The organism is Amycolatopsis sp. NPDC005961 (genome assembly GCF_040629235.1).
Classification (GTDB): domain Bacteria; phylum Actinomycetota; class Actinomycetes; order Mycobacteriales; family Pseudonocardiaceae; genus Amycolatopsis; species Amycolatopsis camponoti.
Window position 1 is genome coordinate 1 of sequence record NZ_JBEXVF010000076.1, and the last position, 42291, is coordinate 42291.

Here is a 42291-nt window from a genome sequence, read left to right on the forward strand (position 1 = left end):
CCACCGTCCGTTGCGGTCGGACCGGAGGACCGACCAGATGCCGATCCACACCTGTGCACAGAGTTGTCCACAGGCAGTGGACAACTCGGGTGGTATTAGAATCACGCCCATGGTGCGCGTACCGCTGACGGACGAAGAGCGCGAACGGGGCGAACGCCTCGGCCAGGCGCTGCGGACGGCGCGGGCCGGCCGTAGCATGGTCGACGTCGCGGGCGAGGCCGGGATCTCGGTCGAGACGCTCCGGAAGATCGAGACCGGGCGGATCCCCACGCCGGCTTTCTTCACGGTCGCCGCCATCGCGGACGCCGTCGGGCTGCCGCTGGAAGAGCTGCGGGCGGCGGTCACGCCGGCGGGGTCGCCACCGCTGTCCCAGGCGAGCTAGCTTCCCGGGCATGCACTGGCACCTCACCGAGGACGTCGACGGCTTCCTCACCCGGACCGGGGACTTCCTGCGCTCGCGTCCCGCCCTGCACACCTCCCAGCTGACCCGGCTCGAGAAGCTGCGGACGGACGAGGAGAAGGGCACCCTCTTCGGCCACCTGGAGCAGGAGGGCGAGGTCACGGCGATCTTCTACCGCCGTCCGTCGCAACGCCTGATCGTCACCGCGATCTCGGCCGAGCAGGCCGACGCCCTCGCCGAGCAGCTGAGCGAGCTCGACCACCCGTTGTGCGGCGTGACCGCGGAAGACGACACCGCCGCCGCTTTCGCCGAGGCGTGGCACCGGCGCACCGGCGCGGCGGCGGTGCCCGGCGTGCGGGTCCGGCTCCACCGGCTCGGCACGCTCATCCCGCCGGACCCGATGCCCGAAGGGCACGCCGTGGACGGGCGGGACCACGCGGAGGTCGTCCGCTGGTGCGACGAGTTCGCCGCCGCGGTCGGGCAGGCACCCGTCGCGGACGAGCGCGCCTGGGCCGCCTCGAACTTCGCCGGCAAGGACTTCACCTTCTGGGCGACCGAGACCCCCGTCGCGATGGCGGGCTCGACGCCGATGCTGGCGGGGATGGTCCGGGTCGACCCCGTCTACACCCCCGACCGGTTCCGCGGACGCGGGTACGCGGGCGCCGTGACGGTCGCGGTGAGCCGGGCCGCGCTGGCCGCGGGCGCGACGGACGTGATGCTCTACACCGACCCCGCCAACGTCACCAGCAACGCCCTGTACCGGCGCATCGGCTACATCCCGATCGCCGGCTTCAGCGGGTACGACTTCGCCTAGACCGGGCGCAGCCGGTTCAGGATGTGCTCGCGGTCGTTGAGGAACGCGCACCCCGCGACCGGGAGGTCGTAGCTGTTGAGCAGCTTTTCGAAGTCGGAGAACTCGTCCGCCGAAAACCCGAACCCGACCTTGACCGCGTGGGCCGCCAGTACGTCGGCCAGCTCCTCCCACTCGCCGGACCACAGCAGCGTCCGGTAGTGCGTGTACTGCTCCGGGGACAGGCGATCCGCGACGCTGGTCAGCACGCTGTCGGCGAAGAAGCTGATCCGGTTTTCCGCCAGGTCCGCCACGGTCGGGTTCGCCGGGTCGCGGGCCGCGTCGGGGTTGCGGATCACTCCCGGGCCCGCCACCGGGTACGCCGTGTGGACGTGGCCGTTCTCCTCGACCAGCACGATCACGTGGACGTTGAACCGCTCTCCCGCGCAGCGCCAGCGGCCGTTCAGCTGCTGCCACCGGGCTTCGCTCGGGTCGTTCGCGACGTCCTTGACCACCGAGATGATGTGCTCGTTGCTCCAGCCGGGCGGGAACTCGCTGGTCGCCCTCCGCCCGACGCCCGGTGCGTGTCCGCCACCCACGGGTGCTCCCTTCGTCGCAACGAGCGTAGGTCAAATGGCGGCCGACAGCACCACGATCCCGATGACGAGCAGGTCGGGACCCCGGAAGAGCTGCCGGGTCAGGTTGGCGGGCATCGGCCCCATCGGGGTGTCGACGAAGCCCGGGTTGGCGTAGTCGACGGCCGTCCGCGTGACCGTGCGCAGGATCGACAGCACCGCCAGCGGCACGGCCAGCCACGCCGGCAACGCGAACGACGTCCCGGCCGCGAACGACACGACGGCCAGCACACCCGCCCAGACCAGGCCGGGGCCGGCGAGCACCAGGCCGTGCGCGAGCACCAGCTCGCGGTTCGACGACCCCAGCCAGCGGCGACGGCCCGGGTTGCGCCACAGCTCGCCGAGCCCGGCGCCGAACGGCGTCAGCGCCACGTACGCGCCGAGGCCGGCCAGGACCGCGCCCGGCATCGTCGGCAGCGCGATGTGCGCGACGACCACCGCGAAACCGACCAGCACCGCCGCGCCGGCGTAGCGCGACCGGCCGAGCGTGCCCGCCCAGGCCAGCCGCAGCGGCGTCGGCCGGCGCACGGAGATCCGCCCGATCGGCGCGGACGGCGGGAGCAGCATCATCGGGTCGAGGAAGGTGACGGCGACCGAGCGCAGCACCCGGCCGTCCCACCCGGCGAGCAGCGCGGACCGGCCCGCGCGCGGCACCGGCTCGCCGCCGAACGCCAGCGGCAGCGCCGCGACCAGCACGCCGGCCGCGACGAACTGGACGGTCACCGGGCCGAGGCCGAGCGCGGCGATCGCCAGCCCGAGCACCGCGAGCGCCAGCGGGCCGAACGCGTCGAACCGCAACGCCGTCCGCCGCGCCGAGGCGAACGCGACCACCGCGGTCGCGGCGACGACGGCGATACCCGCGCGCCACTGGTCGAGCCCGGCCCCGCCGACGGCGAGCATCAGCGCGGCCAGGTAGCCGGTCACCGCCACCGCGCCGGTCCAGGCGCCGAGCAGCCGCAGCGTGACGACGCGGCCGCGGTCCACCGGCGCGAAGTCGAGCCACGTCAGCTCGGCCGGCTCGACCCACACGAACCCGCGGCGCAGCAGGCCGCGCCAGCCGACCGCGCAGCAGAGCGTGAGGAGGCCGAGCACGGCGGGGAAGTCCACGTGGGACGAGCCGTAGACGGCCTGGCGCCAGGCGTCGACGTGGAAGAACGCGGTGAAGAGGAACCCGAAGCCGAACAGGAAGACGAACGACGCGGTGTCGCCGCTGAAGATCCCGCCGAACCGCTTGCGACCCGGGATCCGCATCCGTCGGGGAGCGAGTGTCACCACAGTTCGAGCACGCTGTCCGCGGCTTCGAGCAGCGGCGGGTGGTGGGTGGCCACCACGACCGCCGCGCCGGCCGCCGTCGACCGGGCGATCACCTCGACCAGCCACTCCTTGCCCGCGGTGTCGAGCGCGCGCTCCGGCTCGTCGAGCAGCAGCACCCGGTGCGGGCGCGCGGTGACGCCGAGGAGCAGCAGCCGGCGCCGCTGGCCCGCGGAAAAGTGCCCGGACGTCACGCGCATGCGCTCGCCCAGGCCCGCGTCGCGCAGCAGCTCCTCGTGGTCGCCGAGGTCCGCCCCGAAGGAGCCGGACAGGAGTTCCAGGTGCTGCAAGGGCGTCAGCTCGGCGAAGAAGTCGGAGTCGTCGAACAGCACGGACACCTTGCGGCGGAACTCGACGTCCCGCTCGTCCGGCACCTTGCCCGCCACGAGCACGCGGCCCCGCTGCGGCTTCTGCATGCCGTAGAAGCAGCGCATCAGGGTCGACTTGCCGACGCCGTTGGGCCCGACGATCGCGGCGCACTCGCCGGGGTCGACGGAGAAGTCGAGGTCGTCGAACAGCCACAGGTCGCCGGCCCGGACCCCGATGCCCTTCGCGTCGATCATCGGAGTGCTTCGAGCACCGGGGCGAACTGCTCCATGTTCGGCTCCAGGACGGTGTAGTAGGTCAGCCCGAACCGCTCGCGGTGCGCGTGGAGCTGCTCGGCGACCTCGGCGGGCGAGCCGATCAGCGCGGTCGGCAGCTCGGCGAGCTGCTCGACGCTCAGCACGCCCTGCGTCAGCTTCGCCAGCTCTTCGAGCGCCCCCGCGCGATCGTCGGTGATGTTCACGAAGTGGCAGAGCAGGTTGAACTCGACCCCGTTGCGGCCACCGAGCTTCGACCGGACGAATTCGACGCGCTCCTCGATGTCTTCGGCGCTCGCCGGGATCGGGGCACCGCCGTCCGGGAACTTCGCGGTGCCGGTGAACCCGATGATGTCGGCGTGCTCGGCCGCGAGGGTCAGGATCCGGTCACCGCGGCCGGCGAGCAGCAACGGCGGTCCTTCCGGGCGCACCGGCGCCGGCTTGTGCTCCGGGTCAGCGTACAGCCGCTTGAGTTCGAGAATCGTCCGCTCGAGGTGGTCGACGCGCTCGCGCGCGGACGGGAACGGCATCCCGGCCGCCTCGAACTCCTCCTTGACGTACCCGGCGCCCAGCCCCAGCTCCAGCCGGCCTTCGGTGAACTGGTCGGTGCCGGTGACGTCGCGCGCGAGCAGCACCGGGTTGTAGAAGGGCGCGTTGAGCACGAAGGTGTTCAGCTTGACGCGCGACGTGACCTCGCCGGCGAGCACGAGCGCCGGGAACGGCGGCGCCATCCCGAGGTGGTCGGCCGCGGACAGCACGTCGTAGCCGAGATCCTCGACCTTGCGGCACTTCTCGACCCACGCGGCACGGCTGTCCGGCACGACCATGTTGACGCCGAAGCGGAATTCCCCAGTCATACCGACAACGTACTCACCGGAGCTTTTCGATCACCGGGGCGAGCCTGGTCAGGTCGTCTTCGAGCACCGTGAAGTAGCTGACGCCCAGGGTCTCGCGGGTGCGCAGCACCTGCTCGGCCACGGCTTCCGCCGAGCCGGCGAGGACCGTGGCCAGCGCGCCGAGCTCGTCGACGCCGAGGTGCGGCACGAGCCGGTGTGCCGTCTCCAGGGCCGCCCGCCGGTCGTCGGTGATGCGGACGAAGTGGACCATCAGGTTCAGCTCGGCGTCCCGGCCGCCGAGTACCTGCTTGACGAAGCCGGCGCGCTCGGCCAGCGCGGTGGCATCAGCGAGGGCGAGCCGCCCCTCGGACGCGCCGGGCGCCGTGCCGGTGAGGGCGATGGTGTCGGCGTGCGCGGCGGCGAAGGTCAGCATCCGGTCGCCCCGGCCGCCGAGCAGCAGCGGCGGCCGGGGGCGGCCGGTGAACGCGCGATCGATTTCGGTGACCACGTCGACAACCCGCGTGAACCGGCGGCCGGGCGTGCCCCAGTCGATCCCGGCGGCTTCGAACTCCGCGCGGACGTACCCGGCGCCGATCCCGATCTCGAGGCGACCGCCGGTGAAGTCGTCGAGCCCGGCGAGGTCGCGGGCCAGCAGCACCGGGTTGTGGAAGCTCGCGTTGAGGACGTAGGTGTTCAGCCGGATCCGCTCGGTCGCCTCGGCGGCGAGGAGCAGGGCGGGCACCGGCGCGACCCGCCCGAGGTGGTCGACCACGCCGACGACGTCGTAGCCGAGTTCCTCGGCTTTGCGGCACTTCTCCACCCATTCGGCTCGCGAGCCGGGCACGTACAACGCCACCCCGAAGCGGAACGGTCTCATGGACCCGAAAGTACAGAAGGGGACGTCCCGACGGACGTCCCCTTCTCGGTCACGAAGCTCAGCTCAGGCGCTGGGCCAGCGCGTCGAGCTCGTCACGCAGCGAGGTCGGGACCTCGCCGATCTTCTGGAACCACTCCTCGATGAGCGGCAGCTCCTCGCGCCACTCTTCGGGCTTGACGTCCAGGGCGGCCTGGATGTCCTCGATCGGCTCGGTCAGGCCCTCGGTGTCGAGGTCCTCGGCCCGCGGCACGAAGCCGACCGGCGTCTCGACGGCGTTGCCCTTGCCCTCGACGCGCTCGACGACCCACTTGAGGATCCGCGAGTTCTCGCCGAAGCCCGGCCACAGGAAGCGGCCGTCGTCGCCACGGCGGAACCAGTTGACGTAGAAGATCTTCGGCAGCTTGTTCGCGTCGGCGTTCTTGCCCAGGTTCAGCCAGTGCTTGAAGTAGTCACCGGCGTGGTAGCCGAGGAACGGCAGCATCGCCATCGGGTCGCGGCGCACGTTGCCGACCGCGCCGGCCGCGGCCGCCGTGGTCTCCGACGACATGGTGGCGCCCATGAACACGCCGTGCTGCCAGTCGCGGGCCTCGTTCACCAGCGGCACCGTCGTCTTGCGGCGGCCACCGAACAGGATCGCCGAGATCGGCACGCCCTTCGGGTCGTCCCACTCGTCGGCGAGGATCGGGCACTGCGACATCGGCGTGCAGTAGCGCGAGTTCGGGTGGGCGGCCTTCTCGTCGGAGTCCGGCGTCCAGTCCTGCCCCTTCCACGACGTCGCGTGGGCGGGCTTGTTCTCCATGCCCTCCCACCAGATGTCGCCGTCGTCGGTCAGGGCGACGTTCGTGAAGACCGTGTTGCCCTTCTCGATCGTGCGCATCGCGTTCGGGTTGGTGTGCCAGTCGGTGCCCGGCGCGACGCCGAAGAAGCCGAACTCGGGGTTGACCGCGTACAGGCGACCGTCCTCGCCGAAGCGCATCCAGGCGATGTCGTCACCGAGGGTCTCGGCGCGCCAGCCCGGGATGGTCGGCTGCAGCATCGCGAGGTTCGTCTTGCCGCAGGCGCTCGGGAACGCGGCCGCGACGTAGTGGACCTTGTCCTCGGGCGAGATCAGCTTGAGGATCAGCATGTGCTCGGCGAGCCAGCCCTCGTCGCGGGCCATCACCGAAGCGATGCGCAGCGAGTAGCACTTCTTGCCCAGCAGGGAGTTGCCGCCGTAACCCGAGCCGTAGCTCCAGATCGCGCGCTCCTCCGGGAAGTGCGAAATGTACTTCGTCGTGTTGCAGGGCCAGGAAACGTCCTTCTCGCCCGGCTCGAGCGGCGCACCCACGGAGTGGAGGGCGGGCACGAATTCACGCTCGCTGCCATCCGGCGCGACGAACTTGTCGAGGGCCGCCTTGCCCGCGCGGGTCATCACGCGCATCGAGGCGACAACGTAGGCGAAATCGGTGATTTCGATACCCAGCTTGGGATTCTCGTCGGCGAGGGGACCCATGCAGAAGGGGATGACGTACATCGTGCGGCCGCGCATCGAGCCCCGGAAGAGCTCGGTCATGGTGGCCTTCATCTCGGCCGGGTCCATCCAGTTGTTGGTGGGACCGGCGTCCTCGGGACGCTCCGAGCAGATGAAGGTGCGGTCTTCGACGCGGGCGACGTCGTTGGGGTCGGAAGTGGCCCAGAAGGAGTTGGGCTTCGACTTGAGCTGCACGAACGTGCCGGCCTCGACCAGCTCCTGGTTGATCCGGGCGGCTTCTTCGTCAGACCCGTCGACCCACACCACGCGGTCCGGGGTGGTCAGTTCGGCGACCTCCCGGACGAAGGACAGCACGCCAGTGTGCGTCGTCGGCGCGGTGTCCAGTCCGGGGATGGCGACTGCGGTCATCTCTACTCCTGACTTCCGACGACAAATGAGCCCGCTCGGAACGTCGGTGTTCCGATGCGGGCTTCGTTGCCGGCGACCGAATGGCTTCGCACACCGGCTGGCGAACCGGTGTGCGGTGATTTGGGATTCTTCGAGAGTAGCCGCATGACCGGCAGGTAACCGATAGCTGACGTGTACGTTCTCTCACAAGAACGATAAGGGAATCGATTCAGACGTCACCGGATCGGTGCATTCGCAGTAAATCTTGCGGTGGGCGCGATCACACCCGTGACCTGCTCGTTTTCATTTGCGACATGAAGAAAGCCCGACGCCGGAGCCTCGGGCTTTCAAACTGTGACCTGGGTTACTTTTCAGTTGGGCGAGATCCACTGCCCGGTGCCGGAGTCGATGCGCGCGACGCCTTCCAGGGTCTGCGTGCCGGCCGCGCCCCACGCCGCGTCGTCGGCCGGGTCGCCGAGCTGCTCGCCGCTGCCCGAGTCCATCAGTCCACTGTTGACCTCGGTCCACTGGCCGGGTCCGCTGTGCTCGAACGTCGTGGTCGTGCCGTCCGCGTCGGTCTGCACCGCGATGTCGGCTTCGCCGTCGCCGTCCTTGTCGGTGAAGGCGATCGTGCCGCCGCTCTTCGTCTCGACGATGGCGGTGTCGTTGTGTCCGTCGTGGTCGGTGTCGATCGTCGCGGCGCCCGCGTCGACCTCTCCGTCCGGCATGTCCGCGTGGATGTGGCCGCCGGAGCTGTCGTCGTGGCCGCTCGTGCCGGAGTCGTCGTGGCCGCCCCCGGAGGCCTCGACCCATTCGCCGCTGGCCTCGTCGTAGACGGCCTGCTCGACGACCTTCCCGTTCTCGTCCAGCACGGCGTACTGGTCGGCTTCACCATCGTGGTTCGTGTCGATGAAGGCCTGGGCGGTGCCGTCGTCGTGCTCGACGATCGCGGTGTCGTTGACGCCGTCGTCGTTCACGTCGTAGTTGACCTCGGCCTGGTACTCCTGGCCGTCGACGTGGACGGTCATCGCCTCGCTGCCGCTGGCACCGGTGTCGCTGCCGCCGCTCTCGTCGACCCACATGGGAACTGCCCCCTTTGAACCGGGTAACGCCGTCTCTGACCTGCTGTCGGAGGGTATGACTCACCGTAGGCCCGTTCGGTTCCGCTCCACAACCGGACGGGTGGTCAGGCCGTCTTGTCCCGCAGTGCCCGGATCCGCGTCAGGAAGGCTTCGGCCCGCTCACGGCCGTCGCTGACCTCTTTGAGCCGCTTCGAGACGATCGCGATCTTCTTGGCGCGTTCCTGGGCGCCCATCTTGATCGTCTTGTCGACTTCCTTCAGCTCGGCCTCGATCGCGTCGATGCGCCGGCCCAAGGCTTCGTCCAGGGCCATCGACAGCTGCTGCTCGGCCTCGATGAGCTGCTCGGCGACGAGCTGGTCGAGCGTCGAGCGGGCGTCCGCGATGGCCTCGACCAGCCACTGCTTCATGTGCTGCTTGTCGGCGGCGTGCTTGCGCGTGCGGGCCATCCACCAGCCGGCACCGAGGCCGATGATGATCGTCGCGGGCAGCACGACGGGGTTGAGGATCGCGACGCCGGCGAGCGGCAGCGCGGCCACCTTGCCGGCGCCGACGCCGCCGGAGATGCCCATGAACACGAGCAGCTTGTCCTCGGCCGTCGGCGGCTTCTTGTCCGGCGGCCGCAGCACCACCGGCGGGCCGCCAGCCCTGGCGAACTGCGCGCGGATGACGTCGAGCTCCTCGGCGGAGAACAGCTCCGACAGCGAGACGTTCGTGACCTGGTTCAGGCGCTGGGAGAGCAGCATCGAGATCCGCTGCGACGTCGTCTGGAGCGCGATGTCGACCTGCTGCGGCAACGCGGCCAGCTCGTCGCGCTTCGCCGCGTCGATCAGCTGGCGGAAGTGGGTCTGCGCGTCCCGCATCTGCCTGCTGCTTTCGTGCAGGACCTCGACGCGCGTGCGCTGAACCTCGCCGCGCAGCTTCAGCTGCCAGCCGCGGGTCGATGTCCGGCGTTCGGCCTGCAGCTGGTCACGGCGTTCACGGAGGACTTCGGCCTCGGCCTCGCCCGCGGACAGCGCCCGGCTCTCGGCCTGCAGCTTCGCCTTCAGCTCGCCGAGTGCGCTGGAGAGGGCACGCAGCGTGTTCGCTTCGCCGAGCATCGCCGAGCGGCCGACGAGCAGCTCCTGCAGCGCCGTCTGCACCGCGGCGACGCCGGACTTCTCCCGCAGCATCGCGGCCATCTGCTCGTTGGGCGCCTTCGACGCGGTCTCGAACATCCGCGCCGACACCGGGTGGAACACCGAGTCGGCGAAGCGCGGGGCGTGCTCGCGCAGCAGCTGCCGGTCGGCCTCCATGACCTCGCGCCAGCCGCGGAACATGTCCACCTTGGTCAGTGCGAACAGCACGGTCTCGACGCGCTCGCCGACGTCGCGCAGGAACTGCAGCTCGGTGGAGGTGAACGGCGCCGACGCGTCGACGACGAACAGCAGCGCGGTCGCGCCCGCGGCGGCTTCCTTGGCCAGCTCGCCGTGCATCGAGTCGAGGCCGCCGACCCCCGGGGTGTCGACCAGCGAAAGCCGCTCGAGCAGCGGCACGGGACCGGTGACCTCGACGTACCGCGGCGGGATCTGGCCGGGCGGCAGCTCGTGCGCGGCGGAGACCCAGTTGATCAGCTGGCCGAGGTCGATCGGGACGGACGCGAGCTGGCCGGGGTAGCAGGCCTGGGCGCCCCACACGTCGGCGTGGTCGAACACGAGGTAGGTCGCGGTGGCGACGTCGGCGTCCACAGGGGACAGTCCCGGCATCGCGAGCAGCGCGTTGACCAGGGAGCTCTTCCCGCGGTTCGTCTCGCCGACGACCACGACGGCCGGCTTCTTCGGCCGCGCCCGCCGGACGGCGTCGACCCACTTGGCGGCGGCCGGGTCGGCGTCACGCACGACGGTCAGCAGCTGGTCTCGCGCCGCCGCGACCTGCGCGGGCAGGCTCGGCGCGGTGGGTGCGCTCATACGCCGACCTCGCTGACGCTCAGTTCGGCCTGAGCGGCGAGCGCTGTGTTGAATGATTCACTCGCAAGCTCGCTCATGGGGTCTTCTTCGCGTAGACGGTGACGATCGGGGCGCGCAGCAGGCGATCGTGGTCGGCGAACCCGGTGACCTCGGTTTCGGCGACGACGCCGTCGAGCGCCGGGTCTTCGGTGGGGATCGCGCCGCCGGCTTCGTGCCGGGCCGGGTCGAACCGCTCGCCGTCGGGCCGCAGGGCCTGGACGCCGATGGCGGCGAGGCCTTCTTCGAGGCGTTCGACGACGCCGCCGCTGCGCGCGCGATCCAGCGCGTACAGGCACATCTGGATCAGTGCTTGGCGATCTGCGAGGGCGCGCTCCAGATCCGCCGTCGTTGCGGGGGTTCCGGGTGGCGGAGCCCCCGGCTCGGGGCGAAGCCCCGAGGACGACACGGTCACCTGCTGCAAGGGGTGCACATCGGTGTCCGACGCACCTTCGGCGGCGCCGGTTCCCTTTTCGGCGTCGGCCTGCTTGACGATCTCGGCGATGCTGACCGCCGCGATCTGGCCGGTGGGGGTGTCGTCGGGATCGACGGATCCGTCCTTGCGAAACCACGCCATGAGCACCACCCCGTCCCGGTTGCGCCAGATTCCACCAGTTTGGCCGACTCAGGCGCCATCCGGGGCCGAAACGGGACGAAGGAACCGGACCAGGATCGTCCGGAGGATCGCTTGCTCCGCCGGGAGATCGAGGTCCGGGTCGAGGGCGGCCCGCGAAATCATCGCGTCGATCAGCCCGGCGACCCAGCCGGCGGCCGCGCGCGGGGCGACGCCGGGGTCGATCAGTCCGGCCTCGGCGGCCCGCCCGACCAGCACGGCCAAGCCGTCGCGGAGGGCGCCGTCGTTGCGCCGGACCAGTTCGGCGAACTCGTCGTCGCGGGCGGCCTGCGCCGCGGCTTCCAGGACCAGCCGGACGACGGCGGGGTGCGCGACCTGGCCGGCCAGGTCGGTGACGACGTCGAGCAGCGCTTTCCACGGGTCTTCGGCCTTCGCCGCGGCTTCGAGGCGTGCGGCCGTCGCGGCGGCGTCGTCGGTGAAGATCGCCGTGAAGATCGCGCGCTTGGTGGGGAAGTAGTGGAAGAGGCTGCCGGAGCTGATGCCCGCGGCCCGGCAGATGTCCGCCGTCGTCGTCCGCTCGAAGCCCTTCTCGGCGAAGCAGCCGACGGCGGCGTCGACGATCGACGCGCGCTTGGCCGCGTGCTTGGCCGGGTCGACCGTCCTCATCGCTCAACCGGCGGCTCGTCGCGCCAGGGGTAGCCGTGCTCGGCGAAGGCGGGCGCCAGCTCGTGGTTGCGCAGGTCGGTCTTCTCGCGGACGATCTCCCGGCCGTCGGTCGTGCGCAGGACGAGCTCCTTGCCGTCGAGGTAGACGGCTTCGAGGTCGGCCTCGATGCGTCGCGTCTTGTCGCCGCGCACCAGCGTGACGCGGGTCGGCGAGACGGTGACGACCAGGCGCTCGACCGCCCAGACCACGGCGAAGACCAGGCCGAGCACCAGCCCGCCGGCGACCGCGGCGAGCGTCGCCCACGGCTGCGGCAGCTTCGTGAGCACCTTGAACACGCCCTGGAACGGGAAGGCGTCGAGGCCGCTGACCCACGCGGCGATGGCCCACACGCCTACGCCGAGGGCGCCGCCGGCCAGCGGGCAGCCGACCCAGGACGCGGTGCGCAGCCACGACGGCTCGTCGACGGTCGTCTCCATGCCGCCTATTATTAGACCGCGTACTCGGTTTATGAAAGCCGGGGGCTCAGACCAGCTCGTCGATCACCCCGCGGAGCACGGCCTCGAGACCCGGGCCGTCCTCGGCGAGCCGGGACGAAACGAGCAGCTGGTCGTCGGCCGTGCGCAGCCAGATCGATCCGGCGACGGAGATCTCGATGACGTTCAGCCGGAACGGGTACGCGCGGCGCCCCAGCCGCACCTCGGCCTCGCGCACCAGCTGGCCGAGCCGCTCGCCGGCCACGATCTGGCGCCGGTAGAAGCCGGGCGCCCACGGCGTGCCGCCCGACGGCTCGCCCGCGCCGCGCAGGGCGGGCCCGCGCGCGTTGGCGAAGTGGCGGGCCGCGGCCGGGCCGAAGATGTCAAGCGCCTGCCGCATCGCCGAACCCTGCGCGAGCGCGGGCCTGCCGTAGCGGGAACGCGGGCTGCGCGGGTCGGGGTCTTCGCGGTTGCGGAGGAAGGCGAGGAGGTCGACCCACCAGTCGGCCCACTGCGCCTGGACGGCCGCGCGGTCGATTCCGGCCGGGACGTGCACCGGGACCTGCGGCTCCACGGGCGGCAGCACCTGTCCTTCGGAAACGGACAGGGCCAGGGCGTCACGGATGTACAGCGCGACGTCGATCTCGTTCTCGCTGCTCCAGCCGGCTCGCCAGGATGTCGTGTTTTCTAGGCGCACGGTTCAACAGTACGCGGAAAACCGCGCCTACCTGCGGAAGTCGGCAAGCAGAAACAAGCCTCAGGCTTCGCGGACCTGCTGCCACATCAAGAAGTACGCGCGGTGCACGACGTGCGCGACGCGGCTCTGCGCGGGCGTCGCGCCGAAGGACGCGAAGGACCGCCACCAGCCCGCGCGTTCGAGGGCGTGCGCGGCCAGCTCCGGACGTGGCGCCCCCGGCTTGCCCAGCTGGGCCCCGATGTCGGCGTTGCTGCCCACCCGCAGCACCTCCTCGGACAGGTCCTCCGGCATGTCGACCGCGCCGGACGCGACCAGCGTCAGCGCTTCGAGCAGCCGCAGCTGGTGGGCCTCGGGCTTGGCGAGCAGCACCTCGATGGCGTCGTGGACGCGCTGGCGTTCGCCCGGGTCGCCGGAAGCGTGCGCGAGCGCGGTGACCGACGCCAGGGCGGCGGCCGCCTTGATGCCGTCGGCGCGGGCGGCGAACACGATCGACAGCCGCTGCCGCACCGCTTCCAGGCCGGACGCGTCGAGCAGCGAGCGCCGCAGCGCGCCCGCCGTGACCTCCGGTTCCTTGCGGATGGCCTCGACGGCGTGCGAGACGCCGAACAGGTCGAGCTTCTCCAGCAGCCGCAGCCGGGTCCCGGACGGGACGTCGCACTCCCAGCTGGTGAAGATGTCGGCCGAGATCAGCATGGTCTGCAGGACGTCGTCGTCGAGGTCGGCGAGTTGCCGCAGCGCCTCGGCGTCGGCGGAGGTGAACCCACCCGACTCCGCGGACTCGGCGATCAGCCCGATCACCGGCAGCACGTCGGCGACGCGCGGCTTCAACGTCGACGCCTGCTTCTCCGAGAGGATCGTCGCGGCCTTCCAGATGTCGCCGTCGGCGCCTTCGACGGACTCCGGCGCGATGGTGTCGGCCTTGTTCAGCACGGCGATGGCGTTGACCGGCCCGGCCTCGCGGCTCGCGGTGGCCGCGGTGAAGGCGGCGAGGGCCTGCTGGTCGTCGGCGCGGACGCCCTGGGTGACGACGTAGAGCACGGCTTCGGCGCCGGCGACGGCGTTGCGCGAGGTGTCGTCCAGCTCGTCCGAGCCTTCGTCGTCCTTGGCGTGCTTCGCGGCGCCCAGCAGCTGCTCGGTGCGCGACACCGAAGCGGCGTCGAGCGAACCGAGGCCGGGGGTGTCGATCACCGTCATGCCCTGGAGGACGGCGTTGGTCAGGTACGCCTCGATGTGCGACACCTGCTCGATGTCGACGCCCAGCTCGGCCGGGATCATCCCGTCGGCGGCGAAGGGGAGCACCTGCTTGCGGCCGTCGGTGAAGACGATCTCGACGCGGTCGACCGTGCCGTACTGGAACCGGGTCACCAGCCGCGTGCACTCACCGATGTCGGTGGGCGCGACCCGACGCCCGATCAGCGCGTTGACCAGCGTCGACTTGCCCGACTTGATCCGCCCGGCCACGGCCACCTGCAGCGGCGCGCCGAGCCGGCGCAGCACCTCCGCGAACCCGGCCGCGGTGCGCGCGGAGACCTGCGACTGCAGGCGGTGACACAGGTTGGCCACCGACATCGACAGCGGGCCGGCGAGCCGGCCCTGCTCCGGTGACGTCACGGCCCCCAGCCCTCCCGTCGTACGGACAACCTCTGAATCGTGCCATGTCCTCATCCGCAGGTCGCACCGAAGGTGGTACCGGCGACCGACGCGCGTTCTCCGCCCCGCGACCTAGGGTTGCCTGGTGCGACGGCTGAGCCTCTGGATGCGTGCCCACCCCATGGCGGGCGACACGGTGCTGGCCGTCCTGCTCGGCCTGGTCGACATGCTGCTGTTCGTCGCCGACCAGTTCGCCGAGCTGCCGGAGCTGCCGCCCTGGTTCGTGGCGGTGCCGATCAACATCGCGATGGTCGCGCCGCTGGTGTTCCGGCGGCGGTCGCCGCTGTGGTCGGCCTACGTCGTGCTGGTCATCAGCATCGTGCACGCGACGCTGATGCTCGGCATCGGCAGCGCCGCCGGGCTGGCGATGAGCATCTACTCGGTCGTCGTCTACGCCGGGCGCCGGCAGGGCTTGATCTTCGTCGGGGCGGTGATCGTCTCGTCGGCCGTGCAGCTGGCACTGGAGCCGCTCGACGACGAGCTCGTCATCGCGATCCTGTTCCTCGCGTTCGGCATCGCCCTGTGCTGGACGCTCGGCGAGTTCGTCGGCGCCCGGCGCGCCTACGACGTGGAAGTGGAGGCCCGGTTGCACCTGCTCGAAACCGAACGGGACCAGGCCACCCGGATCGCGGTGGCCGAGGAGCGCGGGCGGATCGCGCGCGAGCTGCACGACGTCGTCGCGCACGCGGTCAGCGTCATGGTGGTGCAGGCCGACGGCGCGTCGTACGCGATCGAGAGCAACCCCGAGCTCGCGCGACGGGCCCTGCAAACGATTTCCGAGACCGGCCGCGGCGCGCTCGGCGAGCTGCGGCGCCTGCTCGACGTCCTCCGCAGCGACGACGCCGACGGCGAGCCCCGCGTCCCGCAGCCGGACGCGCACGCCCTCGCCGAGCTGGCCGACCGGATGCGCACCGCCGGGGTGCCGGTGGAGCTGGAGACGAACGAGCTCGGCGACCTGCCCGCCGGCGTCTCGCTGGGGATCTACCGGATCGTCCAGGAGTCGCTGACCAACACGCTCAAGCACGCCGGCCGCGGCGCGACCGCGTCGGTGCGGGTGCACCGCACCGGCGACCTGGTGGAGGTCCAGGTCTCCGACGACGGCGCGGGCCGCATCCCGCAGCTGACGCCGGCCGGCTCTTCGCAACGGCTGCCGGGCGGCAACGGCTTGATCGGCATGCGCGAACGCGCGCACGTGTACGGCGGGACATTGGACGTGGGCCCGGCTCCGGGCGGTGGGTGGCAGGTCCGTGCGGCCCTGCCGGTTAGGTTGGACAAGTGATCCGTGTCGTGGTCGTCGACGACCAGGAACTGATGCGCGTCGGGTTCCGGATGGTGCTGGGCGCGCAGGCCGACATCGACGTGGTCGGCGAGGCCGGCGACGGCGCGCAGGCCATCCGGATGGCCGAGGAGCTGCGCCCCGACGTCGTGCTGATGGACGTCCGGATGCCGGTGCTCGACGGCGTCGAGGCGACCAAGCGCATCGTCGCCGCCGGCACCGCGCGCGTGCTGGTGATGACGACGTTCGACCTCGACGAGTACGTCTATTCGGCGCTGCAGGGCGGGGCGAGCGGGTTCCTGCTCAAGGACACCCAGCCCGGTCACCTGGTGTCGGCCCTGCGAGCGGTCGCTTCGGGCGACGCGGTGGTGTCGCCCTCGGTCACCCGCCGTCTCCTCGACCGCTTCGTCGGCACCGGCGGCGCGCCGATGCGGGACACCGCCGAGCTGGACGTGCTCACCGACCGCGAGCGCGAGGTGCTCGTGCTGATCGCCAAGGGCATGTCGAACCTGGAGATCGCCGAGACGCTGTTCCTGTCGGAGGCGACGGTGAAGACGCACGTCGGGCGGATCCTGGCGAAGCTGGATCTGCGGGACCGGGTGCAGGCCGTGGTGCTGGCCTACGAAACCGGTCTCGCGCGCCCCGGCTTGGCTTAACGGTAACCGTCCGGCGGAGTGGTCACCGGGTCCTTGCCCGCGTTGCGGACTTCGGTGAGCCAGCGGCCGAAGTCCGGGCGGTCGCCGTCGACGTCGGTGTAGCCGTACTCCTTCATCAGCGTCCACGACGCCAGCGTCTGACCGGCGAAGCGGGAGACCTGCGGGTCCTGCGCCAGCGCCGCGACACCGCGCGCGAGCAGGTACGGCGTCTCGGAAATCTTGAAGTCGACCGGCGCGAGCTTGCCGACGGCGTCGCGCCAGTTGTCCTCGGTCACCTCGAAGTGGTCGAGCATCGACTCCGAACGCAGGAAGCCCGGCGTCACCGCGAGCCCGACGCAGTCGTTCTTCTTCAGCTCCACGCCCAGCGCCCGGCCGAGCGCGCGGATGCCGCACTTGGCCAGGTAGTAGGGGAGACCCGCGCCGACGTAGTCGTCGTTGTCGCCGTCGGTCACCTCGAGCACCAGGCCGCGCCGCGCGACCACCAGCGGCAGCAGCTTGTGCAACGCGATCAGGTGCGTGTCGAGCGCGTTGTGCGTCAGGTTCAGCGCGTCTTCGAGCGGCGTCTCCCAGAACGGCGCGTCGAAGTGGAAGTACATGTCGCCGCCCCAGACGTCGTCGACCAGGATGTCGATTCCGTCCACTTCGGACTCGATGCGTGCCTTCAGTGCGTCCACATCGGACACTGACGTGAAGTCGCAGCGGACGACCACGGCCTTGCCACCCGCTGCCTCGACGAGTTCGCCCGTCTCCTCGATCGTCTCCGGGCGCTTCAGCGGTGACGCCGTTTCGCGCGTCGTGCGGCCGGTGACGTACACCGTCGCGCCCGCGCGGCCCAGCTCCACAGCGATCGCGCGTCCGCAGCCCCGGGTCGCCCCCGTGACCACGGCTACCTTGCCCTGCAAGCTCATGTGTTCTCCCGTCCCCGCCACGCGGACAGCACCGCGTCGACGTCCTCCGCCAGCCGGTCGGCCAGCCGCCCGTGCGGCCGGATCGACCAGTCGATCGACACCCCGTTGATCACGTCCAGCACGACCCGTGCCGCGCGCGGCACGCTCGGCGCGTGCGGCAACGACGAGGCCGCCGCCCGCACGAGCCGTCGCAGTTCTTCTTCGACCGCCGTGAAGTGCTCGCCCAGCAGCGACCGCAGCACCGGGTCGCCGATGTCCACGCCGAGCTGGCCCAGGTGGTTCGCCGCTTCTTCGGCGTCACCCAGCACCTCGTAGACCGACACCGCGGCGGCGCGCAGGCCGTCGACCGGGTCGTCCGCCCGCTCGGCGCGCTCGCGCATCAGCTCGACCGCCCGCTGGGTGTTGCGCCGGCTGACCGCCTGCAGCAGACCGCTCTTCGAGCCGAACCGCTGCGCGACCGTGCCGACCGAAACCCCGGCCTCCGAAGCGACCTGCGCGAGCGTGAAACCGGGGCCGCAGCGGCCGATCACTGTCTCCGCCGCACCCAGCAAACGCTCGTCGGTGATGCTCCTCGGCCGGGCCACCCAGTTATTGAACCACAGTTCATTAATGTCGTCGAATCAGGGTCGTCTCAGGGTCATCACGGATCGCGCATCGGCCGAAGAGCCAGCAAGGTACTACTCAGGTAGGGGGCCCGGTTCGGTCTCCAGGGTGACGCGCGAACCGGCTCCGACCCGCGACGATGAACGCGTCGTAAGCGAGGGGCGGAAGAGGAGCAGTCATGATCGAGGCAACCGGCCTCACCAAGCGGTACGGAAAGACACTGGCGGTGAACAACCTGTCGTTCTCCGTGGCCGCGGGTCAGGTCACCGGCTTCCTCGGCCCGAACGGGGCGGGCAAGTCCACCACCATGCGCATGATCCTGGGCCTGGACAACCCCACGGGCGGCCAGGTCACCATCGGGGGCAAGAAGTACCACCAGCTCAAGGAACCGCTGCGCACGGTCGGCGCGCTGCTCGACGCGAAGTGGGTGCACCCCAACCGCTCGGCGCGCGCCCACCTGCAGTGGATGGCGAAGTCCAACCGCATCCCGAACAGCCGCGTCGACGAGGTGCTCGACACCGTCGGCCTGACGAGCGTCGCCGGCAAGCGTGCCGGCGGGTTCTCACTCGGCATGTCGCAGCGGCTCGGCATCGCGGCCGCCCTGCTGGGCGATCCCGAGGTGCTGCTGTTCGACGAGCCGGTGAACGGCCTCGACCCGGAGGGCATCCTCTGGATCCGGAAGTTCATGCACCGGCTGGCCGAGGAAGGCCGCACGGTCTTCGTGTCGAGCCACCTGCTTTCGGAGATGGCGCTGACCGCGAGCAACCTCGTGGTGATCGGCCGCGGGCAGCTGATCTCGCAGTCCACCACCGAGGAATTCGTCTCCCGCGCCGCGGAGAACACCGTCAAGGTGCGCTCGCCGCAGCTGGCCGAGCTGCGCGAGGTCCTGCAGCGCGCCAGCGCCGGGATCGCCGAGGAAGCGAACGCGCTCGTGGTCTCCGGGATGGACAGCGACAAGATCGGGGAGATCGCCGCTGCCAACCGGATCGTGCTGCACGAGCTGAGCCCGCAGACCGGCTCGCTCGAACAGGCCTTCATGCAGATCACCGGCGACTCCGTCGAGTACCACACCGGTCTCGACGCCGAGGCGCACCACGTGCTCGAGTCCGCCAAGTAAACGGGGAAACCAAGATCATGAACCTGCTCGCGGTAGAACGCATCAAGCTGTTCTCCACCCGCTCGCCGTGGTGGTGCGCCCTCATCACGCTCGTGCTGGCCATCGGCTTCGCCGCCATCATCGCCGGCGCGACGTCGGCCGACTCCCAGCTCACGACGTCCGCCACGCTGTTCGGCGGCACCCAGTTCGGCATCGCCGTCGTCATGGTGCTCGCCGCGCTCGCGGTGACCACCGAATACCGCTTCAACACCATCCGCACGACGTTCCAGGCCGTGCCGCACCGCTCGCCGGCGCTGGTCGCCAAGGCGGTCGTCGTGGCGCTGGTCGCGCTGGTCATCGGCGAGCTCGCCGCGTTCGGCGCGCTGGGCCTCGGCATCCTGATGCGGCCGAACGACAACCTCGGCCTGCACACGTCGCAGGACTGGATGAACGTCGCGGGCCTCGGCCCGGTGTTCGCCATCAGCGCCGTGCTCGCCGTGGCGCTCGGGATCCTCATCCGGCACAGCGCCGGGGCCATCGCACTGCTGCTCATCTACTACTTGGCCGTGGAAGAGCTGGTGCAGCTGATCCCGAAGATCGGGCACACCATCCACGAGTGGCTGCCGTTCAACGTGGCGAACAAGTTCCTGCGCGGCTCGGCGGTCGTCGACGGCCCGCCGCCGTCGGACTCGCCGCTGAGCCCGGGCTGGGCGCTGGCGTACTTCGCCGGCATCGCGATCGTGTTCCTGCTCGTCGCACTCGGGGTTGCGAAGAAGCGGGACGCCTAGGGGGATAAAGGGGAAAACGGGAATCCGGGTCGCACTGTCGGGGGGCGACCCGGATTCCCGTTTGCCGATAGGCTCCCCGGGTGATCGAAGCGAACGCCCTGACCAAGCGGTACGGCGCCACCACCGCGGTCAACGAGCTGACGTTCACCGCGCGGTCGGGGCGCGTCACCGGCTTCCTCGGCCCGAACGGCGCCGGCAAGTCCACCACCATGCGGCTGATCCTCGGCCTCGACTCGCCCGACGTGGGCACGGCGCTCATCGACGGCGTCCCGTACCGCCAGCTGGAAGATCCACTCAGGACGGTCGGCGCGATGCTGGACGCCACCTGGCGCCACCCCGGCCGCAGCGGGCGTGACCACCTCCGCTGGCTGGCCGCGACCAACGGCCTCCCCGAGAAGCGCGTCGACGAGGTGCTCGCCCTGGTCGGGCTGACGAGCGCCGCCGGCCGCCGCGCCGGGCAGTACTCCCTCGGCATGCTGCAGCGGCTCGGGATCGCCGGCACGCTGCTCGGCGACCCGCGCGTGCTCCTGTTCGACGAGCCGGTGAACGGCCTCGACCCCGAGGGCATGGCCTGGATCCGGCGGCTGCTGCACGCGCTGGCCGCCGAGGGCCGGACGGTGTTCGTCTCCAGCCACCTGCTGCCCGAGATGGCGCAGACCGCGCAGGACCTGGTCGTGATCGGCCGGGGCCGGCTGATCTACCAGGGCACCATGGACGACTTCATCGCGCAGACGAGTGAACACGGGGTCCGGGTCCGCACCCCGCACCCGGACGAGCTGCGGGCCGCGCTGACCGGGCAGGCGGAGTTCACCGAGACCGACGGCACCTTCGTCGTGTCCGGGTTGGACAGTGACCGGATCGGGCAGCTCGCCTTCGACGCCGGGGCGACGCTGCACGAGCTGAGCCCGATCACCGGCTCGCTCGAGCAGGCTTACCTCGACCTCACCCGCGAAGCCGTCGAGTTCGCGATGCCTGCCGCATCTGCTGCGTCTTCTTCGGAGGCCGCCCGATGACCACCGCCACGAACCTGCTGCGCGCCGAGCGCATCAAGCTGTTCAGCACCCGGGCGCCGTGGTGGTGCCTGGCGCTCGCGCTCGCCGCGCCGCTCGGCTTCACCGCGCTGTTCTTCGCGCTGGCCGGGCCGGAGATCCCGCCGACCGTCGGCAACACCCAGCTCGCGAGCGGCAACGGCCGGACCGTGCTGGTCGTCCTCGCGATCCTCGCGACGGCGGCGGAGTTCAACTGGGGCACGATGCGGCTGACGTTCCAGGCCGTGCCGAGCCGGGTGCCCGCGCTGCTGGCGAAGGTCGTGGTCGTCGGCGCGGTCGGCGCCGGGCTCGGGCTGCTCGTCGGCTTCGGCTCGTGGGGCCTGGCGACGCTGGTGAACCCGGACGCCGACCTCGCGCTGCACTCCGGCGAGGAGTGGCGCTCGGTGCTCGGGCAGAGCCTGGTCTTCCTGCTCGCCGCGGTGGCCGGCGTCGGCGTCGCCCTGCTGCTGCGCAGCGTCGCCTTCGCGCTGACCGCGGTGCTCGTGTGGACACAGGTGCTCGAAGCCGTGGTGGTCTTCATCCCCGGCGCCGGCAAGCACATCTACCAGTGGATGCCGTTCCACGCGGCCGACCAGTTCGTCGGCGCCGGCGGGCTGGGCGCGGGCGCGTTGCAGCTGCCGGCGGCCCCGCTCGGGCCGTGGGGCTACCTCGGTTACTTCGCGGCGATCTGCGTTGCACTGTTCGTGGCCGGGGTGCTCGTCACGGCGAAGCGCGACGCCTGAGCGTGACCGGCATCTCATTACTGCAAAAAACTGCGTTAAGAGAAGATGAAGAGCCTGTGGCTTCTCTCACAGGCACCGGACATAATGCTATGACCAGGCAATATTCGTAAGAGAGCGCACCGGAACCGTCTGAACTCCCCCCTGGAGGTGAATCTTGACGGTGGACACCGGGCAAGAATTGGGTGGCACGATTCCCCGAGCCCGCGTCGAAGACGACGCGCCCCGGCTCGAACCCATGCTGGACCTCGAATGGTCGCGGGCGATCGACCTCCCGCAGACCGCACTGGCGGCGGCGACGCCCGCCGAACTCCGCCGGGCGTGGGTGCACCGCGCGCCCGAAGACCGCGTCCTGGCCCTGTTCCGCGCCTCGGCCGGGATGGCGGGGCAGATTCCCGCGCCGTGGTGGCTGCGGGCGGTGGCAGTGTTCTAACCCTGTTTCCCACTCACGACCCCGCCGAGAGCGCCAAGTCTAGGGATTTGCGGGTCCGGCGTGCGGTTCACTCGAGGCGACTACGCCGTGAACCTGGAGGTACCTGGTGGCACTGTCTTCGGACAAGGACAAGGTCGTCGAAGCGCTCCGGGCGTCCTTGCGGGACAACAAACGGCTGCGCGAACAGAACGACCGGCTCGCGGCCGCCTCCAGGGAACCGATCGCCGTCGTCGCGATGGGCTGCCGTTTCCCGGGCGGGGTGAACGACCCCGAACAGCTCTGGGATCTGCTCCGCACCGGCACCGACGCCATCGGAAGCTTCCCCGCAGACCGGAACTGGACCGCCGCCGAGCTCGCCGGCAGCAACACCGCCGAGGGCGGGTTCCTCGACAATGCCGGCGACTTCGACCCCGGCTTCTTCGGCATCTCGCCGCGCGAGGCCCTCGCCATGGACCCGCAGCAGCGTCTGCTCCTCGAAGTCTCGTGGGAAACCTTCGAACGCGCCGGGCTGGACCGAAAAGCCCTGCAGGCCAGCGACACCGGCGTCTTCATCGGCTGCAGCAACCAGGCTTATGGCTCCACCGACTTCGACACCCTCCCCGACGAGGTCCGCGGCCACCTGCTCACCGGCAGCGCCGTGTCCGTCGCGTCGGGCCGGATCGCCTACACCTTCGGGCTCGAAGGCCCCACCGTCACCGTCGACACCGCCTGCTCGTCCTCGCTCGTCGCGCTGCACCTCGCCGTGCAGGCGCTGCGCGCGGGGGAGTGCTCGATGGCGCTCGCCGGCGGCGTCACCGTGATGGCCACGCCCGCCGTCTTCGTCGAGTTCACCAGCCAGGGCGGGGTTTCCGCCTCCGGCCGCTGCCAGTCGTTCGCCGACACCGCCGACGGCACCGGCTGGGGCGAAGGCGCCGGCGTGCTGCTCGTCGAGCGGCTGTCCGACGCCCGCAAGAACGGCCACCCGGTCCTCGCCGTCCTGCGCGGCTCCGCCGTCAACTCCGACGGCGCCTCCAACGGCCTCACCGCCCCCAACGGTCTTTCGCAGCAACGCGTCATCCGCGCCGCGCTCGCCAACGCCGGCCTCAAACCGTCCGAAGTGGACGCCGTCGAGGCGCACGGCACCGGCACCACGCTGGGTGACCCGATCGAGGCGCAGGCCCTGCTCGCGACGTACGGACGCGACCGCGAGCACTCGCTGCGGCTCGGCTCGATCAAGTCCAACATCGGGCACACCCAGGCCGCCGCCGGCGTCGCCGGCGTGATGAAGATGGTCCTGGCCCTGCGCCACGGCGAGCTGCCCCGCACGCTGCACGTCACCGAGCCGTCCGCGCAGGTCGACTGGACGCGCGGCGCGGTCGAGCTGCTGACCGAGCACACCGCCTGGCCCGAGACCGGCGCGCCCCGCCGGGCCGGGGTCTCCTCGTTCGGCGTCGGCGGCACGAACGCCCACGTCGTGCTCGAAGCCGCGCCCGCGTCCGCAACCGAGGAAACCGAAGCGCCGCAAGGCCCGTCGGCCTGGGTGCTGTCGGGCCGCACCGCCGGAGCCCTGCGCGAGCAGGCCGACCGGCTACGCAAGCACGTCACCGGAGAAAGGCCGGCCGATGTCGGCCTGAGCCTGGCCACCGCCCGCACCGCCTGGGAACACCGCGCCGCCGTGGTCGGTACCACCGTCGAAGACCTGGTCCGCGGCCTGGACGCGCTCGCGGACGCGACGCCGTCGGCCGAGGTCGTCCAGGGTGTCGCCGCACCCCTGGGCAAGACGGCCTTCGTCTTCCCCGGCCAGGGCGCGCAGTGGGCCGGGATGGCTGTCGGCCTGCTCGACGAGCCCCTCTTCGCCGCCAGGATCGCCGAGTGCGAAGCCGCGCTCGCCCCGCACGTGGAGTGGACCCTGACGGACGTCCTCGGCGACGCGGACGCGCTGGCCCGGGTCGACGTCGTGCAGCCGGCCTCCTGGGCCGTGATGGTCTCCCTCGCCGCGCTCTGGCAGTCGGCGGGCGTCAAGCCCGGCGCCGTCGTCGGGCACTCCCAGGGCGAGATCGCCGCTGCCGTCGTCTCGGGCGCACTGTCCCTTGAGGACGGTGCTCGCGTGGTTGCTTTGCGGAGCAAGCTCATCGCCCAGCAGCTCGCCGGCCAGGGCGGGATGGCCTCGGTCGCGCTGTCCGTCACCGAGATCACCCCGCGGCTGGACGAGCGGATCAGCGTGGCCGTGGTCAACGGCCCGGGCTCGGTCGTGCTCTCCGGCGAGCCGGAAGCGCTCGACGAGCTGATCGAAACCGTGGTGGCCGAAGGCGTCCGCGCCCGCCGGATCCCGGTGGACTACGCGTCGCACTCCGCGCACGTCGAGGCGATCGAGGACGCCCTGCTCGACGCGCTCGCCCCGGTCACCCCGCGCGAAGCCGCGATCCCGCTCCACTCTTCGGTGCTCGGCGAGCGGATCGACACCCGCACGATGGACGCCGGCTACTGGTACCGGAACCTGCGCCGGACGGTTTTGTTCGACACGGCCGTGCGCGGCCTCGCCGAGGCGGGGTTCACCACGTTCGTCGAGGTCAGCGCCCACCCCGTGCTCGCCGCGGCCATCCAGGAGACCCTGGACGAGCCCGTCGTCGTCGGCTCGCTGCGCCGCGGGGAGGGCGGCCTGCCGCGCTTCCTGACGTCGCTGGCCGAGCTGTGGACCCGCGGTGCGCCGGTCGAGTGGGCCGGGCTCTTCCCCGGCGCGCGGCGCGTGGACCTGCCCACCTACCCCTTCCAGCGCGAACGCTACTGGCTGACTCCCGCCGAGAAGGCCACGGGCGCGGCCGACGACCACTTCTGGTCCGCTGTGGACAGTGGGGACGCCGACGGGCTCGCCGCTTCGCTGGACGTGGACGCGACCGCGCTCGCCGATGTCCTGCCCGGCCTCGCCCAATACCGCAGGCGCCGACACGATCAGTCCGTTGTGGACGGCTGGCGCTACCGCATCGCGTGGCAGCCGGCGACCCCGCCCGAAGCCCGGCTGACCGGCCGGTGGCTGGTCGTCGCTCCCGCCGGCCACCCGGCCGGTGACCTCGTCGACGGTCTGGCCGCGCACGGCGCCGAGCCGTTCCTGGTGACCGTCGAGCCCGGCGCCCCGCTCCCGGAGCTGCCCGCCGAAGGCGTGACCGGCGTCCTGTCCTTGCTCGCCTTCGCCGACGACGGCCTCTACGCCACCATCGAGCTGGTCCGGGCGGTCGCCGCGCCGCTGTGGCTGCTGACCCGCGGCGCGGTCTCCACCGGCCGTTCCGACCGGCTGACCAGCCCGGATCAAGCGCAGATCTGGGGCATGGGCCGGGTTGTGGGCCTGGAGCACCCGGACCGCTGGGGCGGCCTCGTCGACCTGCCCGAGACCCTCGACGACCGCGCGCTCGGCCGCCTGGCCCGGGTGCTCGCCGACGCGAGCGAGGACCAGGTCGCCATCCGCGCCGCCGGGGTGCTGGTCCGCCGCCTGGTCCCGGCACCTCTCGGCCGTACCGCACGCGAATGGCGGACGAGCGGAACCGCCCTGATCACCGGCGGCACCGGGGCGCTCGGTGCGCACGTGGCCCGCTGGCTGGCGGGTGCGGGTGCCGAGCACCTCGTCCTGACCAGCCGCCGCGGTCCCGACGCCGACGGCGCCGCCGAGCTGCGCGAAGAGCTGACGGCGCTCGGCGTCGAGGTGACCATCGCCGCCTGCGACGTCGCCGACCGCGACGCCCTGGCCACCCTGCTCGCCGGCATCGAACCTCGCACCGTCGTGCACGCGGCCGGGGTGGGCCGCTCGGCCGCCCTCGCCGACACCGACCGCGCCGAAGTCGCCGACACGCTGCGCGCGAAGGTCGAGGGCGCCGCCAACCTCGATGCCCTGCTCACCGGGGACCTCGACGCCTTCGTGGTGTTCTCCTCCAACGCGGGTGTCTGGGGTGGCGGCGGCCAGGCCGCGTACGCCGCGGCCAACGCCGCCCTCGATGCCCTCGCGCAGCACCGCCGGGACCGCGGCCTGACCGCGACCTCCGTCGCCTGGGGAGCCTGGGCCGGCGCGGGCATGACCGCCGACGGCTCCGCGGAGCAGCTGCGCCGCCGGGGCATCCGCGCGATGGACCCCGCCCTCGCGCTCACCGCGTTGCACCAGGCCCTCGACGCCGACGAGACGTTCCTGGCCGTCGCCGACATGGACTGGGCGCGGTTCGCCCCCGCCTTCACCGCGGCGCGCCCGCGCCCCCTGCTCGACGAGCTGCCCCAGGTCCGCGCGGCCCTCGCGGACACGCCCGTCGAGGCGGATTCCCCCTTACGACAAAGGCTTTCCGGCCTGACCGAGGCCGCGCGGGCCGAAGCGCTGCTCGACCTCGTGCGGGCCGAGACCGCCGCCGTCCTGGGCTACCCCGGGCCGGGCTCGATCGAGCCCGACCGGGCCTTCCGCGACCTGGGCGTCGACTCCCTGATCGCCCTGGAGGTGCGCAACCGGCTCGTCGCGGCGACCGGGCTCAAGCTGCCCGCCGTCGTGCTGTTCGACCACCCGGACCCGCGGCGGCTCGCCGCGCTGCTGGGACACCGGTTGCTCGACGCCGGCCCCGTGGCGGCCGATCGGCCGGTGTCCCGGGTGGACACCGACGAGCCGATCGTCATCGTGTCGATGGCGTGCCGCCTGCCCGGCGACGTGCGCTCGCCGGAAGACCTGTGGGACCTGGTTTCCGCCGGCGCCGAGGGCCTGTCGGCCTTCCCGGCGAACCGCGGCTGGGACCCCGACGGGGTGGGCGGGTTCGTCCACGACGCCGACGAGTTCGACGCCGGCTTCTTCGGGATCTCACCCCGGGAAGCCCTGGCCATGGACCCGCAGCAGCGGCTGCTGCTGGAGAGCGCGTGGGAGGTCTTCGAGCGCGCCGGGATCGACCCGCGTTCGCTGCGCGGCAGCGCCGCCGGCGTGTTCGTCGGCTGCGGCACCCAGGGCTACGCGACCGGTCACACCGAGGCGGCCGAAGAGGTCGAAGGGCATCTGCTCACCGGGAACGCCGGCGCGGTCGTGTCCGGGCGGGTGTCCTACGTGCTCGGTCTCGAAGGCCCGGCGGTGACCGTGGACACGGCGTGCTCGTCGTCGCTGGTGGCGCTGCACCTGGCCGCGCAGTCGGTCCGCTCCGGCGAGTCGTCGATGGCGGTGGCCGGCGGCGTGACGGTGATGGCGACGCCGGGCGCGTTCCAGGAGTTCGCCAAGCAGGGCGGCCTGGCCGGCGACGGACGGTGCAAGTCCTTCGCCGACGCGGCCGACGGCACCGGCTGGGGTGAGGGCGTCGCGCTGGTCCTGGTCGAGCGCCTGTCGGACGCCCGGCGGCTCGGCCACCCGGTGCTCGCGGTCCTGCGCGGCTCGGCGATGAACCAGGACGGCGCGTCGAACGGCCTGAGTGCCCCGAACGGCCCGTCGCAGCAACGCGTGATCCGTGCGGCACTGGCGAACGCGGGCCTCGAACCGTCCGATGTGGACGCGGTCGAGGCGCACGGGACGGGCACGACGCTGGGCGACCCGATCGAGGCGCAGGCGCTGCTGGAGACCTACGGCCAGGACCGGGAGCGCCCGCTGTGGCTGGGCTCGGTGAAGTCCAACGTGGGCCACACGCAAGCCGCGTCGGGCGTGGTCGGGGTGCTCAAGATGGTCCTCGCGATGCGCGGCGGAACGCTGCCGAAGACGCTGCACGTGGACCGGCCGTCGGACCGGGTCGACTGGACGTCCGGTGAGGTGCGCCTCCTGACCGAGGCCCAGGAGTGGCTTGCCGGTGACCGGCCGCGCCGCGCGGGTGTGTCGTCGTTCGGCGTCAGCGGGACCAACGCGCACGTCATCCTCGAAGAGCCGCCGGCGGTTCCGGCTGTCCACAGTGAACCGTCCACCGGCGTGGTGCCGTGGGTGCTTTCGGGCCGGACCGCGCAAGCGGTGCTGGATGCCGCGCGCGGCCTGTCCTCCGTCGACGGAGACCCGGCGGACATCGCGCTCGCGCTCGCCGCGCGGTCGGCTTTCGAGTACCGGGCCGTGGTCGTGGGTGACGGCCGTGACGACCTGCTCGCCGGGCTCGCCGCGGTGCGGCCCGGATCCGCGGAGCCGGGCAAGACGGCATTCCTGTTCTCGGGCCAGGGTTCGCAGCGCGTCGGGATGGGGGCCGAGCTGTACGAGCGGTTCCCGGTGTTCGCGGACGCGTTCGACGCGGTGTGCGCGCTGGTCGACGCCGACCTGGAGCGGCCGTTGCGGGAGGTCGTCTTCGGCGACGCTTCGGCGCTCGATCGGACGGGGTACACGCAACCGGCGCTGTTCGCGGTCGAGGTGGCGCTGTTCCGGTTGCTGGAGTCGTGGGGCGTGGTCCCGGACCACGTGGCCGGCCACTCGATCGGTGAGATAGCCGCGGCGCACGTCGCCGGTGTGCTGTCCCTCGAGGACGCTTGCCGGCTCGTCACCGCGCGGGCGGGACTCATGCAGGCGTTGCCCGCCGGCGGCGCGATGCTGGCTGTCGAGGCCACGGAGGACGAGGTTGCGGCGCTCCGGACCGACGGTGCGGGCTTGGCCGCGGTGAACGGGCCTGCGGCCGTGGTGGTGTCCGGCGAGGCCGTCGCGGTCGCGTCGATCGAGCGGCACTTCGCCGGGCTGGGCCGGAAGGTCCGGCGGCTCACGGTGTCGCACGCGTTCCACTCGGCGCTGATGGACCCGATGCTGGCCGAGTTCGCCCGCGTGGCCGGGTCCTTGTCCTTCGGCGCGCCCACGATTCCCCTGGTGTCCACCGTGTCCGGACGGCTCGCCGGCGACGAGATCCTGACCCCGGAGTACTGGGTGCGTCAGGTCCGCGAGCCGGTGCGGTTCGCCGACGCCGCGGCCGCCCTCGCCGGTCTCGGCGTCACGCGAGGGCTCGAACTCGGCCCCGACGGCGTGCTCTCGGCGCTCGCCGGATTCCCGGTGGTTCCGTTGCTGCGCAAGGACCGTGACGAATACCGGAGCCTGCTGACCGCGCTGGCCGACGCGCACACGCGCGGTCACACCGTCGACTGGCCGTCCGTCCTGCACGCCGCGCACCCCGGTCGTCCCGGTGGCACGGTCACCCTGCCGACGTATCCGTTCCAGCGCACGCGTTTCTGGCTCGAGACCCGGCCGGCCCCGGACGCGCGGTTCTGGGCGGCCGTCGAGAACGGTGACCTCGAAGCCTTGACGGCCTGGCGCGAGCGTGGACCGGCCCCGGCCGGCCAGTACGAAGTCACCTGGACGCCCGTCGACGGCGGCGAGAGCCGCCTCGACGGCCGATGGCTCGCGGTGGTCCCCGCCGGCTCGGACCCGCACTTCGCCGATGACGTCCTCGAAGTCACCTCCGCCGACGACCGTGCCTCGCTCGCCGCGCGCCTGCGGGGCCGGGACGTCACGGGCATCCTGTCTACTTTGGACGTGACCGGGCAGCTCTCGCTCGTCCAGGCCCTCGGTGACGCGGAGATCGACGCGCCGCTGTGGTGCGTCACCCGGGCCGCGGTCGCCGCGGCGGAGGGCGACGTGCCGGACCCGGAGCAGGCGATGGTCTGGGGGCTCGGGCGCACGGTCGCGCTGGAGCACCCGCACCGCTGGGGCGGCCTCGTCGATCTGTCCGCCGATGCCGACGAGAAGACGTTGCGAGCGGTCCTCGAGAGCGCGACCGGCGAGGACCAGGTCGCCATCCGCGGCTCGGAGGTCCTGGCCCGCCGGCTCGTCCGTCGCACCGCACCGCCGTCGGTCCCGTGGCAGCCGAGCGGCACGGTCCTCGTCACCGGCGGCACCGGCGCTCTGGGCCGGCACGTCGCACGGTGGCTGGCCGGTGCCGGCGTCGAGGGTCTCGTCCTGACGAGCCGCCGCGGCCCCGACGCGCCGGGTGCCGACGACCTCAAGACCGAGCTGACCGAACTCGGCGTTCGCGTCGACGTCCTGGCCTGCGACGTCACCGATCGCGCCGCCCTCGAAGCGACGATCGAGTCCGTCGGCGACCTCACCGCCGTCGTGCACACCGCCGGTGTCCTGGCCGACGGCGTCCTCGAAGCCCTCACCCCCGAACGCCTGGCCGAGGTCGTCGACGCGAAGGCCGTCGCCGCCCGGCACCTGCACGAACTGACCGCCGGGCTGGAGGCGTTCGTCCTCTTTTCCTCGTGCGCGGGTACCTTCGGCGCGGCCGGGCAGGGTAACTACGCCGCCGCGAACGCCTACCTCGACGCCCTCGCCGAACAGCGCCGGGCCCAGGGGCTCGCCGCGACGTCGATCGCCTGGGGCCCGTGGGCCGACGGCGGCATGGCCACGGCGTCGGCCGCCGAGGAGCACCTCGGCCGCACCGGGCTCGCCCCGGTGCGGCCCGACCGCGCCATCGCCGCGCTGCGGGCCGCGGTGAACGGTGGCGCAGCGGCCGTCACCGTCGCCGACGTCGACTGGGAGCGGTTCGCCGCCGCGCTCACCGCGCACCGGCCGAGCCCGCTGATCGCCGGGCTGCCCGAGGTGCGGCAGCTCACGCCCGCCACGACGGACCGGCTCGAGCTGTCCGCCCCGGATGCCGACCGGCAGCTGCTCAAGCTGGTCCGCGAGCAGGTCGCTCTCGCGCTCGGCCACCGCTCGGCCGACGACGTCGCGGCCGGCCGCACCTTCAAGGAGCTCGGCTTCGACTCGCTGACCGCCGTCGAGCTGCGCAACCGCCTCGACACGGCGACCGGGCTGCGGCTCCCGGCCACGCTCGCCTTCGACTACCCGACCGCGACGGCGCTGGCCGCGTACCTGCGCGCCGAGCTGCTGGGGGAGGCCGAGGCCGACCAGACGGCGGTCGTCCGGAACACCGACGAGCCGATCGCCATCGTCGGCATGAGCTGCCGGTTCCCCGGCGGCGTGAAGAATCCGGACGAGCTGTGGGCGTTGCTCGCCGAGGGCCGGGACGCGGTCTCGGAGTTCCCGGCCGACCGCGGCTGGGACACCGACGCGCTCTACGACCCCGATCCTGACCACGCGGGGACGACCTACGTGCGCGAAGGCGGCTTCCTGGCCGGCGCCGACCGGTTCGACGCCGAGTTCTTCGGGATCTCGCCGCGCGAGGCGCTGGCCATGGACCCCCAGCAGCGGCTGCTGCTGGAAGCGTCCTGGGAGGCCTTGGAGCAGGCGGGCGTCGACCCGCTGTCGGTGCGCGGCGCGCCCGTCGGGGTGTTCGCCGGGACCAACGGCCAGGACTACACCGCGGCGCTGCACTTCGGTGCGGAGAGCGTCGACGGCTACCTCGCCACCGGCAGCGCGGGCAGTGTCCTTTCCGGACGGATCGCCTACGAGCTCGGGCTGGAAGGCCCGGCGATGACCGTCGACACGGCGTGCTCGTCGTCGCTGGTCGCGCTGCACCTGGCCGCCCAGTCCCTGCGGGCGGGCGAGTGCTCGCTGGCGCTGGCCGGCGGCGTGACGATCATGTCGACCCCCGGCCTGTTCGTCGAGTTCAGCCGGCAGCGCGGTCTCGCGTCCGACGGCCGGTGCAAGGCCTTCGCCGACGAGGCGGACGGCACGGGCTGGGGCGAAGGCGTCGGCGTCGTCCTCGTCGAACGGCTGTCCGACGCGCGGCGCAACGGGCACCCGGTGCTCGCGATCGTCCGGGGTAGCGCGGTCAACCAGGACGGCGCGTCGAACGGCTTGACCGCACCGAACGGACCTTCGCAGCAGCGGGTGATCCGGGCCGCGCTGGCGAACGCGGGCCTGGCACCGTCCGATGTGGACGCCGTCGAGGCGCACGGCACCGGGACAACCCTGGGTGACCCGATCGAAGCGCAGGCCTTGTTGGCCACCTACGGCCGGGACCGCGAAGAACCGCTGTGGCTCGGCTCGATCAAGTCGAACATCGGGCACACGCAGGCGGCCGCGGGCGTCGCCGGGGTCATCAAGATGGTCCTCGCGATGCGCCGAGGCGTGCTCCCCGCGACCCTCCACGTCGGCGAGCCTTCGCGGCACGTCGACTGGGACAGCGGTGCGGTCTCCCTGCTCACCGAGTCACGTCCCTGGCCCGAGCGTGAGCGACCGCGTCGCGCGGGAATCTCGTCGTTCGGCGTCAGCGGCACCAACGCGCACATCATCGTGGAGCAGGTCCCCGAGCCACTGGTCGAGTCGACTGTAGACGACGAACGCGCGCCCTGGGTGATCTCTGCCCGGTCGGAAGCGGCGCTCCGGGACCAGGTGGCCGCGCTCGCCGAGGTGCCGGGGAGCGTCGCCGAGATCGCCTGGTCGCTGGTGACCACCCGCTCGGCTTTCGAGCACCGCGCGGTCATCCTCGACGATCACCGCGAACCGGCTGCCACCGTCGCCGGAACCGCCGGGGCCGCGGGGGAGACGGTGTTCGTCTTCCCCGGCCAAGGTGCGCAGTGGGCGGGGATGGCCGTCGAGCTGCTCGACGAGCCCGTCTTCGCGCGGCGGATCGCCGAATGCGCCGCCGCGCTGGCCCCGCACGTGGACTGGTCGCTGACCGACGCACTGGGCGACGCGGACGCGCTGGCCCGGGTCGACGTCGTGCAACCCGCGTCCTGGGCCGTGATGGTGTCCCTGGCCGCGCTCTGGCGGTCACACGGGATCGAGCCGGACGCCGTCGCCGGGCACTCGCAAGGCGAGATCGCGGCCGCGGTCGTCGCGGGTGGACTGTCTCTCGAGGACGGTGCCAAGGTCGTCGCGCTGCGCAGCAAGGCGATCGCCGCCGGGCTCGCGGGCCAGGGCGGCATGGCGTCGATCGCCCTCGATGCCGGTCGCGTGGCGGACCTGCTGCCGGAGGGGGTCGCGATCGCGGCCTACAACAGCCCGGCCTCGACCGTGGTGTGCGGCGACCCGGCCGCGCTGGACGACCTGATCGCCCAGTGCGCCGAAAAGGGCATCCGGGCCCGCCGCATCCCGGTCGACTACGCCTCGCACTCCGTCTACGTCGAGGGCATCCGCAACGAACTCCACGAAGTCCTGGCCGGTCTGAGCCCGCGCACCGGCGACGTCCCGTTCTACTCAGCGGTGACGGCCGAGCCGGTCGACACCGCGACCCTCGACGCCGGCTACTGGTACCGGAACCTGCGCGAGCCGGTCCGCTTCCTCGACACGACCCGCGCGCTCATCGAGCGCGGACACCGGTTCTTCGTCGAGGTCAGCCCGCACCCGGTGCTCCTCTCCGCGATCCAGGAGACCCTCGACGACACCCCGGGCGTCGTCGTCGGGACGCTGCGACGCGGCGAAGGCGGCCCGCGCCGGTTCCTGACCTCGGTCGCCGATCTGTGGACGCAGGGACACGACGTCGACTGGCGGACGTTCCTCCCGGAGACGCGCACGATCGCCCTGCCCACCTACCCGTTCCAGCACCGCCGGTTCTGGCCGACGGTCAAGCCTACCGCGGCGCCCGCCGGCGACCCCGTCGACGAGCAGTTCTGGGCCGCCGTGGAACGCGAGGACCTGGCGTCGATCGCCGGCACCCTGGCCGTCGCGCCGGAACCCCTCGGCGACGTCCTGCCCGCGCTCGCGTCCTGGCGGCGCACGCGGCTGGAAAAGTCCACTGTGGACAGCTGGCGCTACCGCATCACCTGGAAACCCTCGGCCATCGAAGCGAAGGCGCTCACCGGCACCTGGCTGGTCGTCCTGCCGGAGGGCGGGGACCACCCGTGGCTCGACGCCGCGGTGCGGGCCGTCGGGACCGCCGTCCCGATCACCGTCGGCGCCACCGACCGCGCCGCGCTCGGCAAGCGCCTCGTCGACCTCGCCCCGGTGGACGGCGTGCTCTCCCTGCTCGCCCTCGACGCGACCGCGCACCCGGTGCTCCCGCGCGGCGTCGCGAACACCCTGCTCCTCACCCAGGCGCTCGGCGACGCCGGGATCACCGCCCCGCTGTGGCTCGCCACGGCGGGCGCGGTGGCCACCGGCCGCCACGACGCCGTGACCGACGCGGCGCAGTCCCAGATCTGGGGGCTGGGCCGGGTCATCGGCCTGGAACACGCCGACCGCTGGGGCGGCCTGGTCGACCTGCCGGACACGACCGGCGACCGCGACCGGCAGCGGCTGGCCGAAGTCCTGGCCGGGGCGGGTGACGAGGACCAGGTCGCCGTCCGCGCGTCCGGGGTCCTCACCCGCCGCCTGGTGCCGGCCCCGCTCGGCGACGGCGCCCCGGCCCGCGACTGGCGGCCGTCCGGCACCGTGCTGATCACCGGCGGCACCGGCGCGCTCGGCGCCCACGTCGCCCGCTGGCTCGCCGGCCGCGGCGCGCAACGCCTGGTGCTCACCAGCCGGCGCGGTGAAGCGGCACCCGGCGCGGCCGAGCTCCGCGACGAGCTGACCGCGCTCGGCGCCACGACGACGATCGTGCCCTGCGACGTCGCCGACCGCACGGCCCTGAAAACGCTGCTCGACGAGCTGGATGAGCCGGTACGGGCCGTCTTCCACGCGGCCGGAATCGTCCAGGGCACCGCGCTCGACGACACCGAGCTGACCGAGTTCGCCGAGGTGGTGTCGGCCAAGGTCGCCGGCGCCACCCACCTCGACGAGCTCCTCGGCGACGTCGACGCGTTCGTGCTGTTCTCCTCCAACGCCGGCGTCTGGGGCAGCGGCGGGCAGGGCGCGTACGCGGCGGGCAACGCGTTCCTCGACGCGCTCGCGCAGCGCCGCCGGGACCGCGGGCTCACCGCCACGTCGGTCGCGTGGGGCGCGTGGCAGGGCGCGGGCATGGCGGGCGACAACGACGCCGAGGAGCACCTGCGCCGCCGGGGTGTGGGCGCGATGCCGCCGGAGCGGGCGCTGCTCGCGCTGGGGCAGGCGATCGACCGCGACGAGACCGTGCTCACCGTCGCCGACGTCGACTGGGAGCGATTCGTGCAGGGCTTCACCGCCGCGCGGCCGCGTCCGCTGCTCGACGACCTCCCGGCCGTTCGCCGGGCCCTCGAAGCCCGGCCGGCCGAAGCCGAGTCGGCGGACTTCGCGAGCCGGTTGGCCGGCCTGCCGCCCGTCGAACAGGAGCGCGTGGTCCTCGACCACGTCCGCGAGGCCATCGCCCGGGTGCTCGGGCACGCGGGTGCCGAGGAGATCGACGCGAACCGGCCGTTCAAGGAGATCGGCTTCGACTCCCTGACGGCGGTCGAGCTGCGCAACCGCCTGCGCGCGGCGACCGGGCTGAAGCTGCCCGCCACGCTCGTCTTCGACCACCCGACCCCGTCCGCGCTGGCCGGGTTCCTGCTCTCGGCGCTGGTCGGCGAGGAAGTTTCGGTCCTGGGGGAGCTGGACCGGATCGAGGCGCTGGTTTCAGGGGTTTCCCCAGACGATGACACCTTTGGGCAAATCACCAGCCGACTTCAGACCATGCTGAACAAGCTGGGAGAAGCCCGGGCGTCCGACGGCCGTCCCCGGGCCGCCCAGCAGCTCGAAGGCGCGACGGACGACGAAATTTTCGACTTCATCCACCGGGAGCTCGGCAGGTCGTGATGCCCGCGCCGGTGGACCGCACAGGACCACGAGGGCGCTGGTGAACGAAGAGAAGCTCCGGGACTACCTGAAGTGGGTTACGACCGACCTCGCCGAGACCCGGCAACGCCTCCAGGAGCTGGAGGCGGGGGAGAAGGAGCCGATCGCGATCGTCGCGATGGGCTGCCGGTTCCCCGGCGGCGTGACCTCCCCGGAGGATCTTTGGGACCTGGTCTCCGACGGGACCGACGCGATGTCGGCGTTCCCGGCCGATCGTGGTTGGGACCTCGGTGATGGCGACTACGCGCGCACGGGCGGGTTCATCGACACCGCCACGACGTTCGACCCGGCGTTCTTCGGCATCAGCCCGCGCGAGGCGCTCGCCACCGACCCGCAGCAGCGGCTGCTGCTCGAAGTCTCGTGGGAGGTCTTCGAACGCGCCGGCATCGACCCCGGCTCCCTGGCCGGGACGTCCGCGGGGGTCTTCGTCGGCTCGACGCCGTCCGGGTACGGCCTCGGCAGTGAGACCGGCGAGGTCGCCGGGCACCTGCTCACCGGCAACGCGGGCAGCGTCCTGTCCGGGCGGCTCGCCTACAGCTACGGCCTCGAAGGACCCGCGGTCACCGTCGACACGGCGTGCTCGTCCGCGCTGGTCGCCCTGCACCTCGCCTGCCAGGCCCTGCGCAAGCGCGAGTGCTCCCTCGCGCTGGCCGGCGGCGCCACGATCATGTCGACCCCGGCCGTGTTCCTCGAGTTCGCCCGCCAGGGCGGCCTCGCCGGGGACGGCCGCTGCAAGCCCTTCGCCGAAGCCGCCGACGGTACCGGCTGGGGCGAGGGCGTCGGCCTGCTGCTGCTCGAGCGCCTGTCCGACGCGCGCCGCCGCAACCACCCCGTGCTCGCCGTCGTCGAGGGCTCGGCCGTCAACTCCGATGGCGCGTCCAACGGCCTGACCGCCCCGAACGGCCCGTCGCAGCAGCGGGTGATCCGCGCGGCCCTGGCTTCCGCCGGTCTTTCGCCCGCCGACGTCGACGTCGTCGAGGCGCACGGCACCGGCACCACGCTGGGCGACCCGATCGAAGCCCAGGCACTGCTGGCCACCTACGGGCAGAACCGCCCGGCGGACCGGCCGCTGCGGGTCGGCGCGGTGAAGTCCAACATCGGGCACACCCAGGCCGCCTCCGGCGCGGCCGGCGTCATCAAGATGGTCCTGGCCCTGCGGCACGGGCACCTGCCGCACACCCTGCACCTGGACGAGCCGTCGTCCCACGTGGACTGGGCGGCCGGGTCGGTCGAGCTGCTGGGCGAGCCGATGCCGTGGCCGGAGCGCGACGCGCCCCGCCGCGCCGGGGTGTCCGCGTTCGGCGTCAGCGGCACCAACGCCCACGTCCTGCTCTCCGAACCGCCCGCGGCCGAGGAGGCCGAGGAAACCCCGGCTTCGGCCGGGCCCTGGCCGTTCCTGGTCTCCGCGCGGGGCACGGCCGCCCTGCGCGAGCAGGTCGCGAGCCTCCGATCCGTGGCGGAGAAAGAAAACCTGGCCGACCTCGCCTGGTCGCTCGGCACCGGCCGGGCCGCTCTCGACGACCGCGCGGTCATCCTCGCCGAGGGGCGGGGAGAACTGCTGCGCGGCCTCGACGCCCTCGCCGCGGACGGTGCGGCGCCGGGCCTGGTGCGCGGCACGATCCGGCCGGGAAAGCTGGCCTTCCTGTTCACCGGCCAGGGTTCCCAGCGCATCGGCATGGGACGCGAGCTGCACGAACGGTTCCCGGTCTTCGCCGCCGCGTTCGACGAGGTGTGCGCGGAGTTCGACCGCCACCTCGACCGTCCACTGCGGACGGTGATCGCTTCGGGTGAGCACCTCGACGAGACGGCGTACACCCAGCCCGCTCTGTTCGCGGTCGAGGTGGCGCTCTACCGGCTGGCCGAGTCCTGGGGCTACCAGCCGGACTACCTGCTCGGCCATTCGATCGGCGAGTTGGTCGCCGCGCACCTGGCCGGAGTGCTTTCCCTGGCTGACGCCTGCACGCTGGTGGCCGCGCGTGGCCGTCTGATGCAGGCGCTGCCCGCCGGGGGCGCGATGGTCGCCGTGCAGGCCACCGAGGACGAGGTGGACGGGGTCTCGATCGCCGCCGTCAACGGTCCGGATTCGCTGGTCCTGTCGGGTGACGAGGACGTCGTGCTGGCCGCCGCCGAGCGGTTCGCCGGGATGGGCCGCAAGACCAAGCGCCTCGACGTCTCGCACGCGTTCCACTCCGCGCGCATGGACGGGATGCTGGCCGAGTTCCGCCGGGTCCTCGACGGCCTCACCTTCCACCCGCCGAAGATCGCGGTCGTCTCCAACGTCACCGGCACCCTCGCCGACCGGCTGACTTCGCCCGACTACTGGGTTTCGCACGTCCGTGAGGCCGTGCGCTTCGCCGACGGCGTCGGCTGGCTGACCGAGGCCGGGGTGACCGGCTTCCTGGAACTGGGCCCCGACGGCGCGCTGGCCGCGCTCGTCCAGGACTGCGTGCCCACCGGTGCCGCCGTCGCCGCGCTCCTGCGCCGCGACCGTCCCGAGACGACCGCCGCGCTGACCGGGCTCGCCCGGATGCACGTGTCCGGCCACGGACCCGACTGGGCGGCCCTCCTGGGCGGCGGCCACCGGGTCGACCTTCCCACGTACCGCTTCCAGCGTCAGCGTTACTGGCTGGAGCCGTCGGTCCCCACCGGAACCGGGGACGACGAGTTCTGGTCCGCTGTGGACACCGGGACTCTCACCGACGTGCTGGATCTGCCGGAGGGCGCGCTCGGCGACCTCCTGCCCGCGCTGTCGGCTTATCGCGCGAAGCGCCAGGAAAAGTCCACTGTGGATGCCTGGCGGTACGGGATCGGCTGGACCCCGGTTTCCCCGGCGCCGAAGCCGCTCTCGGGGACCTGGCTGGCTGTCGTCCCTTCGGCGGACTTCACGTCGCCGGTGCTCGACGCTCTGGTGAGCCGCGGGTTCGTCCCCGTCACGCTCGACCGGCTGGCCGAGCACTCCGCTGTGGACGGTGTGCTTTCGCTACTGGCCTGGGACACCGAGGCCCTGCTGCGCACCATCGAGCTGGTCCGCACCGCGACCGCTCCCGTCTGGGTCGCGACGCGGGGTGCCGTCTCCACCGGGCAGTCCGACCCGCTGACCGCGCTGGACCAGGCTCCGCTGTGGGGCATCGGCCGCGTCGCCGCGCTGGAGTACCCGCAGCGCTGGGGCGGCCTGGTCGACCTACCCGAAACCCTCGACGACCGCGCGCTCGACCGGCTGACGGCCGTCCTGAACTCGGCCGAGGACCAGCTCGCATTGCGCGCGTCGGGAGTCTTCGGCCGCCGCTTGCGGCGGACGACCGGCCCGGCCGCCGAGCCGTGGTCGCCCGCCGGGACCGTGTTGATCACCGGTGGCACCGGCGCGCTGGGCGCGGTCGTCGCGCGCACGCTCGCCGAAGCCGGCGCCGAACACCTCGTCCTGGCCGGCCGCCGCGGTCTCGACGCCCCGGGCGCTGCGGCGCTGCGCGACGAGCTGACCGCGCTCGGCACCCGGATCACCCTCGCCGCCTGCGACGTCGCCGACCGCGACGCCGTGGCCGGGCTCCTCGACGGACTGCCCGACCTCGACGCCGTCATCCACACCGCCGGCGTCCTCGACGACGCCGTGCTCGACGGCGTCACCGCCGAGCAACTCGGCACCGTCTTCCGGCCCAAGCTCGACGCCGCGCGCCACCTCGACGAACTGACCCGTGACCGCGCCCTGTCCGCGTTCGTGCTGTTCTCGTCGTTCGCGGGCAGCCTCGGCGCGGTCGGGCAGGCCGCCTACGCCGCCGCCAACGCCGGGCTCGACGCGCTCGCCGAACAGCGCCGCGCCGCCGGGCTGCCCGCCACCTCCGTGGCCTGGGGCCCGTGGGGCGGCAGCGGCATGGCGGCCGACGACCTGGTCGCCGACCGGATGCGCCGGGGCGGGGTGCCGCCGATGGCGCCGCGCCTGGCGGTCGCCGCCCTGCGCCGCGCGATCGGCAGCGGGGACGCCACCCCCATCGTCGCCGACGTCGACTGGGCGAAGTTCGTGCCCGGGTTCACCACCACCCGCCCCAGCCCGCTGCTCGGCGACCTGCCCGAGGCGCGGGACGCGATGCGCACCCCCGACCAGGAACCCCTCGTCGCGCGGCTGGCCGCACTGTCCACCGAGGACCAGCAGGTGCTCCTGCTCGACGTCGTCCGCACCCAGGCCGCCGCCGTGCTCGCCTACCCCGGCCCGGAGGCGGTCGAGCCCGGGCGGGCGTTCAAGGACCTCGGCGTCGACTCGCTGACCGCCGTCGAGCTGCGCAACGGCCTCGGCGCCGCGACCGGGCGCGCGCTGCCCGCGACGCTGGTGTTCGACTACCCGACCCCGGCCGCCGTCGCCACTTACCTGCGCGAAGCGCTGGCCGGGTCCGCCGCGACGCCGGTCGTCACGGGAACCGCCACGGCGGTCGAGGACGAACCGCTCGCCATCGTGTCGATGGCCTGCCGCCTGCCCGGCGGCGTGCGGTCGCCCGAGGACCTGTGGGACATGCTGGCGGGCGGGCGTGACGCCGTCAGCACCTTCCCGGAGGACCGCGGCTGGCCCCTGGCCGACCTGTACCACCCGGACCGCGACCACGCGGGCACCAGCTACACGCGTCACGGCGGTTTCCTCGACGCCGTCGCGGACTTCGACGCCGGCTTCTTCGGGATCTCGCCGCGCGAAGCCCTCGCGATGGACCCGCAGCAGCGGCTGCTGCTGGAGACCTCGTGGGAGACGTTCGAGCGCGCGGGCATCGATCCGCTGTCGCTGCGTGGCTCCCAGGTCGGTGTCTACATCGGAACCAACGGGCAGGACTACGCGGCACTGCTGCGCGAGTCCGGCGAAGGCAGTTCGGACGGGCACGCCGGGACCGGGAACGCCGGCTCGGTCGTCTCCGGCCGCATCTCCTACGTGCTGGGCCTGGAGGGTCCCGCCGTCACGGTCGACACCGCGTGCTCGTCGTCGCTGGTCGCGCTGCACTGGGCCGCGCAGTCGCTGCGCTCGGGCGAGTCGTCGATGGCTCTCGTCGGCGGCGTGACCGTGATGACGACGCCGGGCGCGTTCCTGGAGTTCAGCAAGCAGGGCGGCCTGGCCGAGGACGGCCGGTGCAAGGCGTTCGCCGACGGCGCGGACGGCACGGGCTGGGGTGAAGGTGTCGGCCTCATCCTCGTCGAGCGGCTCTCCGACGCGCGGCGCAACGGGCATCCGGTGCTGGCGCTGGTGCGCGGCTCCGCGGTGAACCAGGACGGCGCGTCGAACGGCTTGACCGCGCCGAACGGGCCCTCGCAGCAGCGGGTGATCCGGGCGGCGCTGGCGAACGCGGGCCTGGCACCGTCCGATGTGGACGCCGTCGAGGCGCACGGCACCGGCACGACGCTGGGTGACCCGATCGAGGCGCAGGCGCTGCTGGTGACCTACGGCCGCGACCGTGAACACCCGCTGTGGCTGGGTTCGCTGAAGTCCAACATCGGGCACACCCAGGCGGCGGCGGGCGTCGCCGGGATCATCAAGATGGTCCTCTCCCTGGGGCACGGCCTGCTGCCGAAGACGCTGCACGTCGACCGGCCGTCGCGGCACATCGACTGGGAGAGCGGCGCGGTGGCGCTGCTGACCGAGTCGCGGGACTGGCCGGAGCACGACGGACCCCGCCGCGCCGGCGTGTCGTCGTTCGGCGTCAGCGGCACGAACGCCCACGTCATCCTCGAAGGCGTGCCCGCGACCGAGTCTCCGGCCGCCTCGGAAGGTCTGGTTCCCTGGGCCCTGTCCGGGCGGTCCGAGGCCGCGCTCCGGGACGCCGCGCGGGACCTGCTGCGGCTGGGGGACACCGACGTCGCCGCTGTCGCCGCCGGTCTGGGTGCGCGGGCCACGTTCGAGCACCGGGCCGTCGTGCTCGGCGTGGACTTCGCGGAGCTGGCGACCGGTCTCGAAGCCCTCGCGGGCGGCGGTCCCGCGGCGAACCTGGTCCGGGGGACGCGGGCCGCCGGGAAGTCGGCGTTCCTGTTCTCGGGTCAGGGTTCTCAGCGCGTCGGGATGGGTGCGGAGCTGTACGGGCGGTTCCCCGTGTTCGCGGACGCCTTCGACGCGGTGTGCGCGCTGGTCGACGCGGAGCTGGACCGTCCGTTGCGTGAGGTCGTCTTCGGTGACGCGTCGGCGCTCGACGAGACCGGGTACACGCAACCCGCGTTGTTCGCGATCGAGGTGGCGCTGTTCCGGCTCATGGAGTCGTGGGGCGTCCGGCCGGACTACGTGGCCGGGCACTCGATCGGTGAGCTGGCCGCCGCGCACGTCGCCGGGGTGCTGTCCCTCGAGGACGCTTGCCGGCTGGTCGCGGCCCGCGCGAGCCTGATGCAGGCGCTGCCCGCGGGCGGCGCGATGCTCGCCGTGCAGGCCACCGAGGACGAGGTCGCCGCCGTGCTCGGCGACGGCGCGGGGTTCGCGGCCATCAACGGTCCACAAGCGATGGTCGTCTCCGGTGAAGCCGGCGCGGTCGCTTCGGTCGAGGAGCACTTCGCCGCGTCGGGCCGGAAGGTCCGGCGGCTCACGGTGTCGCACGCGTTCCACTCGGCGTTGCTGGACCCGATGCTGGACGCGTTCGCGGCCGTCGCCGACGGCTTGACCTTCCACGCGCCGAAGATCCCGCTGGTCTCCACGGTGTCCGGCCGGCTGGCCGGCGACGAGATCCTGACGCCGGTGTACTGGGTGCGGCAGGTCCGCGAACCGGTGCGGTTCGCCGACGCCGTCGACACACTGAGCGGGCTGGGTGTCACCGAGTCCGTCGAGCTGGGCCCGGACGGCGTGCTCGCCGCGCTGGCGCAGGAGACCCTGCCCGCGACGGCGACGCTGCGCAAGGACCGCCCCGAGGAGCGGACGTTGCTCGCCGCGCTGGCCCACCTGCACGTC

The 42291-nt window shown here is 72.5% G+C and carries 26 protein-coding genes; 11 read left to right on the forward strand and 15 right to left on the reverse strand.

What is annotated here, in order from left to right:
* The first annotated feature begins 109 nt into the window (after positions 1-109).
* Together ABZ342_RS41085 and ABZ342_RS41090 are read left to right on the forward strand one after the other, a co-directional pair.
* Positions 110-382, forward strand: coding sequence for a helix-turn-helix transcriptional regulator (locus tag ABZ342_RS41085; RefSeq protein WP_155548195.1), 273 nt, complete (start codon positions 110-112; stop codon positions 380-382).
* A 10-nt stretch (positions 383-392) separates the two neighbouring features.
* Positions 393-1214 carry a GNAT family N-acetyltransferase gene (locus ABZ342_RS41090; RefSeq protein ID WP_360485228.1) on the forward strand — a complete coding sequence of 274 codons (822 nt, stop codon included), beginning with the start codon at positions 393-395 and terminating at the stop codon, positions 1212-1214.
* Here ABZ342_RS41090 and ABZ342_RS41095 read toward each other — a convergent pair.
* The 13 genes from ABZ342_RS41095 to ABZ342_RS41155 all read right to left on the reverse strand — a co-directional run bounded on the left by ABZ342_RS41095 (position 1211) and on the right by ABZ342_RS41155 (position 14328).
* The gene (locus tag ABZ342_RS41095) at positions 1211-1789 is read right to left on the reverse strand and encodes an EndoU domain-containing protein (RefSeq protein WP_155548197.1); all 579 of its coding nucleotides are present in this window, start codon (positions 1787-1789) and stop codon (positions 1211-1213) included. The genes ABZ342_RS41090 and ABZ342_RS41095 overlap by 4 nt on opposite strands.
* 30 nt (positions 1790-1819) lie before the next feature.
* Entirely contained in the window at positions 1820-3100 is a 1281-nt protein-coding gene (locus ABZ342_RS41100; protein WP_360485232.1) for a hypothetical protein, read from the reverse strand.
* Positions 3094-3699, reverse strand: a complete 606-nt coding sequence (locus tag ABZ342_RS41105; RefSeq protein WP_155548199.1) for an ABC transporter ATP-binding protein — start codon at positions 3697-3699, stop codon at positions 3094-3096. The genes ABZ342_RS41100 and ABZ342_RS41105 overlap by 7 nt, the downstream gene beginning before the upstream one ends.
* Positions 3696-4574 (reverse strand): LLM class F420-dependent oxidoreductase, encoded by an 879-nt coding sequence (locus ABZ342_RS41110; protein WP_360485236.1) that lies wholly within the window; start codon positions 4572-4574, stop codon positions 3696-3698. The genes ABZ342_RS41105 and ABZ342_RS41110 overlap by 4 nt, the downstream gene beginning before the upstream one ends.
* A 13-nt stretch (positions 4575-4587) precedes the next feature.
* Positions 4588-5430, reverse strand: coding sequence for a TIGR03621 family F420-dependent LLM class oxidoreductase (locus ABZ342_RS41115; RefSeq protein ID WP_360485239.1), 843 nt, complete (start codon positions 5428-5430; stop codon positions 4588-4590).
* Between the two features lie 58 nt (positions 5431-5488).
* Complete coding sequence (locus tag ABZ342_RS41120; protein ID WP_360485242.1) at positions 5489-7309, reverse strand: phosphoenolpyruvate carboxykinase (GTP); 1821 nt, start codon at positions 7307-7309, stop codon at positions 5489-5491.
* A 350-nt stretch (positions 7310-7659) separates the two neighbouring features.
* A complete protein-coding gene (locus ABZ342_RS41125; RefSeq protein WP_155548203.1) occupies positions 7660-8370 on the reverse strand; it encodes a hypothetical protein in 711 nt (236 codons plus the stop codon).
* Positions 8371-8474: 104 nt separating this feature from the next.
* The gene (locus tag ABZ342_RS41130; protein WP_360485245.1) at positions 8475-10313 is read right to left on the reverse strand and encodes a dynamin family protein; all 1839 of its coding nucleotides are present in this window, start codon (positions 10311-10313) and stop codon (positions 8475-8477) included.
* Positions 10314-10386: 73 nt separating this feature from the next.
* Complete coding sequence (grpE, locus tag ABZ342_RS41135; RefSeq protein WP_360485248.1) at positions 10387-10926, reverse strand: nucleotide exchange factor GrpE; 540 nt, start codon at positions 10924-10926, stop codon at positions 10387-10389.
* A gap of 48 nt (positions 10927-10974) precedes the next feature.
* Positions 10975-11589: a TetR/AcrR family transcriptional regulator gene (locus tag ABZ342_RS41140; RefSeq protein ID WP_360485251.1), complete on the reverse strand. Its 615-nt coding sequence runs from the start codon at positions 11587-11589 to the stop codon at positions 10975-10977.
* Positions 11586-12065: a hypothetical protein gene (locus tag ABZ342_RS41145; RefSeq protein WP_155548206.1), complete on the reverse strand. Its 480-nt coding sequence runs from the start codon at positions 12063-12065 to the stop codon at positions 11586-11588. Before ABZ342_RS41145 ends, ABZ342_RS41140 begins: the two co-directional genes overlap by 4 nt.
* A gap of 46 nt (positions 12066-12111) precedes the next feature.
* A complete protein-coding gene (locus ABZ342_RS41150; RefSeq protein ID WP_155548207.1) occupies positions 12112-12759 on the reverse strand; it encodes a hypothetical protein in 648 nt (215 codons plus the stop codon).
* 60 nt (positions 12760-12819) lie between these two features.
* Positions 12820-14328 carry a dynamin family protein gene (locus ABZ342_RS41155; RefSeq protein ID WP_360485282.1) on the reverse strand — a complete coding sequence of 503 codons (1509 nt, stop codon included), beginning with the start codon at positions 14326-14328 and terminating at the stop codon, positions 12820-12822.
* Between the two features lie 202 nt (positions 14329-14530).
* Between ABZ342_RS41155 and ABZ342_RS41160 the strand changes: the two genes are divergently transcribed.
* Together ABZ342_RS41160 and ABZ342_RS41165 are read left to right on the forward strand one after the other, a co-directional pair.
* Positions 14531-15688, forward strand: coding sequence for a sensor histidine kinase (locus tag ABZ342_RS41160; RefSeq protein WP_360485285.1), 1158 nt, complete (start codon positions 14531-14533; stop codon positions 15686-15688).
* On the forward strand, positions 15685-16341 hold the full coding sequence (locus tag ABZ342_RS41165; RefSeq protein ID WP_360485255.1) for a response regulator transcription factor: 657 nt from the start codon (positions 15685-15687) through the stop codon (positions 16339-16341). The genes ABZ342_RS41160 and ABZ342_RS41165 overlap by 4 nt, the downstream gene beginning before the upstream one ends.
* Here ABZ342_RS41165 and ABZ342_RS41170 read toward each other — a convergent pair.
* Both ABZ342_RS41170 and ABZ342_RS41175 read right to left on the reverse strand, forming a co-directional pair.
* Positions 16338-17249: an SDR family NAD(P)-dependent oxidoreductase gene (locus ABZ342_RS41170; protein WP_360485258.1), complete on the reverse strand. Its 912-nt coding sequence runs from the start codon at positions 17247-17249 to the stop codon at positions 16338-16340. The genes ABZ342_RS41165 and ABZ342_RS41170 overlap by 4 nt on opposite strands.
* Positions 17246-17833: a TetR/AcrR family transcriptional regulator gene (locus tag ABZ342_RS41175; protein ID WP_360485261.1), complete on the reverse strand. Its 588-nt coding sequence runs from the start codon at positions 17831-17833 to the stop codon at positions 17246-17248. The genes ABZ342_RS41170 and ABZ342_RS41175 overlap by 4 nt, the downstream gene beginning before the upstream one ends.
* Positions 17834-18030: 197 nt before the next feature.
* Here ABZ342_RS41175 and ABZ342_RS41180 point away from each other — a divergent pair, with 197 nt between their 5' ends.
* The 7 genes from ABZ342_RS41180 to ABZ342_RS41210 form a co-directional block, all read left to right on the forward strand.
* The gene (locus tag ABZ342_RS41180) at positions 18031-18969 is read left to right on the forward strand and encodes an ABC transporter ATP-binding protein (RefSeq protein ID WP_155548212.1); all 939 of its coding nucleotides are present in this window, start codon (positions 18031-18033) and stop codon (positions 18967-18969) included.
* Between the two features lie 17 nt (positions 18970-18986).
* A complete protein-coding gene (locus tag ABZ342_RS41185; RefSeq protein WP_360485264.1) occupies positions 18987-19736 on the forward strand; it encodes an ABC transporter permease in 750 nt (249 codons plus the stop codon).
* An 80-nt stretch (positions 19737-19816) separates the two neighbouring features.
* Positions 19817-20749 carry an ATP-binding cassette domain-containing protein gene (locus ABZ342_RS41190; protein WP_360485267.1) on the forward strand — a complete coding sequence of 311 codons (933 nt, stop codon included), beginning with the start codon at positions 19817-19819 and terminating at the stop codon, positions 20747-20749.
* Positions 20746-21507, forward strand: a complete 762-nt coding sequence (locus ABZ342_RS41195; RefSeq protein WP_360485270.1) for a hypothetical protein — start codon at positions 20746-20748, stop codon at positions 21505-21507. Before ABZ342_RS41190 ends, ABZ342_RS41195 begins: the two co-directional genes overlap by 4 nt.
* Positions 21508-21661: 154 nt before the next feature.
* Positions 21662-21937 (forward strand): hypothetical protein, encoded by a 276-nt coding sequence (locus ABZ342_RS41200; RefSeq protein ID WP_360485273.1) that lies wholly within the window; start codon positions 21662-21664, stop codon positions 21935-21937.
* A gap of 106 nt (positions 21938-22043) precedes the next feature.
* Positions 22044-35360, forward strand: a complete 13317-nt coding sequence (locus ABZ342_RS41205; RefSeq protein WP_360485276.1) for a type I polyketide synthase — start codon at positions 22044-22046, stop codon at positions 35358-35360.
* Between the two features lie 40 nt (positions 35361-35400).
* Positions 35401-42291, forward strand: a 6891-nt coding sequence (locus ABZ342_RS41210; protein WP_360485279.1) for a type I polyketide synthase, incomplete at its 3' end; no start/stop codon positions are given.

Excerpts from the sequence above, each read along its gene's own strand:
- ABZ342_RS41130 (WP_360485245.1), bottom strand. The coding sequence starts at position 10,313 with ATGAGCGCACCCACCGCGCCGAGCCTGCCCGCGCAGGTCGCGGCGGCG.
- ABZ342_RS41155 (WP_360485282.1), bottom strand. The coding sequence starts at position 14,328 with ATGTCGGTGGCCAACCTGTGTCACCGCCTGCAGTCGCAGGTCTCCGCG.
- ABZ342_RS41120 (WP_360485242.1), bottom strand. The coding sequence starts at position 7,309 with ATGACCGCAGTCGCCATCCCCGGACTGGACACCGCGCCGACGACGCAC.
- grpE (WP_360485248.1), bottom strand. The coding sequence starts at position 10,926 with ATGGCGTGGTTTCGCAAGGACGGATCCGTCGATCCCGACGACACCCCC.
- ABZ342_RS41110 (WP_360485236.1), bottom strand. The coding sequence starts at position 4,574 with ATGACTGGGGAATTCCGCTTCGGCGTCAACATGGTCGTGCCGGACAGC.
- ABZ342_RS41195 (WP_360485270.1), top strand. The coding sequence starts at position 20,746 with ATGACCACCGCCACGAACCTGCTGCGCGCCGAGCGCATCAAGCTGTTC.
- ABZ342_RS41140 (WP_360485251.1), bottom strand. The coding sequence starts at position 11,589 with ATGAGGACGGTCGACCCGGCCAAGCACGCGGCCAAGCGCGCGTCGATC.
- ABZ342_RS41160 (WP_360485285.1), top strand. The coding sequence starts at position 14,531 with ATGGCGGGCGACACGGTGCTGGCCGTCCTGCTCGGCCTGGTCGACATG.
- ABZ342_RS41105 (WP_155548199.1), bottom strand. The coding sequence starts at position 3,699 with ATGATCGACGCGAAGGGCATCGGGGTCCGGGCCGGCGACCTGTGGCTG.
- ABZ342_RS41090 (WP_360485228.1), top strand. The coding sequence starts at position 393 with ATGCACTGGCACCTCACCGAGGACGTCGACGGCTTCCTCACCCGGACC.
- ABZ342_RS41085 (WP_155548195.1), top strand. The coding sequence starts at position 110 with ATGGTGCGCGTACCGCTGACGGACGAAGAGCGCGAACGGGGCGAACGC.
- ABZ342_RS41115 (WP_360485239.1), bottom strand. The coding sequence starts at position 5,430 with ATGAGACCGTTCCGCTTCGGGGTGGCGTTGTACGTGCCCGGCTCGCGA.
- ABZ342_RS41185 (WP_360485264.1), top strand. The coding sequence starts at position 18,987 with ATGAACCTGCTCGCGGTAGAACGCATCAAGCTGTTCTCCACCCGCTCG.
- ABZ342_RS41170 (WP_360485258.1), bottom strand. The coding sequence starts at position 17,249 with ATGAGCTTGCAGGGCAAGGTAGCCGTGGTCACGGGGGCGACCCGGGGC.
- ABZ342_RS41145 (WP_155548206.1), bottom strand. The coding sequence starts at position 12,065 with ATGGAGACGACCGTCGACGAGCCGTCGTGGCTGCGCACCGCGTCCTGG.
- ABZ342_RS41125 (WP_155548203.1), bottom strand. The coding sequence starts at position 8,370 with ATGTGGGTCGACGAGAGCGGCGGCAGCGACACCGGTGCCAGCGGCAGC.
- ABZ342_RS41180 (WP_155548212.1), top strand. The coding sequence starts at position 18,031 with ATGATCGAGGCAACCGGCCTCACCAAGCGGTACGGAAAGACACTGGCG.